Annotated in this window: 52 protein-coding genes and 1 riboswitch (2 of these 53 running past the window's edge); of the genes, 39 read left to right on the forward strand and 13 right to left on the reverse strand. The window is 33.6% G+C overall.

What is annotated here, in order from left to right:
• The 4 genes from HWV59_RS26525 to HWV59_RS26540 form a co-directional block, all read left to right on the forward strand.
• Window positions 1–272, forward strand: partial view of a type IV secretory system conjugative DNA transfer family protein gene (locus tag HWV59_RS26525; protein WP_175640780.1) — the end only. Its footprint begins 2,542 nt before the window's first position; 272 of the gene's 2,814 nt are visible here — the last part of the coding sequence; its start codon lies off the left edge, out of view; it ends in the stop codon at window positions 270–272.
• A 255-nt stretch (window positions 273–527) separates the two neighbouring features.
• Window positions 528–1,937 carry a type IV secretion system DNA-binding domain-containing protein gene (locus HWV59_RS26530; RefSeq protein ID WP_102232718.1) on the forward strand — a complete coding sequence of 470 codons (1,410 nt, stop codon included), beginning with the start codon at window positions 528–530 and terminating at the stop codon, window positions 1,935–1,937.
• Between the two features lie 62 nt (window positions 1,938–1,999).
• A complete protein-coding gene (locus HWV59_RS26535; protein ID WP_235991917.1) occupies window positions 2,000–2,899 on the forward strand; it encodes a S1 RNA-binding domain-containing protein in 900 nt (299 codons plus the stop codon).
• Window positions 2,899–3,843 carry a replication-relaxation family protein gene (locus HWV59_RS26540; RefSeq protein WP_102232719.1) on the forward strand — a complete coding sequence of 315 codons (945 nt, stop codon included), beginning with the start codon at window positions 2,899–2,901 and terminating at the stop codon, window positions 3,841–3,843. The genes HWV59_RS26535 and HWV59_RS26540 overlap by 1 nt, the downstream gene beginning before the upstream one ends.
• An 82-nt stretch (window positions 3,844–3,925) precedes the next feature.
• Here the strand turns inward: HWV59_RS26540 and HWV59_RS26545 are convergent, their stop codons facing one another.
• From HWV59_RS26545 to HWV59_RS26560, 4 genes are all read right to left on the reverse strand, one after another.
• Entirely contained in the window at window positions 3,926–4,309 is a 384-nt protein-coding gene (locus HWV59_RS26545; RefSeq protein WP_102232720.1) for a hypothetical protein, read from the reverse strand.
• 185 nt (window positions 4,310–4,494) lie between these two features.
• Entirely contained in the window at window positions 4,495–5,664 is a 1,170-nt protein-coding gene (locus tag HWV59_RS26550) for a replication initiation protein (RefSeq protein ID WP_102232721.1), read from the reverse strand.
• 841 nt (window positions 5,665–6,505) lie between these two features.
• On the reverse strand, window positions 6,506–6,733 hold the full coding sequence (locus HWV59_RS26555; RefSeq protein WP_102232722.1) for a hypothetical protein: 228 nt from the start codon (window positions 6,731–6,733) through the stop codon (window positions 6,506–6,508).
• A gap of 312 nt (window positions 6,734–7,045) precedes the next feature.
• Window positions 7,046–7,723, reverse strand: coding sequence for a helix-turn-helix domain-containing protein (locus HWV59_RS26560; protein ID WP_142385665.1), 678 nt, complete (start codon window positions 7,721–7,723; stop codon window positions 7,046–7,048).
• Window positions 7,724–8,045: 322 nt separating this feature from the next.
• Between HWV59_RS26560 and HWV59_RS26565 the strand changes: the two genes are divergently transcribed.
• The 15 genes from HWV59_RS26565 to HWV59_RS26635 all read left to right on the forward strand — a co-directional run bounded on the left by HWV59_RS26565 (window position 8,046) and on the right by HWV59_RS26635 (window position 26,900).
• Window positions 8,046–8,849, forward strand: coding sequence for a hypothetical protein (locus HWV59_RS26565; RefSeq protein WP_102232724.1), 804 nt, complete (start codon window positions 8,046–8,048; stop codon window positions 8,847–8,849).
• A gap of 105 nt (window positions 8,850–8,954) precedes the next feature.
• Window positions 8,955–9,479 (forward strand): hypothetical protein, encoded by a 525-nt coding sequence (locus tag HWV59_RS26570; protein WP_102232725.1) that lies wholly within the window; start codon window positions 8,955–8,957, stop codon window positions 9,477–9,479.
• 463 nt (window positions 9,480–9,942) lie between these two features.
• Window positions 9,943–11,502 (forward strand): hypothetical protein, encoded by a 1,560-nt coding sequence (locus HWV59_RS26575; protein WP_102232726.1) that lies wholly within the window; start codon window positions 9,943–9,945, stop codon window positions 11,500–11,502.
• A gap of 3 nt (window positions 11,503–11,505) precedes the next feature.
• Window positions 11,506–12,231, forward strand: coding sequence for a hypothetical protein (locus tag HWV59_RS26580; RefSeq protein WP_102232727.1), 726 nt, complete (start codon window positions 11,506–11,508; stop codon window positions 12,229–12,231).
• A gap of 17 nt (window positions 12,232–12,248) precedes the next feature.
• Complete coding sequence (locus HWV59_RS26585) at window positions 12,249–13,445, forward strand: P-loop NTPase family protein (RefSeq protein ID WP_175640781.1); 1,197 nt, start codon at window positions 12,249–12,251, stop codon at window positions 13,443–13,445.
• Window positions 13,442–14,995 (forward strand): ATPase, T2SS/T4P/T4SS family, encoded by a 1,554-nt coding sequence (locus tag HWV59_RS26590; RefSeq protein WP_235991918.1) that lies wholly within the window; start codon window positions 13,442–13,444, stop codon window positions 14,993–14,995. The genes HWV59_RS26585 and HWV59_RS26590 overlap by 4 nt, the downstream gene beginning before the upstream one ends.
• Complete coding sequence (locus HWV59_RS26595; protein WP_102232728.1) at window positions 14,982–15,974, forward strand: hypothetical protein; 993 nt, start codon at window positions 14,982–14,984, stop codon at window positions 15,972–15,974. The genes HWV59_RS26590 and HWV59_RS26595 overlap by 14 nt, the downstream gene beginning before the upstream one ends.
• Before the next feature lie 14 nt (window positions 15,975–15,988).
• Window positions 15,989–16,894: a hypothetical protein gene (locus HWV59_RS26600; protein ID WP_102232729.1), complete on the forward strand. Its 906-nt coding sequence runs from the start codon at window positions 15,989–15,991 to the stop codon at window positions 16,892–16,894.
• A 12-nt stretch (window positions 16,895–16,906) separates the two neighbouring features.
• Window positions 16,907–17,050, forward strand: a complete 144-nt coding sequence (locus HWV59_RS26605) for a hypothetical protein (RefSeq protein WP_175640782.1) — start codon at window positions 16,907–16,909, stop codon at window positions 17,048–17,050.
• Between the two features lie 190 nt (window positions 17,051–17,240).
• Window positions 17,241–17,390: a hypothetical protein gene (locus tag HWV59_RS26610; RefSeq protein ID WP_175640783.1), complete on the forward strand. Its 150-nt coding sequence runs from the start codon at window positions 17,241–17,243 to the stop codon at window positions 17,388–17,390.
• A gap of 43 nt (window positions 17,391–17,433) precedes the next feature.
• Window positions 17,434–17,583, forward strand: coding sequence for a hypothetical protein (locus HWV59_RS26615; protein WP_175640784.1), 150 nt, complete (start codon window positions 17,434–17,436; stop codon window positions 17,581–17,583).
• Window positions 17,584–17,636: 53 nt separating this feature from the next.
• Complete coding sequence (locus HWV59_RS26620) at window positions 17,637–18,011, forward strand: hypothetical protein (RefSeq protein WP_102232730.1); 375 nt, start codon at window positions 17,637–17,639, stop codon at window positions 18,009–18,011.
• Window positions 18,012–18,031: 20 nt separating this feature from the next.
• Entirely contained in the window at window positions 18,032–18,526 is a 495-nt protein-coding gene (locus tag HWV59_RS26625) for a peptidase M23 (protein ID WP_102232731.1), read from the forward strand.
• Between the two features lie 286 nt (window positions 18,527–18,812).
• The gene (locus HWV59_RS26630) at window positions 18,813–19,958 is read left to right on the forward strand and encodes a hypothetical protein (RefSeq protein WP_175640785.1); all 1,146 of its coding nucleotides are present in this window, start codon (window positions 18,813–18,815) and stop codon (window positions 19,956–19,958) included.
• Between the two features lie 216 nt (window positions 19,959–20,174).
• On the forward strand, window positions 20,175–26,900 hold the full coding sequence (locus HWV59_RS26635; protein WP_175640786.1) for a LamG-like jellyroll fold domain-containing protein: 6,726 nt from the start codon (window positions 20,175–20,177) through the stop codon (window positions 26,898–26,900).
• A gap of 151 nt (window positions 26,901–27,051) precedes the next feature.
• On the opposite strand, the gene HWV59_RS27595 is transcribed toward HWV59_RS26635, so the two are convergent.
• The 5 genes from HWV59_RS27595 to HWV59_RS26660 form a co-directional block, all read right to left on the reverse strand.
• Window positions 27,052–27,375, reverse strand: coding sequence for a GGDEF domain-containing protein (locus tag HWV59_RS27595; RefSeq protein ID WP_102232169.1), 324 nt, complete (start codon window positions 27,373–27,375; stop codon window positions 27,052–27,054).
• 148 nt (window positions 27,376–27,523) lie between these two features.
• On the reverse strand, window positions 27,524–29,104 hold the full coding sequence (tnpC, locus tag HWV59_RS26645) for an IS66 family transposase (RefSeq protein WP_102232168.1): 1,581 nt from the start codon (window positions 29,102–29,104) through the stop codon (window positions 27,524–27,526).
• Between the two features lie 82 nt (window positions 29,105–29,186).
• Complete coding sequence (tnpB, locus tag HWV59_RS26650) at window positions 29,187–29,540, reverse strand: IS66 family insertion sequence element accessory protein TnpB (protein ID WP_235991923.1); 354 nt, start codon at window positions 29,538–29,540, stop codon at window positions 29,187–29,189.
• Between the two features lie 273 nt (window positions 29,541–29,813).
• Window positions 29,814–30,416, reverse strand: a complete 603-nt coding sequence (locus HWV59_RS26655) for a GGDEF domain-containing protein (RefSeq protein ID WP_102232165.1) — start codon at window positions 30,414–30,416, stop codon at window positions 29,814–29,816.
• 252 nt (window positions 30,417–30,668) lie between these two features.
• Window positions 30,669–32,024, reverse strand: a complete 1,356-nt coding sequence (locus HWV59_RS26660) for an IS1182 family transposase (RefSeq protein ID WP_102232164.1) — start codon at window positions 32,022–32,024, stop codon at window positions 30,669–30,671.
• Between the two features lie 208 nt (window positions 32,025–32,232).
• On the opposite strand from HWV59_RS26660, the gene HWV59_RS26665 reads away from it, so the two are divergent.
• The 11 genes from HWV59_RS26665 to HWV59_RS26715 all read left to right on the forward strand — a co-directional run bounded on the left by HWV59_RS26665 (window position 32,233) and on the right by HWV59_RS26715 (window position 40,280).
• Complete coding sequence (locus HWV59_RS26665; RefSeq protein ID WP_102232163.1) at window positions 32,233–32,448, forward strand: helix-turn-helix domain-containing protein; 216 nt, start codon at window positions 32,233–32,235, stop codon at window positions 32,446–32,448.
• Between the two features lie 25 nt (window positions 32,449–32,473).
• Window positions 32,474–32,556: riboswitch (cyclic di-GMP riboswitch) on the forward strand.
• Window positions 32,557–32,809: 253 nt separating this feature from the next.
• Window positions 32,810–33,124, forward strand: coding sequence for a hypothetical protein (locus HWV59_RS26670; RefSeq protein WP_102232162.1), 315 nt, complete (start codon window positions 32,810–32,812; stop codon window positions 33,122–33,124).
• A 152-nt stretch (window positions 33,125–33,276) separates the two neighbouring features.
• Window positions 33,277–33,423 carry a hypothetical protein gene (locus HWV59_RS26675; protein WP_175640787.1) on the forward strand — a complete coding sequence of 49 codons (147 nt, stop codon included), beginning with the start codon at window positions 33,277–33,279 and terminating at the stop codon, window positions 33,421–33,423.
• 717 nt (window positions 33,424–34,140) lie between these two features.
• Window positions 34,141–34,671, forward strand: a complete 531-nt coding sequence (locus tag HWV59_RS26680; protein WP_102232161.1) for a hypothetical protein — start codon at window positions 34,141–34,143, stop codon at window positions 34,669–34,671.
• Entirely contained in the window at window positions 34,668–35,075 is a 408-nt protein-coding gene (locus tag HWV59_RS26685) for a hypothetical protein (protein WP_102232160.1), read from the forward strand. Before HWV59_RS26680 ends, HWV59_RS26685 begins: the two co-directional genes overlap by 4 nt.
• Window positions 35,069–35,305, forward strand: a complete 237-nt coding sequence (locus HWV59_RS26690; protein ID WP_102232159.1) for a hypothetical protein — start codon at window positions 35,069–35,071, stop codon at window positions 35,303–35,305. Before HWV59_RS26685 ends, HWV59_RS26690 begins: the two co-directional genes overlap by 7 nt.
• Window positions 35,306–35,349: 44 nt before the next feature.
• Window positions 35,350–36,279: a hypothetical protein gene (locus HWV59_RS26695; protein ID WP_102232158.1), complete on the forward strand. Its 930-nt coding sequence runs from the start codon at window positions 35,350–35,352 to the stop codon at window positions 36,277–36,279.
• Between the two features lie 121 nt (window positions 36,280–36,400).
• The gene (locus HWV59_RS26700; RefSeq protein ID WP_102232157.1) at window positions 36,401–37,162 is read left to right on the forward strand and encodes a hypothetical protein; all 762 of its coding nucleotides are present in this window, start codon (window positions 36,401–36,403) and stop codon (window positions 37,160–37,162) included.
• Window positions 37,163–37,204: 42 nt separating this feature from the next.
• Window positions 37,205–37,396 carry a hypothetical protein gene (locus tag HWV59_RS26705; protein WP_102232156.1) on the forward strand — a complete coding sequence of 64 codons (192 nt, stop codon included), beginning with the start codon at window positions 37,205–37,207 and terminating at the stop codon, window positions 37,394–37,396.
• Window positions 37,397–37,588: 192 nt separating this feature from the next.
• Window positions 37,589–38,284 (forward strand): adenine nucleotide alpha hydrolase family protein, encoded by a 696-nt coding sequence (locus HWV59_RS26710; RefSeq protein WP_175640788.1) that lies wholly within the window; start codon window positions 37,589–37,591, stop codon window positions 38,282–38,284.
• A 121-nt stretch (window positions 38,285–38,405) separates the two neighbouring features.
• Window positions 38,406–40,280 (forward strand): TniQ family protein, encoded by a 1,875-nt coding sequence (locus HWV59_RS26715; protein WP_101567471.1) that lies wholly within the window; start codon window positions 38,406–38,408, stop codon window positions 40,278–40,280.
• Window positions 40,281–40,374: 94 nt separating this feature from the next.
• Here HWV59_RS26715 and HWV59_RS26720 read toward each other — a convergent pair whose 3' ends face one another.
• Window positions 40,375–42,192: a TniQ family protein gene (locus tag HWV59_RS26720; RefSeq protein WP_101567472.1), complete on the reverse strand. Its 1,818-nt coding sequence runs from the start codon at window positions 42,190–42,192 to the stop codon at window positions 40,375–40,377.
• A 67-nt stretch (window positions 42,193–42,259) separates the two neighbouring features.
• Here HWV59_RS26720 and HWV59_RS26725 point away from each other — a divergent pair, with 67 nt between their 5' ends.
• The 3 genes from HWV59_RS26725 to HWV59_RS26735 are packed head-to-tail and all read left to right on the forward strand — an operon-like array spanning window position 42,260 to window position 45,958.
• Complete coding sequence (locus HWV59_RS26725) at window positions 42,260–42,901, forward strand: TnsA endonuclease N-terminal domain-containing protein (protein WP_175640789.1); 642 nt, start codon at window positions 42,260–42,262, stop codon at window positions 42,899–42,901.
• A complete protein-coding gene (locus tag HWV59_RS26730) occupies window positions 42,901–44,988 on the forward strand; it encodes a Mu transposase C-terminal domain-containing protein (RefSeq protein ID WP_101567474.1) in 2,088 nt (695 codons plus the stop codon). Before HWV59_RS26725 ends, HWV59_RS26730 begins: the two co-directional genes overlap by 1 nt.
• Window positions 44,981–45,958, forward strand: coding sequence for a TniB family NTP-binding protein (locus HWV59_RS26735; RefSeq protein ID WP_235991919.1), 978 nt, complete (start codon window positions 44,981–44,983; stop codon window positions 45,956–45,958). The genes HWV59_RS26730 and HWV59_RS26735 overlap by 8 nt, the downstream gene beginning before the upstream one ends.
• A 196-nt stretch (window positions 45,959–46,154) precedes the next feature.
• On the opposite strand, the gene HWV59_RS26740 is transcribed toward HWV59_RS26735, so the two are convergent.
• Window positions 46,155–46,697 carry a recombinase family protein gene (locus HWV59_RS26740; RefSeq protein ID WP_101567475.1) on the reverse strand — a complete coding sequence of 181 codons (543 nt, stop codon included), beginning with the start codon at window positions 46,695–46,697 and terminating at the stop codon, window positions 46,155–46,157.
• A gap of 187 nt (window positions 46,698–46,884) precedes the next feature.
• Between HWV59_RS26740 and HWV59_RS26745 the strand changes: the two genes are divergently transcribed.
• From HWV59_RS26745 to HWV59_RS26765, 5 genes are all read left to right on the forward strand, one after another.
• Window positions 46,885–48,363, forward strand: coding sequence for a SulP family inorganic anion transporter (locus tag HWV59_RS26745; protein WP_101567476.1), 1,479 nt, complete (start codon window positions 46,885–46,887; stop codon window positions 48,361–48,363).
• 155 nt (window positions 48,364–48,518) lie between these two features.
• Window positions 48,519–49,808, forward strand: coding sequence for an MFS transporter (locus tag HWV59_RS26750; RefSeq protein WP_235991920.1), 1,290 nt, complete (start codon window positions 48,519–48,521; stop codon window positions 49,806–49,808).
• A gap of 444 nt (window positions 49,809–50,252) precedes the next feature.
• Window positions 50,253–51,530 (forward strand): IS110 family RNA-guided transposase, encoded by a 1,278-nt coding sequence (locus tag HWV59_RS26755; RefSeq protein ID WP_101569576.1) that lies wholly within the window; start codon window positions 50,253–50,255, stop codon window positions 51,528–51,530.
• Between the two features lie 424 nt (window positions 51,531–51,954).
• Window positions 51,955–53,817: an LTA synthase family protein gene (locus tag HWV59_RS26760; protein ID WP_101568134.1), complete on the forward strand. Its 1,863-nt coding sequence runs from the start codon at window positions 51,955–51,957 to the stop codon at window positions 53,815–53,817.
• Between the two features lie 620 nt (window positions 53,818–54,437).
• Entirely contained in the window at window positions 54,438–55,136 is a 699-nt protein-coding gene (locus HWV59_RS26765) for a hypothetical protein (protein WP_101568133.1), read from the forward strand.
• A 77-nt stretch (window positions 55,137–55,213) separates the two neighbouring features.
• Here HWV59_RS26765 and HWV59_RS26770 read toward each other — a convergent pair whose 3' ends face one another.
• Window positions 55,214–55,633: a universal stress protein gene (locus HWV59_RS26770; protein WP_101568132.1), complete on the reverse strand. Its 420-nt coding sequence runs from the start codon at window positions 55,631–55,633 to the stop codon at window positions 55,214–55,216.
• 20 nt (window positions 55,634–55,653) lie between these two features.
• Complete coding sequence (locus HWV59_RS26775) at window positions 55,654–57,102, reverse strand: SulP family inorganic anion transporter (RefSeq protein ID WP_101568131.1); 1,449 nt, start codon at window positions 57,100–57,102, stop codon at window positions 55,654–55,656.
• A 485-nt stretch (window positions 57,103–57,587) separates the two neighbouring features.
• On the opposite strand from HWV59_RS26775, the gene HWV59_RS26780 reads away from it, so the two are divergent.
• Window positions 57,588–57,671, forward strand: partial view of a ribonuclease J gene (locus HWV59_RS26780; RefSeq protein WP_101568130.1) — the 5' end (the start) only. It continues 1,560 nt past the right edge of the window; 84 of the gene's 1,644 nt are visible here — the first part of the coding sequence; its start codon is at window positions 57,588–57,590; the stop codon falls past the right edge of the window.

The following is a 57,671-nucleotide window of genomic DNA, read 5'->3' on the forward strand; positions in this document are numbered from 1 at the left end:
AAGATTTATTACTTGATAAACAAAGTATAGTTAAGGATGAGTCACAACCAGAACCGATTAAAGAAAACAACAAGCAAGAGGATTTAGATGATTGGCAAGCGCAACTAAAAACACCTATGAGTCAGATATCTTATAGGGAGCAACCTAGCGTAGATGAATTTGAAAAAAATACTAAGAAAGTAGCAGCTGAAAAAAGTCAAATGGACAAAAAAGGTGATGATTTAATAGGTGAGTTATATACATTTTTAAATGATGAGGAGGATAAAGTTTAAATTTACTTGATTGGAAGAAGTGAATAAGTTACAATTTGATTATATTTACCTAGTTCATCTTACAATCAACGACAAATGAATAGATATATATAATGGGAGAACCCCACAACTAGTTTTAAAGATTTATTTCGCGTGTAAATCTTTAGGCTATGTTGTGGGGTTTTTTGGTTGTTGTAAATGATGAACTGGTAGATATAACAAACAAACTGAGTGTGAGAGTAAATATTAGATACTAAAGCAATAGGAGGTTTTATGATGTTGTTATGGCCTGATGTGGAATTAGGATTAAGTACTAAAACAGGTGATTCTATAAAGATACCAGGCAGAGACCGTGCTTTAAATTCGATTATTTTAGGTAGTATTGGAACCGGAAAAGCTGCCGCTTTAACTTTACCTATAATTAATCAGGATTTTCAATGGATAAAAAGGTATGTCAATGATCTCTCTACAATTGATGAGAATGATAATAACAATACTAATGAACAGGATTTAAAAAACTGTCTTAATGGTGTTAGTATCATTGAGTCTTCAAATGAGATATGTGGAACTGCTCTTAAGTTGGTACATGCTCATGGTATACCGGAAGAAAAAATTACGTATATTAATCCGCTAGACCCAAAAACGGCTTCTATTAATCCTATGAAGGGACCAGCTGAACATGTATACGAGAGTATCTCAAAACTAATTGAGGGATGTATAGAAAAAGGTGAAGATTTTGCATTAGAAATTCAAAAAATGCATTTGAAGTATTACATATATTTGCTGAAACTTCATAATCCTGAGAAAGAAGTAACGTTTGATATGTTACTAGATATGTATAATCACCCTAAATCAGTGCGGAAAATGCATGAGGATTTAAAAGAAATTGCTGTACCTGCTGATTATGAATTTTTAGATAACGAAGAGCAGCGACAACATTGGCTTATTATTAAACAATTAGACCAATGGTTTGATGAAAATCTTGTATTAAAAACCGGAATTTCTCAAGAAGGTTCAACTACTGATGAAATTGAGTATTATGACCTAAAAGCAGAATATGTTATAGGGATCCGTAATTCTCTAAATACTATCGGATCAAATAAACATATGCGTCGAGTTTTATTCGGTAACAGTTCCTTTGATTTTGATGAACACCTTGAAGCGGGAGGAATATTACTCCTTAATACGAATAAAGAAGAACTCATGGGTTTCTCTAATGCACTAGGTAATGTAATTTTAATGAATTTACAACATGCAATTTTCAGAAGAGATCCAAGGAGTGCTACTTCTTTTCATCACATTATTGTGAATGAAATGCCTGAGATATTAGGAGATACTTTTTCTGAATTGACATTCCAGTCTCGTAAAGTTAAAGCTATCGTAACCGTTACATTAAGAAGCATTACGCAACTAATTAATATTTATGGTGAACATTACACTGCTATGCTAATTGGATCGTTAAGGAATCGAATAGTTTACGGAGAGGTTAATGAACGTGATTCTAAGTATTTTAATAGCTACGTTATAGGTGGTGAAAATTGGATTTCGCATCATACCTTTACAAAGGCTAGTTCTCCAACTTGCAGTGTTAGTCTAATGAGCAATGGACAATCCATGCCCATAGAACAAATCAAGGTAAAATTTATTAAAGAACAAGCGTTGCATAAAGATAAAGTATTAATTTAAAAAATGATAAGAGTCAATAACAAAAAAGAGTGAAACTTAAATAAAAAACTGGAGGTATTATTTTGGAGACAATAACAAATCAAGCGTGGTCTCATGAGGAATTAGAGACGTTAGCAAGAATAAGCCGTAATCAAGAAGTAGTACAAGGAATGGTGCAATCAGTAGGATTTATAACCATGCCAGTTCCTCAAGAAAATGGACGTATGGTATCACAAGAAACAGAAGTAGCTATCTTTCGTTTAGAAGGAGGAGTAAAAGCTTTTTGTCCATCTAGTGAGTTCAGTGAGCATTCTTTCAAAACGCTTAATGGTTTTGTTGGGACATATCAGAATATCGTTATCACTCGATTAGATTTAGAACATCAATTGGCCATTGTTTCTGTTAAAAAGGCTGATAAAATTAGTCGTGAAAACTTCTGGAATACAATTAAATACCTTGATAAAAAAGGTGAACTAAAAAATGAAGTTTTCGATGGTGTAGTGTGGGGGATTAACGAGAAGAATGAACGCATACATGTTCGTGTAAATGGTACTGATTGCTTCATGCTTAAGTATGATTGGGATTGGAACAATAATATTGATATTAGTAGTGTAGTAGAGAGAGGAACTAAAATTCCGGTTAAAGTACTCCGCTACGATGAAGAAGTAAACATCATTCAAGTTTCTCGTAAGGATACAATGGAAGATCCGTTTAAGAAGTTAGAGCAAATGAAAGAAATGGAAGTAGTTGTAGGACGTGTACATAATGTTCATCCTATACATGGTATCTTTGTTAACCTTGAAGAAGGTGTTAGACTCAAAGCAATTAAACCTCGCCATTTACCTGAGCCTCTTGTGGGTGAAATCGTATCATGCCGTATACGTGAAATCGATGCTAAGAATAGAAAAGGGAAGGTAGTCATTGTAGACTATCCACAAGGTAAGAAAAAGAGAAATGATATAGGAAGCTTCTTATTCGGGTAATGGATACACAATTAACAGAATTACAATATTTTTTGTCCAAAGAAGGGGACATTCCATTTTGGGATCACCCTTCTATGTACGGTTATAAAAAATTACCTAAGAACTACTTTCCTTTTTATAGTGTAGAACAAGTTTTAAGAGCATATAAGCAAGGGCAAATAGATGATACCGATATTATGATTCTTAAAGTAGTAGGAGATGCAGTAGCTGCCAATGAGGATCAGTTAAGAAGATACTTAAGCTCCCAAATGTCTAGATCGGAAGTTTCTGAACGCTTGGAACGTTTAAGAAAGAATGCCATGGTTGATCGATGGTTTTGTCGTTTGGATAATGATGAAGATGAAGAGTTTAAGCCACCCGCTCCCTTTACTCTTGGTGTTGGCGGTTTTAAATTATTGAGGCATTTTTATAATGATCAGCCTTTTATGAATCCAAATACGTGGGATAGTCAAAATGCAAAAACATTACAAAGATATGTTGCTATGAATGAATTACGCTGCCGATTAGTTGAAAGTAGAGCAATTAAAGGTTGGACATGGAATGGGATCGTAGCACACAATCGTAGGTATAAGAAGCCGTTTGGAGTTGCGGAATTAGAAACCGGACAGGGAAGAGTTAATTTTATTATCGAAAGAGCTCAAATGTCACAGAATTTTGTTGGCTTTTTAAGAGATAAATTACATCAATGGAGGAATCTCTTTGAAAAGCAACAATCCTTTCCTATTACGGCTTTTCCAACAAATGTACCAATTTTCATTCTGTATTGCTCAACGGTATCAATGGCGGAGTTTATTCATAAAGAATTAATGCTCGATACATTTCCTTTTACTGTATGGCTTTGTGTAGATGAATTAATTGATACAGATGGTTTGTCAAAATCTCTTTTTGCTCCAGACAAGGAAAAGTTAAGAAGAATGAATGTTTCTTTTTTACAGGAAGATTGAGTCGTTAGACTATAGATCTATAGTATGCAACAGCAAGATAATAAAAAGCCCCTTATGCTTATAAGGAGCTTTTTATTATTACTCAAAATGTTTTTCTTCGATACATCTTTTTTAATTTTTTGTCAATATCAACTGAAGCTATCATAGGTTTACTCTTTTTCTGAAGGCTTTCTTCTTCTAGCTTATATTTAGCATATCCCTTATGTTCAAACCATTTCAATTTACCGCCTTTATCTAATCTCTCTTGTATGTCGATATACTCACTTACATTCATTTGTTGTTTAATGTATTTCCGAAAGGTTTCTTTTAAAATTATAACTATTTTTTTAACTAATTTAAATATTAGTTTAAATAGTTTTGGGAGTAAAATCAGGATTATACCACCTATTACTGTTAGACTGATTACATCTATTGCACTTTCTTGCTTATTAAACAAATAGTTTTTTAGTTCTGAAAAAAACCCCAACACATTTCCCTCCAGTTTTCGCTAACACTTCAACCACATAATATGACACTAAAACATTAATTATGATAAATAGTGAGTACAAGTGAGTTTTCTTATAAATTAAGTTATGAATAAAAAATGGAAGAGATCACTCTCAACCATTTTAATAATTTACTTTATAGAAAGGACATCTTGAGATTTTAAAATCATGTTCTTGTTATCCTTTTCTTTTCTTTAATCAATTTTTTGGTGCTTTTACAGATGTGTTCTCTATGTTCGTTCCAAATCTGCCTTGCTTCAGTATCAGTAACATCTAATCTTTCCATAAATTCCTCTAATGCTCTTTCCTGTATAATGAAATCCGGTATAAGTTCAGAGCTGTTTTTAAATGAAAGGATAATGCTGTCTATCACTTGTTGCAGCTTAGGTGAGTTAGCGTCTGTTTTTTCTAATGCGGGCTTATTGTTTAATGAAATTAGTATAGCTTCTATGTACTTTTCTGGATTGTTGATTTTAGTTTTAGTCTTACGGTTTTTGACTTCATCATAAGCAAGAAGAATTAACTCCTTTCCGTAATCAGTAAGCCACTTTTCAATAGCTTGATTCTTTAAAGAAAGAGCTTCTTCTTTAAATAAAGATTGAATACTTGTGACATCATTATCAACAGGTTCTTCATCAAAGAAAGATATTTGTTTCGTTTTATATTTACTATCAATAATAAACTTCACCGACACTACTTTTCTAGACCTTCTAATTTCCTCTATTTCAAAGCTTAACAGGGTTTTTTCCTTCAATTCTTCTTGTGCCTTCTTAAGTACTTTCTGCTTGAAATTGTTAAAGGAAGGGTACTTTCCTTGTACACCAAGCATTTGTTTTAGTTCTTCTAACTCTATTGTCCTGGTTCCAATTTTTTCGTATTGCTTTAATAATTCAAAGAGTCTTATAGAGAAACCGCTACGAAGGGGAGAAATGTATGCAAAAGAATATTTAGTAAAGTTATCTTCTAAGCTAAGTAAGAAATTTTTAATTAATGGATTAAACGATACATCAACTATTCCTTTTTCATAAACAACAGCTGAAAACCAAGGGAACCAACCGATTTTATCACTATCTTTAGATTTAATCTTGATCCGCTTTTTCGTTATTTCATCTGCTATTTTTTCAATCCTTGCATGTAGACCATTACCCTTTAATCCTATAGCATCTGCAAATTCTTGAACGCTGAATGAATAATCGGGAAAGTCGTTATCTTGTATTTTTATTTTACTAGCTACATATCTTATTAGTTTATGTTCGTTAACTGTAAGGTCAGTATCATAATATGCTTCAACCAGATCATTTGATTGTACGATGAGATCATTCTTCTTTTTAGACATAATCTTTCACCTTTCGATTGTTTCTAATGTGAATTATCTCATGTTTTAAAGCTGAGAGAAAGAGAGTTTCCGCTTCTTTTGTAGATCTTACATAATCCTCATTTGGTTGCATTTAATAAACGAGTATATTTAAAGATAATTTATATTCATAACAAGTCATAATGTTTAATGTTTTAACATATAATATATTTTAATTGTTTTAAAGTTATTAAGTTTTATAGTCTCATAAAGTAAGATATATCAAGGGTTAGAGCTACTTATGTGCAACTAAACAGGGATAAACCGCAACTAAATGAGGATGTTGCGTAGCCGAATAAGGATTAAACGCAACCAAATGTGGCTGCTTAATGTAACTAGATGGGGATTAACTGCAACTAAATAGGGATATGGTGCAACCAAATGAGGATCGTGTATTTTTTGTCAAAGTGTAACCATATAGGGATCATATATTGTTGAATACTGTATTTAGGAAAGAGGAGATGCTCAAATCTATACAGATAGGATCTAAAGGAATTAGCTTAATCGTATAGTGCATTCGTTAAAGAATGCTTTTTGATTACTGTATATGCAACCAAAGAGGGATAGAATTATAACTATTTTTCAAACTGCAACTAAATGAGGATCATTTAAACGGATTTAAATAAGTGTAACCAATTGAGGATGAGGAATCTTCATAGTATGTGCAACCTAATGAGGATGAAGGACAGCTTATATAAAATAAAGTGCAACTAAATAAGGATAATTTTTTAAAGGGAAGATGGTGCTTTCAATATATTTTGTAGGGGATATTAGAATACAAAACGCCCGTTAAGAAGGTCATGGCGGGCGTTTTGTTTACAACTTATGCGAATGGTAAGGATCTATATGTTTTAGGTGATTCAGTACCTTTACCTATATGAATGACTTTCAGATGAGGATTCGATTTCATAAACTTTTTTTGCACCTGTTTTTCGTTAAATCCTTTTCCTCTAGCATTTAGAAAGAAACCTGTTTTTTTATCCCAAACTACCATCCAGTAATTTCTTCTCACCATACTCATACTTTTGAATAACTTCTTTAAATTCTTCAAAAATAACGCTCCCTTTTTTGTATTCCAGTTCATTATAGAAGGAGGTGGTGATACAGGCTATTCCGAGTGATTTTCTTTTTTGATGAATTTTCACAGTCCTAATACAGAATTATTATCATGATAGTAAACGAATTTGGTTTAATTTTTCAGTTGTATGAATAACAAAGTCTTTTCTTTCTTCTATTTCGAATAGCTGAATAGCCTTTTGGAAATGTTTTATCGATAAAGTGTTGTTGTTTTGAAAGTAATTATTTCCTATCTGATACTCCAATTCCCCGTATAAATAAAATGTTTCGTTTTCTCTACATAACCTTACACCTTTTTTGCTATTTCAATAGATTTATCATATTCCTTTAGACTCTTATAAGACTTAGAAAGGCCGTATAGGACCCTAATATGGATACGAAAGTCCTTTAAGTTAGGCATATTGCTTTTGTTAACAAGAGCAAGATTATAGTATTCAATGGATTGTTTATACAAATTGCATTCGTTATAGAGTATCCCTATGCTGTTTAGAATTTCAATCTCTCTTTCTGTCATTTGTTTATCTATAGAGCCAGTTATATTTATAGCAGCCATTAATACTTCAACAGATTTATGAAAGTCTCCATTTATATAAAACAAGGTAATTCCCTTGTGCCACAACAAAAATTGTTTAATTCGTATATCGTAAGTATATAAAGGAGAACTCATTTCTTTTTGGACAATTTCATAAACTTCTATATATTCTCTGTTTCTAATGTGTTTTCGAATAATCTTAATAAGATCTGACGTGTAATAATCTTTATCATTTTGCTCAAAGAAATAATTCATGTCTACATTTAATTTGTTTGCTAACTTAAAGAGAATTAGGCTGGAAGGAATTTCGGTATTATTTTCAATTTTACTTATTAAAGCTTGTGTACAAATATCTTTTGCCAGTTGTTTTTGAGTAAATCCAATTTGCTTTCTTAATTCTCTTATTAAGTCGCCAATAGGTATGTTCTCCAAATAATCACCTCCATAAATATTCCAATATTTATATTTTATTACAATTAATTAGTTAATTAAATGATAGGTGCTTTTCCTTCTATCTATTTAGATGAGACTGTAATTACATGAATTTCCAATAGTTGTTATGATTTCACTAGATAAAGAAAGGAGGATACGGTAAATGAAAAAGTTATATAGTTTACTATTCGTTCTTGGAATCTTATTTACAACTTACAACTGCACTGATACTTTTAATCCAATGGAATCTAGTAAAACTATATCCTCTTCGGAATTTGAAACACTAGATTTGCCAAACCAACATTAAAGGAGATGGGAATTTATGAAAAAGCTTGTAGTATTATTAGGGCTCATTATGGCTCTTTCGATAGGTGGGGCTTCTGTATCAGCAGCTGAAAAAACAATTTCGGAAGATAAGGTTGATAAGTTTCTTAAGAAAGCTGGTGCACCTGATGAACTTTTAGAGAGATGGGAATATGATCAAAAGCTAGATCTTTATAATAAGGGGAAAGATAATCTTATAGAATTTGATACTACCAAAGAAGAAGAGTTTGTTAGAGTTGCGAATACAGGTGAACTTGTTGAATCGGATTCTGTAGAACAGCCTAGTGGTGAATTTACAACAATGGGTACTATTTCAAAAGATAAGTTAAAAGTCTCACATGATATCTGGAGTATGTATTCCGGTGGTGTTAAGTACAAATCAGTTTATGCTAACTATGAATGGGTAAATCCTAATAGCGGTACAAAAGGTGATAAATTAGCCATTGCAGTTCCTTCTGGATGGGCAATTAAGGCAGGAAGTTATGAATGTAAGGAATTCCAAAGTGGTTGGCCAGCAAATGGGTATAGCTATAAAGCAAATTGCGGCGGTGGTACTTATGACTTGGATTTCTACGGAGCGGTTTGGAGTCTTACACGTACAGATAACGTTTGGCATAAAGGTTGGTCAAGCCTTGATATGAAGAGAACAAAAACTAGTGCTCAATTAAGGGTCTTAAGTAAGTATATTGAAGATAGTGGTGGATCAACATCATGGTCAATTGGTTGGGGGCCAATGTCTGTAAGTATTTCAGGTAATAAATCAAGTAATCAAATTGCTTGGGACACAGGATTCTCATATTAAATTTTTTTTTGACTCTAAGTCTAAATACTCTTTAGGTTTAGGGTCTTCTTTGTATAATGAAAGCATAGCTTATCTAAGGTAGGTGGAAGTTTGAGGAAATTTATAATGATAACTATTTTTGCTTTAGTCACAATTACTACCGTGGTCGTGGTCTTCACTTTTACCAACAATACTTTAGTAAATTCAATTAATACCGTTCATTCTACAGATATTCAATTATTAACATCTGATCCAGAGAATACTGTTGTCCTTTTTAAAGAAAAAAATTCTAACCATGTTATCTTGAATGAGTACAAAAGCCTTATGGGATATTTTTGGTATTCAAAAGAAGGTGAAGAAGCAATAGTTGCTGATGCTAAAGATGGGAGAGTACCGTTTACTATTCGTGTCAGTAAGATAGAGGGTGTCGGTAATGTGTTCTGGGGTTATATTGATAGTAATGAAGCAGATAAGATTGTGATTAATGTAAAAAAAGGAGAACAACAATTTAGTATTAAAAAAGATCTAAACGGGCAAGGTTTTCTTTTTTATCCTCCTACAATGTATAATAATAATGACTTTTATGATGAAAAGTGGCAAATAGAAGGTTATGTCTTAAATGAATCAAATGAGGTTGTGGAATATTACTAGCTTGACCTTATCTATAACTTTCAATTATTGTAACCTAAGTTTTGTATGTATGGTGAATGTAGAGGTTGGTTAGGGATACGGCTATAGTCAGATGAAACTATGTATAGGAAATAATTAGGATTGACTCCAAAAGCGTGAAGTGCTAATATTATTGATGTTAGCAATCTCGATTGTTAACACTCTTTCTAAAAGTTTTTTGGTATCCAGTGCCGGAAACGCTGGGTACTTTCGTAACAACATTTACAACCACAACCAAATATACTTTTAAACGGGAAATACCCGAAATGAACATGATACTAGAATGCTACTAGCATACCTAGATTCATCATGTCCGTTTCGGGTATTTTTTTATTCCAAATAATTCTAAAATTTCATAATTAAAAACTGAACCCAAACCCAAAAATTTAATAACTTAACTTAATATCCTTACCCTTTAATGTTTATTTATTTGGAGTGAAGAAATATGAACAAAATCTTATTAGCTATCGGAGATAGCGGTTTTAGTCAAATATTGCGTAACAGATTAAGTGAAGCTGGTTTTAACGTAATAGAAAACGAGGTCCTTCATAGGGATTACCTAGAAGAAATTGTTTCAAATGAAATACCTGATATTTTAATTATCCATGACTACTATCTAGCCAGCTCTAGAGAGAGTAGTGAAGGAAAAGAAAAGGAACTATTAGACTTCTTTCAAAAAATCAGAATGGAACATGATGATCGCATACGAATTGTATTTCTATGTGAACGCGAAAGAGAGGATGCATTCTTAGCTGAACTAGTCAGTCGAAATGTGTTAGACATCTTTCATAACAAATCAATAAATACACAAGAGTTAGTGGATCAATTAAGAGATAAGCCTCGATTTTCGAGAGTGTCTAAGTTCTTGCCTAATAGAAAAGATAATAAACAAGATCAACCAAATCCAAATGAAGTAACACCTGCAGAAGAGTTGTTTGAACTTGCAAATCAACGAAATCAAGCAGAAGATGACGATTACGAAGAGGAAGATGTGGTTGCTGCTCCTAATGAGAAGCAAAAGAAAGAAAAACCTCAGAAGGTCGTTGTGAAGCAGGTTGTTGAAAAGAAGATAGAAAAGACAATTGTTAATAAGGTCGTTAACAAGCAAGTAGTAAAACGGGATTATAACATTCAAATACTTAATCAAGTGGAAAAGGTTGTCGGTATTCCAATTCAAGCAAAGACGATATTGGTTGGAAGTCCATTTTCCCGCTCCGGTAGTACATTTTTTTCTCACTTACTTGCTAGGGAATTATCGAAGCTAGATGTTAGCGTGACATATATAGAAAGTCCATATTCTTCGTCATACTCATATGATCGCTTCAATGGACATAATCGAATTCCTGAATACCGTAGCAAATTCTATCAATTTACAAAAGAGATTGACCCGAAAGTACCTAGTGTATTTGATTGGGAGTTAGAAGGAGTGAACATGATTGTACGTCACCCTAATAATGAACCTGTATATGGTATGAAAGAAATCCCTTTTGATGTGTATGTAAAAATTCTATTAGCTTCTCAATCAACGGTGACTATTCTAGATGTAGGTACAGATTGGCACCAAGAGATATATCGAGATCTTTATGATATCGCGACTAATACGTATTTTGTAATTGAACCTGATATTTCAAATATACAGTTCTTAGAAGATCCAGATAATGAACTTACCTCTAGTTTTAGAAAAATGTTAGAGGATGACAAGACAAGATTAATCGGCAATCGATTTGATAGTAAAGTCTTGTCAAATGAAATGATACATGACTTATATGCAGATAAATTACAAACATACTTACCATGCTTCTCTCCTAGTGATATTTTTGGGTGTCATTATAATGGAACGTTTTTCAATGATTCATCTAAGAATCAAAAAGAAATAAATGAAGTACTTCTTCCGATTATGGAAGAGTTGCTACCAAATAACTTATTGAAAAAGCGTGGAAAGAATAGTGGATTGTTCAAGGGTTTGTTTAATAAGAAAGTGAAAGTCGAAAAAATAGGAGGTTAACAAATGAAGCCAAAAACAAAGGTAACGTTAGGTATCTTAACTTTTGTAACAGCTGCCGCTTTTACACCCGTTTATGATCTTTTTATTAAAGACAAAATTGATAGCGTAGAGGTTGTTGTTGTAAAGCCTGGGAAAGATATTCAAAAGAATGAACAGCTATTGGAAAGTATGTTTGTCATTGAACGTCGAGATAAGAAGGATATAGTAAAAGATGTTATCTATCCAGAAGACTTACCCACCATTATCGGATACGATTCTTCTCAACTAATGGTTGGCAATTCGATTGTCTCTAAAAAGATGATTGATTATGACAATCTCATTCCAGACTCGGCAGAAGGTGAAGCCATTCGTCCACTCATGAGTGATATGATTTTTGCTCAACCCGGATCATTACGAAGAAAAGATACAATCGATATTTACTTAGTCGACAATGCATTAATAGAACAAGATGCGGAAGACATAACCGATGGAGTACGAGCGGAAACAGTAAAGAATCTATTAAAAGAACCAGTACTGAAAGATGTAAAAGTAGTATATGTAAAGGACTCTAGTAATAGAGAAGTTACAAATGATATAGGGGAAGAAAAAACAACTACTAAAACCTCAGAGAGATTAAATGCAACGGGGACAATATCTGACCTAGAAGTAATACTTAATGAAGAAGATTTTCAAAAGTTAATGAAAGAAGTTATTGAAAACGATAAGAAACTTTACATTACGTATAACTAAGAAAAGGAGGTTCGTTCATGTATATAGGTGTAGTAAGTCGAAATCATGGCTATAAAAAATTGTTTGAATCATATGAGCAAATAGAAACCGCTCCAATCTTTGAAAAAATTAAAGATGATTATAATACTAGTGTTTCTTTATCTGCTCTATTGGTTGATGGGGAACTCGTTCAATATACTGATTTACAAAAAGTACGAGAGGTTTTTCCAGATATTGAAATCTTTTATAAACTTCATAACGTAACTAGTGCTATTTCTGTAAAGAATATTGAGCGTGTATGTGCATCTCATAAAATCTTAGCAATTAATGAGCATTTAACCCCTGAACAAGTAACGAGTGAAGTTGTAAGGATTGTCAGTGATCATAAGGGTTATGCAAGTAATAGAATTGTAAGTTTCTTTGGTACTCACAGTGGGGCTGGTGTATCTACGACTGTTCTTAATTTAGCGAGAAACCTTTCTGAAAGGATACAGGGAAAAGTATTGGTGTTGAGTTTGAATGCCTGGGATCCATCTGATTACTTTTTAGATTATAGAGGGCAGTACTTAAATGATTTAAAAGTAGATTTAAAAACAAGGTCATTAACAGAAACCAAGTTAAAAGAAGCCTTATTTGAATACAAAGGATTCTACCATTTGGCGGGAAATCGTGATATCAAGTTGCAACGTTATTATACAAATGAAGAAATTTCCCATTTGATTGAAGTTGCAAAAGAGATATTTGAAGTGATTCTAATAGATGGTGGTACCCATTTTGATACTGCATGTGCATCACAAGCTTTTATATCAAGTGAATTAAAATTTATTGTTACTAACCAAGAAGATAAAGGATATAGAGGATATTTCCCTCACGTATTTCAACAGCTACTGGAACCTACAGGAACTTCAAAGAATGACTTTATGCTTGTGATAAATAAATATCAACCTAATATGTCATTAATTAGTGAGAATGACTTAGAAGAAGAATTGGAAATGCAGAAGATCGCTTTAATCCCCGATTTAGAAGTATTAGGGCCAATAGCAATCCGTCAGAAAAAACTGCTTTACGATTTAACAGAAGGAAAAACAGTTTATAAAAAATCACTAGAGACTATATCAAACCTAATTATCTCAGAAGCTAAGCTTCAGGAGAAAAAATTACAATACGAAAGTGATCGAACCAGCAAAGGAATTTTTGGCTTCTTATCCAAGAAAAAAGAGGGGGTATCTCATTGACGACATCTACAGAACAAATGCTTGAAGATGCTGTTGATAATATTGAAACTCAACTTGGTACGGATCAAGAACCTTATAATCCTTCTTTATGGTTAAATGGTGAGCTAGAAAAGAAAGGACTAAAGAACGAAGAACTTATAACGTTCGAGAGAAAGAAAGCTTTTAGTCAAATATGTAAGGTTGTAAGGGAAGAATTTAATAACCTAATTAGCGAAAACGAAAGTACTTCAGTAAATGATCAGCAAAGAAAAGACAAAGAAAGCCAATTTTTAGAACGTCAACATAAAGCAGTTATTGGTGACGAAAAAGAAATGGCGTACTTTATTTCCAAAATAAATGAAATATTAATGCGCCATAACATAACGTCTAACGATTATCCTTCTTTTTATGCAACCTTATCCGAAGCGGTTTTTCATGAAGTGTGGGGAATTAGCTTATTGCATAAATGGGAAAAATACCCGAAGTCTGAGGCAGCTGTAATCAGAGGGAGAGAACTCTGGATAGATATTGATGGACAGTTTGTTAGACAAGATGAAAGATTTGCAACAGATGAAGAAGTAGAGCGTATTAAAAGAACGTTCACTATGAGAAATAAAGATGCAATTATTAATGAGCAAACTCCTGAACTTGAAGTAGAAAAGGAAAATGGAGATCGTGTAACGATGATTCAAAAGCCTCGTTCTCGTGAGAACTACATAATGTTTAGACGTTTTATCGTTAAGGATATAAGTCTGGAAGAACAGGCAAGACTTGGAACCATACCGAAAGATGATATTGATATCTATAAAGCGTTATCCCAAACAATGAGTAACATTGTTTTTGCGGGACGTGTTCGTTCTGCAAAGTCAACCTTTATGAAATCAATGCTTCGTGAACGTGATCCAAAATATGTTGCAGCTGTTATGGAAAAACACTTTGAGCTTGCTTTATCTGAACAACTTCCTGACCGACTTACTTTTGAAGTCCAAGCAAAGGAAGGGGATCTCCATAAAGCGGTTCCTAGATTATTACGAATGGAGCATGACTATATAGTAGTTGGTGAGATTCGTAGTTTGGAAACAGAAGCCTATCTTATGTCCACCGAGAGAGGAGAGCGTGGAGCATATTCTACCTATCACTTAACTGATGTAAAAAGTGTTGTTCCTCAGGTGACAAGACATATACTAGATGAATTTCCAAATCGTCAATTTAATAACGAATTAGAGCGTGTTGCACGTAACATCGACTTTATTTTGACCATGAGCACCGATAGAGATAGAAGAAAAAAGAGAGTAATTGGCGTAACTGAGGTCATATGGGATGAGGATAAAAGAGAACATTTCACTAACGATTTAATCCGCTACAGTAAAATAACAGGAAAATACTATTATTCTCACAAGATTTCACGAGGGCTGTTAACGTTAATGGCAGAAGAAGATTTAGAAGCCACTAAGACACTTATCCGTTTATTGGCCGAACGCTCTAAAAAATCTTCCATGAGCGATTATGAAAAAATTGCTGATAATTTGTTAGAGGAACTGCTGGGAGAAGAATTATATGGAACAGCTTGAGTCTCTTAAACACTGGTTTTGGGCGGACGGATTTTTCTACATTATGTACATCATTGTTATCCTTAGTGGTTTATATGCAACAAAGGTCATTATTGAAGCTCCGCTTAAAGAGAAAATTAACCAGATTCAATATAAGAATCGGCTTAGAAAGGTAAGAGCCTCTCTAACGAATACAAAATCAGTTGAGTTTAAGCATCCATTCATGAAGCATATTTATTTAGTCATTAAGACAACGAGTAAGGATAAAAGTGAAGGTGACGTCTTAGCCTTTTTTGTCATAACGATTGGATTGTTTCTCTTTACATTTTGCTTTTTAGTTTTCAACTTCCATGATATCTTTCTAGGTTTAATTATGGGAGTACTTGTCGGAGCTATACCTTATATGGTGCTACAAGTGAAACTAAGAAAATTACGTTTTTTAATGGGTGAAGAGTTTTTAATGATTGTCCAAACATTAACACAACAATACAATGCTCATGGATATGATATGTATTATGCCTTAGTGGAAACACAAAAAACTGTACAAAATGCAACATTAAGAAAAGTGTTTGTAAGGTTAATTTCTGATTTACAGGTGTCTAGAAATGAACAAGAGCTACGCTTAAGTATTTCTGTTTTCGTATATACAGCAGGAGGATCTTCGGCTAAACGACTAGGTAATATTATGTTAAAAGCCTATTTACACAATGAAAACGTCTTGAACACATTGTTAGTCCTTACAAAGCAAATGGAAGAGACAGAAACGATGCTTGAACAGGAAAAATCTCAAACGTTAGATTCTGTATACAACGGTTATATTACTGCTCCTATTTTTGTTGCTTCGTTATTCTTAGGATACTTTGTATCAGGCGCCCAGGATTGGGTGCAATTACAATTCCATAATTTTTGGCCACTATTGCTTATTACGATTTCTTTGATTGGAGTAGTATTTTCAATCTTTATTGCTATGATCCTAAAAAGACCGAAAAATGACATATAGGAGGGAGGCGTCAAATGCAAGAATCAGCTTTACTGTTTAAACTAGCTCCATATATTAGATATTCGCTTATAGGAATATTGTCTATATTATCAGGAATTCTTGTTTATATGGGACTGACATCGCATACTGATCGAATTCAGGATCGATTAAGAATTAGACAGTCTGTTCAACAGGGTAGAGTGAAAATGATTGAGTCAGCATCTAAATCAAAAACGGAGGAATGGCTCAAACAAGCTGATTATCCTTTAGGACTAAATGGTTTAACCTATAACATTATTTTCTTTTCTTTAATTGTTTTGTTGCTAGCTAACTACTTTTTCATCCCGTTTTTTATAACAGGAAAACTAAGTTTATGGGGACTGTTAGGGGTATTAGGTTTTTTTATAGCATTTAACCCTAATTTTAAAACACTATTTCATTATGTGATCAGACGTGTAATTGATTATAGGCAAGCAAAGAAAAGTGCAGAAGTTTTTATGTTATATGACTTAATTATCAATGAGCTTGAGATGATGAATGTAAGTAGAATTAATACTTATAACATTCTAAAAGATCTAAGACCGTATTTCTCTATTATAGACACATCTCTTACTAGACTATTAACTTCGTGGAGCAGCAACCAGGGGCCACATGAAGCTCTTAGTCAATTTGCAAAAGAAATAGGAACGAAGGAAGCGCAGGCACTTATTACTGTTATAAAAACACTTGATGATGTTGATCGAAAGGCTGCTTTGAAATCTTTAAAAGGTATGCGTACAATGTTCGTCAATTCTCAAATTGAAAATTACAGAAGGCGAATGAAGATTACGAAAGAGCTATCATCAATTCCTATAAATACGACACACTTTGTTATTATTCTTAACTTCTTGGTGCTAGTAGTGGTGATGGTTTCGCACATCCTTGAATCAACCAGACAATAATTTTTAGGGGGGGTGATTAAGATAAACGTTTCATTGAGTACATTTATGAAGCTAGGTATTACAGCTGTTGTTATTGGGACTCTGTTATTTGTAGGTTTAGCAGATGAAATGAAAGTTACTTCTGATGATATTGCGGCGTATATCTCAAATAATTAGATAAGCGAGGTTGTTAGGTTGAATAAGACATTAGCAACTTATATGTCTGTAGCCATAAGCGCTATTATTGTTTGCAGTTTATTAATAGGGATTGTGTATCAATCTTTATTTGATAAGAATATAGAACACCAAGATCATCTTAAGGATAAATATCAATTACAAACTAAGTAATCTAGGAGGCTATTAATTAATGAATCAAACATTAAGTACTTTTCTGAAATTTGGAATTACAGCAGTGTGCATAGGCTTACTTCTATTCGGAGTAGGATACACAATGGTAACAGATGAAGCGACGAATTATGAAACGGAAGTTGAAGGCAACCGAGTTTTATTGCCTTAAAAATTAAAGAATATCACAGTACAATCTAGGAGGTTATTAATCAATGAATCAAACATTAAGTACGTTTTTGAAATTTGGAATTACAGCAGTGTGCATAGGCTTACTTCTATTTGGAGTAGGTTACGCAATGGTAACAGATGAAGCAACGAATTATGAAACAGAAGTTGAAGGAAATCAAGCTTTATTACCTTAAAAAGGATTTATATAGAGGGGAAATCCTCCCCTCTATATTAAAAGGAGATTAAAATGTCAACTACATTAGCGAAATGGATGACTTTAATTATTACTGCAAATATAATGTTTGCGCCAATTTTAGCCTATTTAGATAGCTTACATCGAGAAGCTGTAGAGGTAGTGCTTCAAGAGGGTGCTAAGAAGGCTGCTATTGAAGGAAGGTTCACCGATACACTCATTAATGAAATGAAACAGGAGCTTGTAGATAATTACAACTTTGATGCAGATAAGATTACAATAACCGCTACAAAAAATTTAACCTATCGAGAGAATTTTATAGAAGCAACTATTGAAGTACCAAGAGGACCTATTTTCATCTTTGAGATCTTCAACAATGGGCCAAGTACAATTAAAAAGAGTACCAAAATTCTCAGTGAATATATTTAAATTAGCAAGGGTGTGTACAAATGTCTGAGGCGTTAAAAACAATGTTTTTAGTTTTAATATTTTCAGGGTTAATGACTTTGCAATACAACATGGATGCTGATAGAACAGCCACTAGACAAATAAAAAACGCATTAGAATTAGCTGTGCACGATGCTTCGCTTGCCCTTGATCAAACACAATTTAGTCAAGGGGAAATTGTCTTTGATCAAGCGCGAGCATTAGAGAATTTAAAGTTAAGTTTGAATTCCAATCTAAAGCTTAGTTCTGCTGGAGGTTACTATTATATTCCAGAAGCAAACTCCTTTTATCAAGAAGATATCTATTTGGATCATATAGAGTTTATTGATGATAGCAACAGTACGTTTCCAAGAACGTATTCAAATCCAACATACGATATTGTGGATACATTAAATGGACCGAGCATTGTAGCAGTGTTAGCAACCAAGAGTCCTCGTTATTTTGCAGGTGAAGGCATTATCATAAGAAAAGCGGTTGTTTACGAATATTTACAATAAAATAATTGCAAAAAGTGTAATTTGTATTGTATAATTGTTATATAGAATCCCCCATGAAAAAGACTAGCAAGTTAATGGAATTATATATATAATAGATACATAATCTTCCTGTCTTTTTTATGCAACTCTATGGAGTTAGCTGTTTACTAATAAACACGAGTGGTCTTTGGACCTGTGGGGAATGACCAGACGCTTAGAGTCTGTCTTTTTCTATCACAGAACCAAGACCACTTTTTTTAGTTTAACGGGGCAGATTGAAAAAGATAAAAAATAAGGAGTGAGTAATATGATGAAAAAGTTTTTCGGATTAATTTTAGGAGTACTTGTTGCGGCGTTAATAGTTACCCCTGATGCTCATGCAGCATCTTTTAAGATTCCAAATGGGTGTTCGGGATGCTATCAAGAAGTTACCTTTGTAAAAGCAACACGAATGGGAGATGACTTAGGAGTTGAATACAAGGCAAGAGATATAGAAGGTGGAAAAACAGGTGACTGGTATATAGGTGGAGGATATTTACACAATTACTATAATGAAGCTAGTTATAAAGCATTTAGTGATAATCCTATAATTATGGCATTCGGTAATGCGGGGTTACTTCCAAAAACTGATGTACAAAACAAACCTGCTCCAAAGCCAGAACCAAAACCGGAACCTAAACCTGCTCCAAAGCCAGAACCAAAACCAACACCAAAACCAACACCAAAACCAACAACGAAACCAAAAGAAGAAACAAATAAGACAACGACTACTCCAAAGGAAACAACTACAACTAATAAAGAGACGTCAAATAACAAGAGTAATACTTCTACAAGTAAGTCTTCATCTTCTAAAGTAGAAACAACGGAAAAACAGACTAGTACAACTACAAATAAAAGTGAAGTAAAAGAGAATACAAAGTCAAGTTCAACATCGAATAGCAAAGCAGTAGCTTCTGCAACTACTAGTGATAATCAAGAAGAGATAGCTCAGACTGATTCATCGGAAGAAATTGCTGAGTTAGTTGGAGAAGACAATAAAGAAAACCAAACTGCTCTATCTAAATCTATTAATGCGGAATACGAAAAGCTTAAAAAAGATAAAGAAGAACAAGTTGTTGAAGAAGAAGTTTATTTATCATTAGGAGAACTTGCTAATAATAAAGAACCCCTGCCAAATCTTTCGAAAAAACAGATTGCTGAATTAAATGAGTTTTTATCAAGTGAAAGTTTCAAGCCATTAGAAAAAGATGAAGATTTCATTTATTTAACAGAACAATTAGAAGAACTCGAAAAGAAACAAAATGATGTGAATGAAGAAGATGTAAATAAGGTTAATGACAAAGAGGATGTAAAAGAAGAGAAAGATGATAGTAAAGAAGATAAAGGTTTTTTTGAGAAAGTAGGAGATTCAATCAAATCATTCTTTGCTTCAGTATTTTCTATTTTTGGATAAGAGGGGAATCCCCCTCTTATCCAATATGTATATCTATTACAAATAAGAAATAAGATGTTCTTGTTTGTAATAGGGATACATAATTTCTAAACATGTATCTACTGTAAACATGAAAGTTAGGTGATATTTATAACACGAAAGTTTTTTATTAGCTTTATCATATTCATACTGCTCACTTCTTATGTGTCACCCATCATTGAAGCAGCGGACTTTCCAATGAAAAACTTGAATGAGCGAAGGACAAACTATATCACTGATCATATGTTTCCTTATGTGAAAACTGACTTAATCGCTCCTAGCGGACATCTTAAAAATAGTGATAGTACACCTATTGTTGTTGGAGATATTGCATATATAATTTCTACTCAAACAGGTAGGGTTATTGCATACGACTTAGGAAATGAGAAAACACTGTGGATTTCAGATAGTATTGGAAATGTAAAAGGGCATGCCTCCAATAGCGTAGTAGTTGGAGATCGTTTAGTAGTTCCTGCAGGTACTAAGACCATAATAATTAATAAAAACACCGGAGCTAAAATCAAAGAAGTGTTTACTCAAGCATCAGGAAGGTCTAATGCTTTTGCAGGTGGGCCATTACATTGGCGTGATGGTGATGTGTACATCGGATCTAAGAACCAAAAGATCTACGGTTTTAATGTTTCTGATGGTTCTATCTTTCCTTTTATGTCTTACGAAACAGGAGGAACGATCACAAGCTCTCCTACGTTATTATCTCGTGGTAGTTCTGGTGACAGAATTGTAATCGGGGTTAATACGACACCTGGTAAGATCGTCGTAGTAAATCCTCATTCAAGAGGAATTAACTCTGTTAAAAAGGTTACTTATTCAGTTCCAACTGCTGCTGTATCTCCAGATGGTTACAAAGCTTACTTTGTCGATGTGTTTGGTAGGGTAATAACCTATAACGGTAGTAACGATTCTGTGAGTGTCGTAAATGGTGTTCACAATGCCTTTGGTACAAATGGAATTGTCGCACGTATGCCAGCTCTAGACGAAAGCAATGGTCAAGTTGTTATTACTATTAATAACAGGAAAAATGGTTATGGTTATGTCTATAGAGTAAATCCTAGTACAGGTGCTTATTGGAAGATATACGGATCAAGTAAAGGAATAGCATCCGCTCCAACAGTTCTTTCAAATGGTACGTTTCTCTTTGTCCGTGCTGATGGATACATCATAAGTAGAAATCGAAGTGGTACTGCATATGGTTGGTATAGCGGTGGGAAATCGTCGTACAAAATGCCAAAGAGTTCTAATTTCGGTCGTATTACCGTAGGTGGTGGAGATAAGAATGTCATCATGACAAATGGTACAGATGGAATTCATATCTTTGAGCCAGACTATCCAAATATCCGAGCGAAAAAAATACAAGCTCTTGACGCTTCAGGAAATTCAAAAACTACATTTAAGGATAATGAAAAGATTATTATCCGAGGAACATTTAAAAATGACGGGCCTAAAAGTATTAGTAATGTAGAGCATACTGCTACAAGAGATGGTAGTTGGCAAGGTTATGTTAAAGAATCTTATTCTGTTAATGAGACTGCAACTGTTGATAAAGTTTATGGAAGTCTCGCACCTGGAACTTACACATTTACCTTTAAAGGTGACCCGAATAATAAGGTAAAGGAAAGTAACGAAGGTGATAATAACACAGAGTCTATAACTATTACAGTAGTGGCCACTAAGCCTGACTTGGAAGGACAAGATACTAAAGCGTTTGATTCAGATGGTAATGAAATGTATACATTTGAATACGGGGAACCAGTTACGGTTCGAGGTTATGTGAAAAATATTGGTGATGCAGAAGTTAATAATGTAACTCATACTCATTCCTTTGATGGTATTTTACAAGGTAATGTTACAGAAACAAGTTATAGCACCAATCAAACTCGTTGGATATCAAAAACTTACAAAAACTTAAAACCAGGTGAGTATAAGGTCTATGCAATTGCAGACTATCAAAATAAGATAAGTGAAAAAAATGAATCTAATAACCATACACCAACTATAACAATTAAAGTAAAAGAGCCTCCTAAGCCAGATTTTAAGGGTACTGCAACAAAAGTTCTAGATAAAGATGCTGTGGAAAAATATGAATTTTTTGAAGGTGAAGCTATTACTGTTAGAGGTTATATAAAGAACGAGAGTGATGTTGAGGTTGATTATGAAGTCGAACATGCTCAATATTTAAATGGTGTTATTCAGGAAGATTTAGATGCTAGAACTTATTCGGCTGGTCAAACACGATGGATAGTCAAAACATATCAATCTTTACCTGCTGGGACTTATAAAGTATACGCAACTGCTGACCCTTATCATGAAGTTGATGAGACAAATGAAGGTAATAATGATACTCCAGTTGTTACATTTAAAGTTAAGCCAAAACCTTTACCTGATATTGCTGCACAAACCACAAAGGCTTATGATGAAAATGGAAATGAAAGGTATGTTTTTGAGTATGGTGAAAGAATAGAGTTTCGCTCTATTTTCCGAAATATTGGAGAAGCTCCAATGGAGGATGGTTATGAACATCAAGTTTATGTAAATGGTAAAGCAACACCTAATATAACTACTGCTAGTTATGACCTAGGTCAAAGCAGATGGATTACAAGGTATTTTGGTAGTTATCTTGATCCTACTAATAACGCTTACGCAGAAACATTGTTACCGGGTGTTTATAAGGTCTATGCTGTCGCTGATCCTAATAACAAATCCACGGAAAGTAGTAAACAGAATAATAAAGGTGAAATTATCACAATTACCGTAAATGCACCTGATATAAGAGGAAGGGATATCCTTACGTTTAATTCATCTGTAGGATCTCCTCAAACAACCTTTAGACCAAATCAAGAGGTTAAAGTAAGAGGAACTTTTAAAAATATTGGGTTAGCGACTGCAAATGATGTTCAACATGCTATTAAATTAGATGGGGTAGAAGTAAAACCAAGGATAGTTCAAGATTATGGAATTACATCTACAACCAACACTAAATATATTTCTTCCAATTTAGGAACCTTACCTAGAGGAACACATACAATTGAAATGGTAGCTGATCCAGAAGAAACAGTTTCACCAAGTTTTGACGTATTTAAGAATCCAAAAGCAACTGTTCCTAATGAAAGGTATTTTACATTTGATGGAACTGAAAATACTTCTATGAGCTTTACAAACGTTGATACTGATTCGGGGCCAGGAAAGAAAAATACGGTAGAGTTTTGGATGTATTGGGACGGAAACAATGGCTCAATGCCTATGGGATTTAATAGATTGAATCTTTACTTTATAAATGGGTACTTCGGTTTTAATACTGGAGCTGGCGATGTTATAGGCTTTCCTTCAGCAAAACTTAAACATAAATGGGTACATGTATCTGCTGTATTTGTTAACGGTGATCCGAATGACCCTGCTGTTAAGAGTCAATTTAAAATTTACATTAATGGAGAAGAACAAAACCTATCTAGTCGATTCTTCAGTTCTGCTACAGATCACAGAAGTTCTATTGTATACAGCAATGTGACACTTTCAGGTTATACAGATAACGATTTGTATAAATTCTCCGGTAAATTAGCTGAAGTAAGAGTATGGGACCATGAAAGATCAAAGCAACAAGTAGTGGATAATATCAATTCAGTTGTTGAAGGAAACGAGGAAGGACTCGTATTACATGCAGTACCTACTCTCGAAGACGAATTTCCTAAACCTTACAAAAACTCATATGAATTCAATGAGGATATCGCGTCTTCATTCACCATGAATACATCAAGTCTATCCTCAGTAACTGGTGGTAAAACAACAGTAGAGTTTTGGATGAAATGGGACGGTGAAGATCGTCAATTCATGCCGATCGGATTTGATAGTTATGCTCTATACTATAAATCAGGATTTTTTGGGTTTAATACAGGGAAAGGTGATGTCATAGGGATTTCTTCAGAGCCACTAAAAAACAAATGGGTACATGTAGCTGCAGTTTTTGTTAATGGTAATGTAAACAATACTTCTATTAAAGATCAACTTAAGCTCTATATAAATGGAACTGAGCAAGAATTAATAACCAACTTTACTACAGATCAATCCGCTCATGACGACTATTCACAAGTTTCGTCTAAAATGAAAGTATCCGGGTGGTTATTTGATGATAAATATAAAATGGATGGCGAACTTTCAGAGATACGAGTTTGGAATCATGAAAGATCAGTAGAAGACATTAATGCAGATATGCACAAATCATTAAGTGGGTTTGAGGATGGTTTAGTTGGCATCGCTTCACCACCGGTTGAATCTCAAACGTTTGATCGAACAGGCACATTCGCAGAAATGGAAGGTGTTGGTGTAAACACAACTAACTTAGGTAAGAACACAGTTGAGTTTTGGATGAAATGGGATGGGGTTGGAAATGTAGTACCATTTGGCTTTTCAACAACCTATCATTTATACTTTAGTGACTCACTGAGTTGTTTTGGATTTAATACTAATGGTGATTGTGTTGGTGTTACGGGATCCGACTATACTGCATTAGAGAATAAATGGGTGTACGTGACTGCAGTTTTCCCAAATGACATTCCAACACCAAGCAATAGTGCACTATACTTCAATGGAGTTAAGCAGACGTTGTCAGCAGTTACAAAAGATGATGATTACACTAAGAAGCGATATGCATCCTCTAACTTTAGAGTGGGTGGTGACTTTTCAAGTACTGGCCATATATTTGGTGGAGAGCTAACAGGTATACGTGTATGGAATCATGAAAGGTCTGAAAGTCAAATCCAAAGGTACATGGGTATGGATATTAGGGGTCATGAAACTGGTTTAGTAGGATTCTGGAATACGAGCAAGTCAACAACTGGAAAGTTATTAGACCAGACAACTCATTCTACACCATTAAATAATGATGCGACTTTAAGCGGATTTTCACCAAATCCAATCTATTATCAAACATCCGAAGATGGCTTGGAAGTTATGTGGAAACCTGAATCAAAAACATCCTATCAACTTTATAGAAACGGTACATTAATCTACAACGGTACCAATAATTCCTATGTCGATATAGATGTTACTAAAGGTAATTCTTATACGTACACACTAAAATCTGTTTCCTTATATGGTGAATCAGTAATATCTACTAAATTAGGGGAATACACTACAAATTCGGTGGAAATTACAGTTAATGTTGTGGGTACACCACCAGCTGCAGATTTTGATGCTACAACTCCTAAGTATGAAGGTGAAGTTGTAACTTTCACAAATAAGACTACTGAAATTGATGATGATGAGATACAGTACACTTGGTATTCAAAACTATCAAATGAGCCAGACAGTTCATATAGTTTTATGTCTAACGATGAACATCCAAGAGAAATATTTGAAATACCCGGGAATTACGACATTAAACTTGTAGCTGTCGACTTAGATGGTGAATCCAGCCATGTTGAAAATCTGCAAATTCTCGATAGTAAAATTGTTCCTGGGTTTATTCATGATTCTCCTTATTATAAAGATGAGACAATATCTTTAACATCTACTGCTTATGATGAAGATGGTTTAGCTATTAGTCATTCTTATAATATAACAAGACCAGATGGTACAAGCTTTACATCTAATACCGTTGATCCTCAATTTGTTGGAGATCAAGTAGGGGAATATAAGGTAATTCAAACTGTCACAAACTCAATTGGTAAAAAAGCTACGTATGTTGACTATATTGATGTTGTTGAAAGAGAATTAACCGCAGGATTCATTCATGAATCACCTTATTATCGAGGTGACTTGGTTAAGATCACGTCAACTGCTTTTGGGGAAACAGGTTCAATATTAACTTATCAATATGATATTACTAGACCTGATGAAACAACCTTTAGTAGTTCAAGTAAAGATCCTCAATTTACACCAGACCAAGTAGGTTACTATCATGTAAAACAAACTGTTAGTGACCAATATGGGAACGTTGAGACATATGAGGATGAAATAGAGGTTTTAAATAGAACGCCAGTTGCAGACTTTACTTATAGTCCAACAACTGTATATATCGATACCAATGTTTCATTCACAGATCAATCATCAGATCCGGATAATGATCCTTTGACTTATGAATGGTCTTATAAATCTCCTACTGAGTTGGATTTCACTGTATTCTCTACTGACAAAAATCCAAGTAGAATTTTGCCAGTGCGAGGAGATTGGGAAATTAAATTAATGGTTACTGATCCTTATGGCGATACAAGTGAGGTAATAAAAACAGTTAAAGTCATTAATAGAGCACCAATAGCTAACTTTAAAACAGATAAGAATGAATACTTAGAATGGGATACAGTGAAGGTGACAAGCCTTGCAAGTGATCCTGATGGTGATACACTCACACATCTTTATAAAGTTACTAGTCCTACTGGTATAACGAGCCAGTATACAACGAAAGATTTTGAATTTGTCCCTAATGAGATAGGGAATTACAAAATTGAACAAACTGTTTCAGATGCGTATGGTGGAACTGACACAATTTCAGCTACCATACCCGTAAACCCTTTAACGTTAGAAGGTTTTGTCGATCATACTGACAAATGGAATACAATTCATAGTGAAGAAGGCAATCAGCCTGATGAATTTTATTCTGGAGAGCCGTTTGTCTTAAAAGGTGTAACATCTAATTCGCCTGTAGATAAAGTAACGGTTACTTTTAATGGTACAAGGGATAATGGTCAATCTGTTACAAAAAATATTACTCTATTAGGAACATCTGACCCTGTTGTATTTACAGAGACTTATCTTGATGAGAGTTTTAGTGAACCTAATACTAAACTGAAATTAGGTCCAGTTACTTTCACTTTTGAGGTAGTATACACTAATGGTCAAGTAAGAAATGACACAGTGACAATTTCAATTATCGGCAACATATACGACCGATTAAACTTCCACAAATCATATTAAATTATAATGTTGATGTGATTTGGAACATGTGTTGTCACATAAAGCTAATTGAGTAATGCTCGAAGTTAATATGCAAAATAAGAAAAACCAGTTAAAGGATTACCTTTGCTGGTCTTTCTTTTTATCAGCATATAAGTTGAATACTTGAATATCACAATTTAACATTTAGTGATTTATTAGAGGTATTATATATAACAACTTGATCTCTACCCATGTTTTTAGCCCTATATAAGCATTCGTCCGCTTTCTGTATCATTTCATTTATTGAAAGATCTCTATTACCTTGGTTGCTGCAGATCCCAATGCTTACAGTTAAGAATAAACGTCTATCACTGTCCAATTGGAGTGGAGTAAGACGTAATGCTTCCAATAAAAGGTTAGATATTTCTGTCGCTTTTTGATCATTTGCATTTTCTAAAATTACAATGAACTCTTCTCCACCGTATCTACCTACAGAACCATTGTGCCCGCATATCTCTTTTGTTTTCCGCTACAAAGGTAATTGCTTTGTCTCCAATAATATGACCATATGTATCGTAAGCCCGAATTATAAAAATAAGCGCACCTTTCCGGTATGCATGACAAATAACCATATATCATGACTTTTTTTGTCAGATGTACGGTTATTTCATTTTAATTCCACATTCAGCTTGGATCATTTTTGACCATGGCATATATTGATTTGAAATTTCCGGTTGTTGATAGATATCTAGATTAGGTAAATCCGTCAATAATTTCAATAGATATCGATAAAAATCCACACCGTTTGCTTTTGCAGTTTCTGCAATACTTAAACAGATAGCGTTGGCTTTGGCACCAGCTTCACTAACTGAGTGGATCCAGTTCTTGCGACCCACAACACTCGGTCGAATTGCATTTTCTGCTGGATTATTATCAATTTCGATACGACCATCCATCAAAAATGCTTTTAAACCATTCGCTCTGTTTAAAGTATATTCTGCTGCCTTTGCAAGCGCATTTTTGCCGTAGAATGGGGATTTTTCAACCCAGTCTAGAAATTCTTCAACGATTGGCCTTGAGTATTTTTGCCGTTTTTTTCTGCGCTTACTTGGAGACAGGTGTTTGAATTGCCTTTCCAATCGATATAAATCATCACAATATTTTACACCGATTTGTCCGTTTTTGCTCTCCACTTTTAACCAATAGCGACGAACGTGCGCAAGGCAATTGGCGAAAGTGACACCTTCAATTTTGTCATAGGCGGAATAACCATCACAAATAATCGTTCCAGAAAAGCCTTTAATGAAATTTTCAAGAACAGATCGACCACGTGATAATGAACTTTGAAAAAGAGTTATTATTGGCCCTTGGCTCGGCACGCTTCGAAATACCCAATTATAAGCATTGGTTTGTCCAGATTTCCCATCGGATCGATTGATAATTTGTGCATACGTTTCATCGACATGCATGAGCGATTTAGACATCATTAAATGCTTCATATGCTCGTAAATAGGCAATAGCCAATCATGCGATGCACGAATAACCCAATTTGAAAGGTTCTTATCATTAGTACTCAGACCAGAACGATCCCATTCCTTTACCTGTCGGTAAAGTGGTAAGTATAGTGAAAACTTATCATGTATTACTTTGGCAAGAACGCTTGGACCTGCGATGCTACGTTGAATGGGAGGTTGCGGTGCTTTTCCACGTTTAATTTGCGCTTTTTGAGATAGATCACTTTTACAATTCTTACATTCATATGCATGCTCAATATGTTGTATTTTCTTCATTCTGGCAGGAATAAATTCAGCCTCTTCACGTACGATTGAACTGCCTATTTCAATCATTTGGTCTTGGCAACAGTCACAGGTCGTATTTTCCGGATGATGATGGATAGCTTCTACTTCAATGCCATCATGCAATGAATCATTTCTTGTTTTCTTTTGAACTTTTCGTACAACAGTGTAAGAAATAGTCTGTTGGCTTTGTTCTTCTGTGTGCTCAGGTTCGCTAAAAACCGGGTCATCATCAAATAACGTACCTTGCCCGTCTGGTGCGTTATATTTCGTTTTTTCAGTTTTTGATCCATATAAAAGCTTAGTTAAATGGCGTACTTGATCGGTTAATGCTTCAATCTGTTTCGATAATTCTTTGTTTTGTTGATTTGAATGAGCCAACTGCTCTTCAAGCAGCCGAATTATTTTCTCGTTCTGATTTTCATTCGTAGAAGAAGCTTTCACCATATCATTCACCACTTTCCGTTCGGTTTCGTTCTTATTATTATAACCAGTTCGAACGGGGGAGATAAAGAAAAAATAACAGTGTTTAAAAAGTTCCTTTATCCGATGGTTGAATGGCCTTTGGCTGCTGAATAGCTAAGCCCTCGAGTAACCACCTGAGCTGCTTTTGGGATAGATTACGTACTGCTTGTTCATCTTTAGGCCATTGAAGCTTCCCATTATCTAAACGTTTATAGAGAAGGGCGAAGCCATCTCCATCAAAGTACAAACATTTATATCTATCTTTCTTCCATCCGGAAAACAGAAATATAGAATCCCCGTAGGGATCTAATTCAAGAGAATCCTGGATCAGAGTAGCTAATCCGTCAATCCCTTTTGGCATATCAGTTTTTCCGCAAACAATATAGATATTTTTCACATCCGTATAATCATGTTTCACCAATGCTTCAACTCCCTCATGATTGTTAGGATGATGTGCTCGTCTACACCATTATAAAAGAGGATTTCCGCATTTGCCGTTTTGATTGTACAGATGCTAGAGGAAGAGCTAGTTGGTGGTGACACGGATTTACTTTTATTTTCGGGAAGAAGCGTAACGGGGACAATAGTCAGTTTTTGATCAGGCATATGAAAAGCACCTCCTTTAATATTGATATGATCATATTACCGGAGGTGCAGTTCTATTTATATGCGTCGTTTGAATACGGGCTTACTATGTATCATTTACTCGTTTAAAATGATCAATGTCTATTAGTAAAATTGAAACATTCCTGTTATGTTTTAAAGTGGTATTTAACATATCCCGAGCTTCTTCTGAGAAATATCTTCGATTTAATACATTCGTAAGATAATCATACGTGGCTGATAGTTGTAAAGATTGATAATGAATAAGATTATCTATTAAATGAGTCAGTTGTTCACGAAAATACGGCAAAATGTCCTCTTTTTGATAATTATCTATATACTCATTTTTTCCTTTACTATACACAATGAGAAGTCCTTTATGATCTCTGCTGTTAATAGGTATAGACAAAAACGAACGAACATCCATAACACCTAATAAATTCTGATGTTGATTTACATCATTTCTATACATGATTTTTTCTAGATATTGTTTAGGTACTTTATAGGTATGATTTTTCGGAATTTCACCTATATGGGCTAATATACACCAATGAGATTTTTCTTTTGTAAGGTATAAACTTTGATCATACTTAGTGATATTAATTAAAGAATTTAAACTAAACTCAGCAAGCGGGTTTAATTCTTTTATAGTGGACATTTGCTTGAAAGAATTTTGTAAAAGCGTTTGCATTTCAAAAAACACTATATTTGAGAAATGGGGGAGGAGAGGTAAAGGAAATTCTTTCTAAAAAATTCGTGTTTTTTCTAATAAACCTATTCCTGTGTCCAAAGACCTGTATTATACTTTTATTATAATTTCCTTGTTTGATAATATGAATTTAAAAAAATATATTAATTCTTGGTAATTGAATCAATTTCATAATTACTTATTTTAAAGAAACACAGACCTTCAGAATTTGTTTTCTATTAAATTTTTTAATGTTTAAGCTGCTTGTTGTTGAATTAACACGGCATTGATACGATCGGCAGCTAATTTTGAAGCATTATAAACTAAAGTTACTAAGTCAAAATGAACTTTGGCACGTTTTCCAGTACGATAACGAACGTTGTCCAGCTGGAAATATCCCTTTAGATAAGCATTCACACGCTCCACAGCGGTACGGCGTTTAAATATCGTCTTCCAAGCTATTGATCCGCGAGCTGGTGCTGTATATTTTCTCAAATCAGTAGTGATTCTCACTTTGTATACCTTTTGACAAAGACCATCATTCGCTAAAGAACAGTCTTTACATTCCTTTGGTCGAGTATATTTTAGTGTCTCATATTTCGGATCAAAACTGTCATAACGGTAGGAATGCTCTCTGACACATGTTGGTGCGAAATGTTTATCAAAGCCAATAGGTTCAGGCTCATTGCGTTTGTTATAAGCAATAACAGATTGATGTCCCATTCGATGAATCTGCGTATAGATAGGTTCGAAATCATATCCAGCATCCATTGTTTCATAGCGCAGATTTGGAAGAGGCACACGTTCATGAATACATGTTAATAAAGGAATAGCTGCCTTTCCATCATTAAGGTTGCCAGAGGAAAAAAGGGATTGCAAAATGTATTGGCTCGTTGAGCCAACTGCTAAGTGGGCCTTATAGCCAAACCAAAAGACGTTTTTCCCTTCGCTATTCTTCTTTACACCCCATTGAGGGTCTTGAGGAATTTCATGGCGAAGTTCGGCTAAAGGAACGTCCAGTTGTTCTTCAATTTTCTTTTCAAAAAGAGGAAGATTGGCTTCACGTTCTGCTTTTTCAATTAACCATTGTTCCCTTTTCTCATTGGACTTGCGACCACGTTTCTTGGGTTCATTTTTAGGTTTTTCATCTTTTGGAGGTGCCTGATCGCGTGCTTCAAAGTGTGTGGCATCAATGGCAATGGTATCATCCGTAATAAATCCTTCGGATATCGCTTGAAGAAGAAGAGTTTCTTGAACCTCTTCCAAAACCTTCGATTCACTAATGATAGTAATCATTCGTGAATAAGCAGCATCTGATGGTACGGAATCAGATACTAAAAACCCACAGTCAAGACGGAAAATCATATCATTCTTCAATCGTTTAACTAAATCTTTAATAAATGGGATTCTTTCTGAAATTCTAGCAACCAAGGAGTAAATCATAGCAGCATAGTTAAGTTCAACTGGTCTACCAAAACGGGATTTCTTCGTTACCACAGCGAAGATTTGTTCAATGTCAATAGTAGAAAAAATAGCTTCAAACCGTTGGGTAGGTTCTAAATCATATAATTCTTGTAGGTCAAACAGGCTTCCTTGTCGTATAATAGTCATAGGGAGTCTTCCTCCAGTCTTATTAGTTTGTGTGGTGCTTACTAAATTCGACATTTTGGGGAGGTACTCCTTTTTTTAGTTCTCAGAAGCCTTGAGCCCGTAGGGCTCATAATTATGAAATTCATTCAATTAATAGGAAATATAACTTATAATCTATAGAGTTTTCCTTTCAATATTAGTAAACTTAATCATAAGAAAGGAAATTTCGATGAAAATTGATGTTAAGATAAAGTTTGGTCAGAAAGTTAGGTATCACAGGAGAAAAAAAGGTTTTTCTCAAGAGGAATTAGGAGATTTAACTGATCTACATCAAACTTATATTAGCGATGTGGAAAGAGGTTTACGTAACATTTCTCTTGAAAATATTTATGAAATTGCACATGCATTAGATGTTAGAATGTGTGATTTGTTGAATTTTGACTAATAATTTTGAAGTAATTATCATTAAACAAATACTTGGAAGCAATGATAGGCTGTTCTTATTTGGGCACTTGAACAATCTGGAGCTAGTAGTGCAACCGGCCATTATATAGATGGCTTTTTTTATTGCCAACTAAAGAATTTATTGTATTCAGATTTATTCGTGCGTTTTTGAGGTGTGTTACAATTTCGTAAATTCACTTTTAAGATTACCCCCAATAATTATATGGAATACCGTAATTATATTAAGAACAATTTATAATAATATAAAAAATTCTTATTTCTATTAAAATTGTGGAATCTAAAAGTTTTATCTATGATTTTTTCTATAATAAAAATAGAAGAAGAGAAGTGAGGTTTTTTTAATGAGTTTAATCCAAGAACGAGAGAGCATAGATAATATATTAGTAGCTGCAAGAGAATTTGTAGTGAGAGAAAGTTTAACTTTAATAGATGAAAATACTGTAGAAGAACATATTTCACTTACTAGAGAAATTAAAACAGTTTTTTCGCATTCTTTAAATGAAAAAATAGAAGTTTTATACGCAAAATCTAGAGATATACCTTTATCTAATTTTAGAGGTCTTAAAAGAGATGAAATAGTATCTGAAAAGTATATAATTAATACTTTTAAGCTATCTAGAGATGATGCTAGAGAATACCTTTCAAGTAGAGTATAAAGTAGTCGTGATTATATATCAGACTACTTTTTTGTTTAAACTTTTCACTAATATACATGCTATTGGTATGTAGTTGTAGTTAAATATATTTATAGAATTATAGATTAGCACGATTTTAGACTATAGGTTAACTAATAACCATGAGGAAAAATATGACGACAGTATACATAAAATGGCATGGTCCTTATTTATTAAATAACATAATTCATAATCAGATTGCATTAAATAACAGTGGTATTTATGCAATCTACCGTCAATACATAGGGTACGAAACATTACTTTATGTTGGTAAAACTTAAAGGAGTTTTTTACAAAGGCTATCAGAACATGAAAAACAATGGCTATCAACTGTAAGAGGAGAATTGAAAGTTAGGTTTGGAGTTCATTCATTTCCAGAAGGTGAAAGAGTGAAAGATTCACAGTACGAAAATTTAATGATGTCGTCGAAGCTTTACTCATAACAACATATCAACCTTTAGAAAATACAACAAACTATCATTGGTATTATGGTAGAACTAAACTAGAGATTATTAACTTTGGGAGAACAGGCATTTTAGATAGGATTGTATCTGCAGAAAATCTAGAGTGGGCATAAAAACTAAAAGCTAAGAGAACTAGTGTTAGCCTTATAAGTGATCAGCTAATACTTAACGTTGAATAGTGCATTTATTTAGTCTATAATAAATATGTTCAAACTTTTTCTTTTGTTATTTTTATGCGACCATTTATTACATAAGGTCAGCTGTTAATGATCAAACATAGTAGCCTCTGGGCTTAGGTTTTAGACACTTTTGTGTCCTTATTAAACCTTTGCCCAGGGGCTTTTTTGTTAGTTTTTGGGAAAGAGCGAGTTTGAATAAAAAAAACTTTTAGAAAGAGTGATTATTTTATGAAAGGTGAATGTCTACCAAGTTGTTGTGTATGTAGTAGTTGTTGTGATGAGACTTTGTTTCGAGTAAGAGGAAAAAACTTCTGTTCTGAAGATTGTCTTATCGAAGAGGAAGGAGTTGAAGAAGGTGTTTAAACTTACCTGTTTTGCGCCAGTTCATCCTTCAAAGTTAGGTCCTGCCCTACAATCAGTACATTTCAAAGAAGTAAAAGGTGACTTTATATGGGAGATGGATGGAACTCAATTTGTTATTGAACCATTTAAGAAATATGGGGATCATCAATCTTCTTATGGGTACAGAGTCTATTTTAATGGATCAATTGATGGAGCGTTATATCTTTTTGACATGTCAATGGGTTGTTTTCAACCACAAATTAACGCAGTCGAATATACCTTGCATCATCAGTCAAAAAACCAAGAGAGTTGGATTAAAGATTTATTTAGAAGATCTTCCTTTGAGAAATCAAAGACTAGAGGAATTTTTCAGAAGGGAAATGTAGGCGTTATTTGTCTACCTGACTCAACTGTAAATCTTCAAATTCGAAAAAAAGTAAAGTCTTTTAGACTTATAGAGTTGATAAAAGAGATCGAATGTCTTAGACAGGAAATAATGCCGTCAGACTACGATCTCTTTTCTGTTGAAGGAGTTGCTATATGAGTAAACAATTTAATTTTTATACGGAAGATTGTCAGTTTACTATAGGATCAAATTTTCTAGTTAAAAATGGTGGAGAAGTTATAGGAGAGGGAGATATTTTTGTTTTCCAATTGTTATTGGGATATCCTGCATGGATTATCGTCAATCCAGCTAATGAATTTATCCTTCCTCAAATTATTAAAACGGACAAAGTTATCTCTGTTTTACCCGATTATGAATTCTTTGATGGTGTTCAAAGACCAGAAAAGTTTATGTATTGCGTTAGTTTTTTTGAAGGGGAAAAGCAGAAGAAAATTACGGTGAATGCTGTAGATGAAGCGCATGTTCAAGAGTTTGTCAAAGCGAATTATCAAGACTCAACAAATCTAACGATTAAGAGATCCGAGGAGAGAATATCATGCTAGTTAATAAAATCGAAGAATTGTTTAAACCAGCTTATATGAAAGAAAGACTTTTTACTATGCTGAAGAACAATGGAGAGTTTATTAGAACTGATTCAAATTTAGGCTTCTTATACGCTATCACTTTAGGTAATTCCGAAAGTAAAGCAATTAGAGTTGAAGTTGCTATGAAGTCGAGAAGAGAAATAACTATTCTCAATGCTTCTATAAGTGATATTCAGCTTTTAGTCTAGGTTGTTCTTGATTAATTTGAATCTATTCTAAGGAGGAAATTGTTATGAAAGATTGTGGAAATTGTAGATTAAATAATGAGAGTATACATTTTGATATTAAGGTTTGTAAGAAGTGTTCCAGGACAAATCGAGCATTTTTTGAACCTAAACCTAATGCTGCGGAGATTATGGAGAACCTCATTCAAGAAGGTACCTATGGTCTTTTAAAGGAAACGGAAAGTAAATTGAAAGCAATTAAAAATTCAATGTATATGCATTTAAGAGAAAGTGAAGCAAAGCGTCATGAATTTGAAAAGTTTAATGTAGTGGCCAAGTTTGTCCCAAAGAAGATTTTCGATGTAGATTATAAAGGAATTGTTCAATATCTATTTTATTATTTAACTCCTGAACTTGTATGTAAGGCAATCAAAATAGATGTTAAATCTTTAAAAGAAAATCAAGAACTAAGGGAAGAACTTGAAAACTACAAAAGAAATCCTTCATATTACGTGAAACCTTCTTTTAATAAAGTGGGTAAAGAGCTAGTTAGATCTTCTGATTTTGACTATGAAGGCTATAAACTAAATTACTTGGCTGAGACATTTAAAAATCTTAATCCAAGTCTAAAGCAGTATGAAGAATTGTATGACAGGGCAAAAATTGAGATGTTAGAGTGTTCGGAATTACAGGAAAGAAAGAAATTAAGCCATTCCTATGGTTCTGTCTCACTTATAGCAAATCAGCCTGAATATAAAATTTTTAAACTGTTTGAGGATTACGGAGAAGATTTTTTAATAAAGAATTGTTTACCGGATAGTAGTAAGGTTCAATGGTATATCGATTCAGGGTTACTTGCGAAATCAGATATTGATGCTTTTAAAACAATAAATGATATCCGCCTAGATTTTATCGTAATGCCCCTAGATGTTGAACGTGAAATAATGTCTATGAACGGACAACGTCGAGTGAATTTATCATTACGGAATCTTGGTTAATAAAGCATATGAGAGGACAATACCTAATTAGTTTGGGTTTGTCCTTTTTATATATAAATAAAAAAATTAAATAAGTTAAGAGATTGTGTAAGTAATCTACTTAACAATAGGAGGAAGACTTATGTCAGTAGAAATGGTAGCGAACTTAATTCCAGTAGCAGCAAAATGTTTAGAGTTAGGTATTTTCAACAAAGTGGCAGTTAGAGATGTTGATATTAAGAAGGAATTTGCTAAATCACCTTCGGATATGCCAGTGGAAGTCTTGACGTATTATAGAACACTTCGTACAAGCGGGAATAAACCTGTCACACAAGCTCTTCATATCTTTTTAAAGGGTAATAGTAATGAGCTTAAAGCTTTTGCATTTATAAAAAGCCATCCTTATAAAGGTCACGTTACTATGGGGGAACGATGGATTCATAATTCAGATTCACCTGAGCCATCTATGCAATCTATATATCTGGAATGCATTTCTTTTGAAGATCTAACTGTTTTCCTGAGTAATGCAATAAGTAAAGCGCAGGAGATTCTTGATATAACACCAAAAAAACGAGTAGAGAAGCATTTTCAAGAGACAGTTAATTTTTTAACTTCTTTATATAATAATGAGGATGCTATTTTAGATTTAATGTCGGTTCATCTTTCTAGTAGTACTTTATCCTTCTCGATCACATGTGAGACGGGTTGGGGCAGTGACTATCATTTTAATGTTACGAAAGATAGAAAATCTGTAGCAATGAAAATGGACATTGATCCAAGAGAAGTAGGTATAGATGAACCTTCTACGTTTCGAGCAACAGAAGAGATTAATTCTAATGATTCAGACGGTATCTATGAAGCTTTCACAAGATTGATGAAAAGCTACGGGATACTAAATTCATAGAATGTCAAAGTCTTCAAATCAAAGTAGGAAGAAAGAATCTATATGAATAAAGTTTATGTTGTGAAATGTGAGAGAGGATATATTAAATTTAATTGCAAATTGGGTGACTATAATGAAAATGCTTATTTTGAAGGATTTTCTGAAAAACCTGAGACTTTCTTTTCGAGTGAATACAGAGCAAATTTAGAAGCTAAATTATGCGGATTAGAACAATATGAAGTAATTTCAAGATAGAAATTATTACGAAATTCGCTTTTAGAAAAATTTAGAGTAATTTTTTTCGAAAAATTCTTTCAAGGTGTTCGAATATTACTAAAGATCAAGTAAGATATTAAAAATCAAATAAGGGGGGAAGTCCTCTTGCTAAATCATTAGCAAAGGGGACTTTCATTCCCTTTCTTATGGTTTAGTAGTGGACAAACAAAGATGAAAGATATATTTCAAGAAATAAAGGATCATATGAAAGAGGTATATTTAAGAGACGATTTGCCCATAGCTTTGGGATTTAGTGCAGGTAAAGATAGCTCCCTAATGCTCTTACTGTTATGGGAAATGCTTTCTTCCTTACCTTTAGAACAACGAAAAAAGACCGTTCATTTAATTTCATCCGATACTGGAGTTGAAACACCAGATATGACAGATTACGTTTACAAGGCTATAGAAAGCATTCAGAGATGTGCTATTGAACAGCAGATACCTATTGAAGCGAACCTTGTAAAACCAAATCTTAAAAATTCCTTTTGGTGGAAAGTTCTTGGACGCGGTACGTTAATTTCTACTCCGAATACTCGCCATAGATGGTGTACCCATTCACTTAAGATAGGTGTTACTCAGGGAAAATTGAAGAATTTATTATCAACTGCTCCCGTTCTTATTGATAGTCAAGAGAGGTTTCGACTGACTTTAATGTTAGGAACCCGATTATCTGAGTCAGCTGCAAGGAAAGCATCTATTAAGCGCTTTGAGTTAAGTGCGGATTCTTTTTTTAGCAGACATAGTGATTTCAAGGAAATACAATGTTATTCCCCATTGAAGTTTGTAACTTCAGATGAGTTATGGTTCAAGCTTATGGAGTATACAAAATTTCCATTCGGTGTAAAACTTCAGTGTAAATTTTCATAATTAACCGGAATTTGTTCAAAATTCTCCGGAATGAGTTTTCATAATTGTGCGGAATAAAACTTCGTTAATTTTCTATGAGAGACCTTATTATGGTCTCTTATTTTTTAAGGAGGGTTTTTGTATGCAAGTAGATCATCTATTATGTGTTCCTAATCCCTATGATAATGAAAGCATTAATGGTTTTATTCAAAGAGTTGCTTTAGAAAATCGATATGAAAATGCTAATTGGATATATTCGTTAAAGAAAATTAGCTTAAATCTAAAGACAAGAGTGGGAATAGAAAATGATATTCTAAAGTTATCCGAACTCCTTAATAAAGATTACTTAAAATTATATGCTTTAACTTACTTTCACATATTTTCAAAAAATAATGATTGGCTTCCAGTTTTAATAAGGCAAGGAATTAATCGACATTCAAAATACTGTCCTAAATGTTTTAAAGAGAATGGTTATCATAATAAGTTCTGGGATATAAGTTTTAATATCTTCTGTAGTAAACACAACTTGCTTTTGATTGATATGTGTCCAAAATGCAAAAAGTTTATTTCAAGTAATTTAAAAAATATGAATACATGTCTATGTGGATTTCCAATACATGAACTGCCTCATTTACATATACCAATAGAATATTCAAGAATGGGAAGTTTTTTAGAAGGTATTTTCACTAAAGAAAAACATACCAAAGGTTGTTTAATTAATTTAACAGCTGAAGAATTTACATATATATTACTCTTCATTGTCAATCAATTATATTTTGAAAGATACGGTGAGCAAGCTAAAGTCTCAAGTTCATTTATTCATTCAAATGGATTCATTGAAGTAATTGTTGATTCAATTAGAATATTCACATCTTGGCCAACTTCTTTTTATGAATTCTTAGATAATTACGGAAAATCGGTAAAGAGGAAAGATAGAAAAACAGGAATTACTACATACTTCGGAAAATTTTATATGAAGCTCTATTCTCAATTTAATGATCCGTGTTTTGATTTTATAAAAAATGAATTCGAAAACTATATAAAAAGTAATTTTAATAAAGGCTACTTTAATAGATATAATAACTTTGAAGCTGCTGAGGGGGAGACCAAATATGTCTCTGGAAATAATGCAAGTAAGATACTCAAGGTTAATCATGATACTATAGCAAAGTTGATAGATGACGGATTAATAAAAGGAATAAGAGAAATTGTAGGTAAACAAGAGTTTTTAAATGTCGATTATGATAGTTTACAGGACTATAAAAAAATTAGAGAGTCTCATATTGCTTTACCAGAAGTAGTATCTATCTTAGGAGTAAATAGATTTTTGGTACTCAAGTTATACGATATGGGAGTAATAAGTGGTTTTGAAAAAAAGAAGACTAAAACAACAATGCAAATCCTCTTTGATAAAAAATCAGTTTTGGACTTATTGCAAAAATTCGATCACGTTTTGAAAAATAGCGATGTTGAGATGACAAATCAGAAAAATAAAATAATTAATTTTAATGGTTGCATTCATTCATGGGGATGTATGCAAAAAAGTTCTAATGAACTGGTAGAAAAAATACTTTCAGGAAAACTTCGACCAATTGGAAAGGGCAAAGGTATTGGATTACAATGCTATTTGTTCTATAAGAAAGATTTAGAGAAAATAATTGAAGAAGATCTAATCTTAACTCCAAAAGATACTTATTCTATTAAGGAAGCTATGCTGATTTTAAAAACAAATAACAAGGTCATGGATCATTGGATAAAAGAAGGTATTATTAAATTTAATAAAATAAACAGTAAGAAGGTATTAATTGATAGGGAAGAATTGGAGATTTTTAGAGGGAAATATATAACCCTTCCTGAAATTGCAAAGGTTCTTAACCAAAATAGTACCCAATTGATAAACAGAATCAAAAGAATGGATATCGAAATCGTTGTAGCATCGACTGCGAACAGTGGTGGATATCTTTTTTACCGTGATGAAATAAATAGAAAGCTAATTTTAGCAGAAATAAATTCATAGTGTATGTTTTCTGTTCTGTTTAAGTGAAAATTGTTATTTAATAAAGGGCTTGCTATAGTGTATGGTTCTAATATTTTAAACAAAAATGTGGTATTTATATCGAATTTGAAATCTTTATAAAATCATCTCTCTTAAATAATAATCTCTTTCCATCATTATAGCTTGGCCCAGAATATGAGTTGAAATAACCAGATTGATGCCTTTTTAATAATTTTTTAACAGGTATTTCTAAATACATTGATAATTCGTACGTAGTTATATAATCATTTAGAAATTTAATTACACTGGATTCAGTTAACTGATGAATAGAAATCGACTTACCAAAACGACCGGTATCAAACCAATAGTCAAGGTCTGATTTTTTCACCCCTAAGATAAAGACTAAATCTCTCCATATAAAGTATCCCAATTTTTTACTCTTAGCTATTAAATCTTCTCTTGAAAAGTAATAACAATCACGTTTAGCAATTATAGTTTCTGAAAATTTGTCTGTAAACTGTACTTTTATTTTACCTGTTAATATTCCTTTTATAATCAGATTAGCGTTATCAGGTCCTACCCATTCAAATGCTTTTGATAACGAAATAGCTTCTTCCTTTATAATAGATGTACATTTTTCATAAATTCTTTGTTCTAGTGCAACCACCGATGAAGTTGGTATTAACCATGTATTTGCAGAACCGGATTGATATGAAATAACATTTTTTAATAGACCACTTTTTAAAATTGAGGTAGTTGCCCTAGAACTTGTTCCCCAATGAACTCTCAATTCTTCTTTTGAATAACTCAACCCAAATTTTTTGAAAATGTTATTTACATCTTTTCTTCTAACAAATGTATAACTAATTCCATAATAATTTATTTTATGACTCTCTAGCAGGTTAGAGTGTAATATGTTTCCTTGAAACTTTGTATTAAAGTACTTAATTTCATCAGATCTTATATATTCATTTTCACAAAGATTTAACTTATTAGAAGTAATATATGAAGTAACGGCTTTTGATATATGCCATAGATCTGTGTTAATTAATTTTGGAACACCATATTTCAAAAAACTTTTATAAGGTAAGTTGCTGGTGGATTCAATAGACTCTAAAAATGCATAGAAGTTTACTGGCCAATTGCTCAGAATCTTAAACGAAAAATTGAATAAACAAATCGTTTGTTCAATAGTTTTGAAATTTTTCAAAGTATGTCTTTCTATGACATTCCCATCAAAATATATCTTTTTATTAGGTATAGAGATATTAGAGGAATCAACAAGCTTTGAAATCCATAATGCGAAAAAGTCCAAGGATTTTAAAAATTGAATAGGGGTATTTATCCAACTATGCTCATATGTGAATTTATCTTCATTAAAAATTTGATTTATTGTTTGTTGATATAAAAATAATATTGTCATATCATTTTCATATATATGAGAAAATGATAGTTTTTTGTTACAACTTGAACAATTATCTTGTATAATATTGGTAACATTTATCTGCTTTTGACACGTTGTGCAAGTATCTAATAAAAAGGAATTATGTCTTAAACAAATAATAGAATGGCTATTAATCCAATCTTTCCTTTGATATGCTCCATCTTTTAAACATAGGGGACAATATCTCGTTTTTGAGTATAAAAACCACTGATTTTTTGTTATATTGTTCACCTCAAGATTTAACTTCTTAAGATCATTAATGACAGTAAGAGATTGAGCCTGCTTTAATGGTATCTTCAGGTAATTTGCTATTTCATCTAAGTCACTTCCACATAACCAATTCACTAAATTTTCTATAACTTCTACAGATAGGGATTTTTTGAAGCAATGTAAAATCCAACTAGAACTCTCCATTTTATTTTCTTCTGCAACTCTATAGATAAAACTTAATAATGTTTCATTTGAATAAGGTTTCGGATATTTTAGCATATTATAATCACCTTGTTTTTTCCTAATTTTCCCTTGAATAAACTTTTTATGTATGGAGGTTTACTTTATGAATGGATCTAGGAAAATAAAAGCTAGCAGTAAGCTCAGTATAAGAGGAAAGCATAATAGTACTAAAATGTATAGGATGATTCCTTGGGAAAGTACTTTAGAAAGGGATTTTATAAAATTATTAGATTTCGATCCAACGGTTGTATATTTTGAGTTCCAACCTCTCAGGATAGATTATTTATATAAGGGAAAACAAAAGAAATATTACCCTGACTTCTTGGTGCAAAAAAGTAATTCAAAGAGATATATCTATGAAGTGAAGGCGTTTGAGCAGACAAAGGAAGAGATAAATAAGATAAAGTTTCAAGTAGGAAAAATGTACAGTAGGAATAAAGGAATGGACTATATAGTAATAACTGAAAAGGATATTCGTAAAGGATTTTTAATTGAAAACATTGATTTGTTAACTGAAGTTAGATATGAAACTACAAGTAAGAGAGTTATGACAGAAATAGTTAATAAACTAGATGATCTTGAAGGAAGAACTACAAAAGCTAATTTAAGAGGTAATTTGAGTCACATTAGTAAAAGAGAATTTGATTGTAATCTCTATTATTTAATCTATACACATCAAATAAAAACTGATCTAATTTCTGTGCTACTAAACGAACATTCAATTATTCTAGGATGTGATTGCTAATGGCCGGATACTATTTTAAATCTGGATCAAGATTTATGATAAAAGATAATGAATATCTTGTTCGCCGAGAACTTGAATTGGACTATGAAATAGAAAATATACACTATAAAATAATTGAATTAAGAAGAAAGGAAGAATTACTCCAATTATGGCATGAAGGTCAATTGTTATTTAGAATAAGTGAAGAAGAGAATAAACTACTTAAAACACATAATTTAGATGATCTCGATGACAATCTAAAAAGACAAGCAATAGAAAGGTATAACATATTAAAGCCTATAATTAAAGGTGAAATTTTACCTAGTGAAATTGATGAGTATATTAAAACACTAGATGGCACAGTTAAGAAGTCTGCATTTTATGAATGGAAAAAACGATGGGAAAGAACAGAAGATATAAGATCACTTGTACCTTTAAAGAGAGGACCTAAAGGTAGCCGAAGTAATAAATTAAAACTTAAGATACTGGATGAAACAATAGAATATTTTTTATACAGTGATGGGAAGCACACAATAGAGGATATATATTCGGAATTTATTGTACGAATAGATGAAGTTAATATTAATCTAGACAAAAAGGAAAAGATATCTTACTCTTCTCGATCAACAATTAGGAGGAGAAAAGAACAAATTATTGATATTTATAAAAAAGATAAAGAAAAATATGGGGCAGTTCTAGCTAAATTAATGAAAGATGGATCTCAGCAAGAAGTATTTGCGAATAAGCCTTTGCAAAGGGTAGAGATTGATTGGACTCCTGTAGATGTTATGTTAATAGACCCCTCTGATTTAAAGCCAAAAAGGCCAACATTGATTTATGGAGTTGATAAATTTAGTGGAATGCCTTTAGGATTTTTTATTACGTTCAAGCCTGTTGATAGTAAAGCTTTAAAACAGTGTTTGATTCATATAATTAGGCCAAAAACATATATAAAGAAAATGTATCCACTTGTTGATAAGCAATGGGCAGCTTTGGGAATTCCCCATACAATTGTTGTTGATAATGCAAGTGTAAACGATTCTTATGAATTTGAGGAAGCTTGTTATCAAGTTGGTGTAAAAGAAGTTCAATTCTGCAAAATTGATGCAGGATATCAAAAAGGAACCATTGAAAGAGCATTTAGAAATCTAAATACACATTTTGTTCACGGTTTGAGAGGTACTACATTTTCTAACTTTATTGAAAAGGGTAGATATAATTCATCGGAAAAAGCATGTATTACAATGCAAGGATTAATCTATATGATGCATATTGCTATGGTGGATATGATTTCACATTCCTATGAAACAAGAAGAGGGGATTCCCCTCATAACATATGGCATAGAGGTATTGAAAACGAGCCTCATTTAACATTACAGATTCCAAGAAGTATTGATGAACTTAAGATAATGCTTGTAGCAGGCTCTGAACTAAGGAAAATACAACACCAAGGCGTAGTAATAGAAAATGAATATTACTATTGCAAAGAATTGATTGATTTAAAGAATAAGTTTAGAAAACTAAATAGGGAAGACGAAAAAGTTAGGGTTAGATATGACCTTAGTGATATGAGAAAAGTATTTGTGCATGATCCTATTAACAATAATTATATTATTGCAAAAGCAACTAGTTTACAAAGAAAGAAAATAAATATGGGCTTACCTGTTCCATATATTGCACTTGAAATAGATTCAAAAAGGAGACTAGAAATAAAGAATTCCTTTGATCCAAAGACCAGGGCCTTAGCAAAACGAAAAATTAGATTAATTCAAAATAGAGATAAGAAGATAGTGAAAAAGTGGAAAAAAGGACAAGAGCCTGATGAAACTATTGATTCTTCCTTTCTTATTGATGAAGTATTACCAACTAATACCGAGGTAGAAATACAAGTGGGCAATGAAGATATTGTTATCTTAGAAGAGGAAATTAATGAGTCTAAGCAAAAGGAAATAAGAAAAAGTAAGCTGAAACTTAAAAAGTCTAAAGAAGAGGAAGATAATTACAAACAAAATGATTTTATGGAATATGAAGACACGGAAATTGATGAACTTCCAAGTTGGGGTATAACTCTAAAAAATAATAAAGAGGATAGTGATTCATGTGCCTAAATATATATCTTTTAAGAGGCTAAATGGATTTCCGGCAAGTTTAGAAGAAGTAAGGAATAGAAGGGAACATGTAAAATCGATTATAGTAGAACACCCAAGGTATAGAGAGATATATGAGAAGATTCAAGAAATGCACTTCTTTTCAAAAGGATCTGTTAAAGCTGACTCTTTGTTTCTTTCTGGTAGAACGGGCGTAGGTAAAACAACTCTATTAGAAGAATATAAAGAACAATATAAAAGATTTATTAATGATGAAGGTTATACAATAGTACCGGTTCTTTATAATAAGGTTCCTGTTGGGGCAACGCCAAAATCTGTAGCTGCCAGTTTGTTAAGGTCATTAGGTGATCCAGCATATGACAAAGGAACAGAAAATAGCCAAACGGCAAGGCTACTTCATTTTATAAAAATGTGCCAAGTTGAGCTGATAATCATAGATGAATTCCAGCATTTGATTGATAGAGATACGAAACATGTATTAAATAAAGCATCAGATTGGGTAAAGTCGTTCTGTGATGATGCGGGAGTACCAATAATTCTTTGTGGTATGCCAGAATCAGAAAAAATCTTTGCTCACAATGATCAATTAGATAGAAGGTTTACTGAGAAAGTTAAAATGGTTGGTTTTGATTACATGAGAAAAGAAGATCAAATAGATTTTAGAATTTTTTTAAAGAGTATTGATGAACAGTTGCCATTTATTCATAAATCTGATTTAGCAAATAAAAATCTAGCAGATAAAATATATTATGTAAGTAGGGGTATTCCACACTATGTTAATAAACTTCTTGTAGAAGCAACAACATTGGCAGCTAAAAATGGGAATGACTTTATTGATGAAAATCATCTATATGAAGCGTTTAAAAGGATAAATATATCAAACCGTCCATACATTATTAATCCATTTGGTGATGAAAGATTTAATATAATTGAAGCTTTTGATGTAGAGGATAGAAAGAACTTAGCATAATATATAAAGGTACTTGGAAAGTTATGATTAAACCTTCTAAGTACCCTTTTGTAATATATTACATACTTACAGGAATACAAATCTTTAAAAGTTGCTATATTACCCAAACAAGTTTTATTCAACTTTTGGTATTACATATAACATGGTGCAGGTTGGTGTAACATCAATTTGAAATTTATAAGGCTTTTTAATTAGTCTAAGATTCTAAATATCGATATAAAGTTGATTTACTAATTCCTGTTGCATCTTTAATTTCTGCAAGAGTATATCTTTTACTTTGATACATAGCAATTGCCCTTTTTACATTTTCATCAGGTTTTCTTGGTCTTCCTGTCGGTATTCCTTTTTGCTTGGCTTCATATAATCCTTTTTTTGTATTTTCACTGATAATGTCGCTTTGAAATTGGACGATATGCTGCATGATGTCAGTAAAATGATATAGGGATGAGTTATTTGTATTTATTCCTTCAAAAAGGGAATGTAGGTAGCTTTCTTTTTCAGTAAATGTATCCAGTAGATCTGCCAAATGTCTTGTTGTATCAGCTAATAAGAATAACTTAGTTACTAAAACGGTATCACCTTTTTTTAGGTTATTTATCATTGTTTCAAGTTGAGTTCTTCGTTTTGGGGAATTATGTTCTTCTTTATATATCTTGTTACAGTTTATTTCTTTAAGTTTTGCTATTTGTACTGAACAATCTAAGTCCTCTTGATAAGGTCTCACATAACCAACTAACATTATAGCTTCTCCTTAATAATTAATATAACCTTTCTATAATACCACATATTTCATTTTTTATTTTATTCCCAAAAGGGTTCACTTTTGGGAACGGAAATGGTAAACTCTCCTTATTGATTATCGCCTGACTTTCATGAGAGTTGAAAGTCATTAAATTAATAAAAACGAAAAAGGGAGAGGATCTTTTTTGGATTCAAATACAATTAAATATTCGTGGTTTGGAAATATCAGAGGTGATGTATTAGCCGGTATTGTTGTGGCACTTGCTTTAATTCCTGAAGCAATTGCTTTTTCAATTATAGCGGGTGTAGATCCTATGGTTGGTTTATATGCATCGTTTTGTATTGCTGTAACGATAGCATTCGTTGGAGGGCGTCCCGGCATGATTTCCGCTGCAACAGGGGCAACTGCCCTCTTGATGGTAACCTTGGTTGCTGATTATGGACTTCAATACTTATTAGCAGCAACTATTTTAACCGGAATTCTTCAAATTATCATGGGTGTTTTAAAATTGGGAAGGCTAATGAAATTTGTGCCTCGTTCAGTGATGACAGGTTTTGTAAATGCACTAGCTATTCTTATCTTTACGTCACAATTACCTCATTTTGTAGGGGAATCATGGCAGATGTTTGCAATGGTAGCAGGAGCACTTGCTATTATTTACTTATTACCGCGCTTCACAAAGGTTATTCCGTCTCCATTAGTTGCTATCATTGTGATTACTCTTATCGCAGTTATGACGGGAAGCGGTGTGAGGACTGTAGGGGATATGGGTGAGTTAACCCAGGCATTACCAATCTTCTTATTACCTGATATTCCTTTAAACTTTGAAACGTTACAAATCATTTTCCCTTACTCTTTATCTATTGCGATTGTTGGTTTAGTAGAGTCTTTACTAACTGCTCAAATTGTCGATGATATGACAGATACCGGTAGTGATAAGAACAAAGAAGCACGTGGTCAAGGGATTGCTAACATCGTCTCAGGTTTCTTTGGTGGTATGGCAGGTTGCGCCATGATTGGCCAATCGGTTATTAACGTCAAGTCAGGTGGTAGAGGTAGATTATCAGCGTTGGTCGCAGGTGTCTTCCTAATGGTTCTGATCCTGTTATTAAATGATTTCCTTGTGCAAATTCCAATGGCTGCTCTTGTAGGGGTCATGATAATGGTATCAATCGGAACATTTGATTGGTCATCATTAAAAACACTGCATAAGGTACCTTTAACTGATACATTAGTTATGATTGTAACAGTTATCACTGTTATTATGACGCATGATTTATCCAAAGGAGTGCTTGTTGGAATTATCCTGAGTGCTATTTTCTTTGCGGCTAAGATATCTAAAGTGAAGATTACGACTTTGTCTTCAGGTCAATCTGGGAAAAAGATCTACCGGGTGTCTGGTCAGCTGTTTTTTGCCTCCGTTACCGATTTTGTTGAAAGCTTTGATTATAAAGAGGATGTAAAAGAGGTTGATTTAGATTTAACAAATGCTCATTTATGGGATGATTCGGCAGTAGGAGCCATTGATAAAATTGTTATAAAATACCATCAAAATGGTGTGAGAGTTAACTTGATTGGTTTAAATACTGAAAGCGATAAGCTATTAGAAAAAATTGCTGTTCATAATAAACCAGGCGGTCTTAATAAAGTAGCGAATCATTAATTATATTTTGTTATGAGAGGAACATCAAATCTTGGATGATTTGATGTTCTTATTTTATACGTTAAGAAAGTATAAATTAGCATCGGTAAAGATTATTCGATTTAAAAGCGTTTTCTTGTAGTGGGATAAATTTAAATTGATGGGGGACATTTTAATTGAATGGAAGGAAAGGAAACGGAATAAAGACACCATTTTTTTATGGATGGATGATAGTTGCAGTAGGAGCGTTAGGAGTATTTTTTTCCGGACCAGGTCAAACATATTCCAATGCTATATTTATTGATTACTATATAAATGACTTTGGTTGGAGTCGGTCTTTGGTTTCTACAATTTACTCGATCGCAACCTTAGCAGCAGGATTGTTAATGATGGTAGTAGGTAAGTATATTGACAAATATGGTCAAAGATTTTTTATGATTTTTGTCACAATTTTACTTGCGTTAGCTTGCTTTTGGAATAGCTTTGTTACAAATATTGTGATGTTAGCAATAGGCTTTTTTATGATTCGATTGTTTGGTCAGGGATCAATGACACTCTTACCTAATACCCTAATTCCTCAATGGTTTATCGAAAAACGCGGTAGGGCATTTAGCTTTATGGCAATAGGAGGATTCTTAAGCTCGGCACTGTTTCCAATTATTAATCTATGGGCCATTGACCTGTGGGGCTGGGAAATAACATGGAGATTCTGGGGAGTTCTTTTACTCATTATCTTTTTACCTATTGTTGTTGTCTTTGTGAAAAATAAACCAGAGGATGTAGGGTTAACACCTGATAATAAGGTAGCCTTGAAGGAACCAGAGGGTGGATCTGATAAAAATAAAGTCGTTTATGAAAGTAGTTGGACGTTAGCTGAAGCAAAGAAAACGAGAACATTTTGGTTTTTATTATGCTGTGTAGGAATTCCTTCTATGGTGAACACAGGATTGACTTTTCATTTGGTTTCAATATTTGGTGAAAATGACCTTTCTCCACAGCTTGCAGCTACTGTTCTTAGTGCAATGGCTTTAGTTGGATTTCCAATAACTTTTCTTTCAGGTTTCATTTTAGAAAGAATCGAAGCAAATTATATGTTATTTCTTACGTTCATTGGAGAAATTCTTGTTTTAATCCTTGCAATAACAGCAGATTCCTTTTTTCTAGCTCTATTGTTCGGGGTGTTGTGGGGCTTTTTTGCCGGAATTGAAAGAATTGCTTTGAATGTTATTTGGCCTAATTTTTTTGGTAGAGAACATATTGGAAGTATCAAAGGGCTTGCTATGTCAATCACTGTCATAGGTTCTGCATTTGGCCCATTACCGTTCGGAATCGCATTTGATCTTTTTAATGGCTACAATGAAATTCTTTATGCAACTATGATCTTTCCTTTAGTTGGTTGTTTGCTGGCTTGGAAAGCAACAAAACCTTCTAAAGAGCATAATGAAAAAAATCTTACTAGTGCGTAACATTATTTGTTAGGATTTAAGTGGATTAGTTATATTAAATTATATTTAATTATAGTAAAGTAAACTAATTATTAATAATTTATAAATGATTATGCTTGATTATAAAGATATACTTTGATATATTTAATCTGTCCAATTGTAGATGCTAATCAACTCATTGAAAAACCACCAAAATACAATTTGGTGGTTTTTTCTATATATTCAATATTTTTATAAACATTCACTAAAAAGTCTTATTTTATATCCTTCGTGCTTTTGTGGGGTTCTAAGTAGATTGTTGTTGAATTTCAGGTTCATAGAACCTTGAAATATTTCTTTAAGGAGCATTCCTGTTAGAAGGATTTTCGGGCACTTGAACAAAAAAGAGCCCTCTTGGTATGATACGGGGTGTCAAATCGTGCACCGAATTGACCCCTAACTTAGGTAACCAAGGAGGACTCCAACATGGATTTTAAACAAAACCAGAAAATAAATCAAGTCACCGAACAAACACTCGTAGTAGGAATCGATATTGCCAAGCGGAAACACTTCGCCTGCTTTGTCGATGACCGTGGGCGTGTGCTCCAAAAATCTTTCTCGGTATTACAGTCTGGCGACGGTTTTCAGAGATTTTATCAGCGTATTTTGGATGCCATGAAAGACTTCGGAAAAACGGAAGTCATAGTTGGGATTGAACCAACAGGGCATTACTGGCTTAACCTGGCCTATTTCCTTGAGGAACGAGGCATCCCCCTAGTCATGACCAATCCTATGCACGTCAAGCGATCAAAGGAGCTGGATGACAACCTGCCAACCAAACATGACCGTAAGGATGCACTAGTCATCGCTCGCTTGATCAAAGATGGGCGCTTCAGCTATCCTCGCATCCTAAAGGACATGGAGGCTGAACTCCGTGTGGGTTCAACATTTAGAAGCAAGTTGACAGAGGAGCTGGGAGCCGTTAAAAACATGATCATTCGCTGGCTGGACCGTTATTTCCCTGAGTTCACCCAGGTCTTTCCGTCATTCGGGAAGATGGCAATGGCTGTCCTGGAATGCACTCCATTTCCGGCTGATCTTCACCAAAAACAGCCGGATGAGGTATTGGCAATTTACCGTCAGGTGGAGGGGCTCAAATCCCCCCAACGGCCAAAAGCAGTACGACTCATTGAAGTTGCTTCTAACTCCATCGGAGTTACAGAGGGACGGGAGATGGCCCGTATAGAAATTGCCACTCTCGTTCGCCGTTACCACCAGTTGGAACAGGAGATTGAAAGCATTACGCAGCACCTGGTCGAGCTTGTTAAAACATCAGTAGAATATGAATGGCTCTCAACGGTACCTGGACTTGGAGATACGACCATTGTTGATTTACTAGCTGAAATCGGAAGCTTCTCACACTACGAAGATCCACGCCAACTCATCAAACTCGCGGGATTGACATTACGGGAAAACTCCTCCGGTCAGCACAAAGGACAAAAGAGAATCTCTAAACGGGGCAGGAGAAAGCTACGCGCCCTCCTATTCCGAGTCATGATGCCGATGGTTCGCCATAACGATGCCTTTAGAAGGCTGCATGAATATTACACAAACCGTAAGGATAATCCGTTACGCAAGAAGCAATCCATCGTGGTACTATGCGGGAAACTCTTAAAAGTTCTTCATGGGATCAGCACGAAGCACAAAGCGTTTGACGCAAAGCGAATGATGAAGGATATTCCTGGCCTCGCAGAGGCTATGTAAAGTCCTGCATCCCCTTAAACGACCTAGACAACAGGATGACACGGAGAAGCTGGCACTATATCATCCATTCGACCTTGAGTCCCTAAAGGAGCTTCGCTAGCCTCTGCCTTATGACTAGACCGAACGAAGGAATGTAGGCACTTGGATGCCCAGAGACATGGGAGGGTACGTCATCATAAGCTACGCAGAGATCCATTGTGCATCGTATACTTTGTGATCACTACTTTACCATCATTACCCAGTAGTGACCGCGTAGCGTACCCACTAATTGTAAGAGAATCACATATTTATTAAATTCTGTTAGGGTGTTTGTCGAAAAATATTTTTTTGACATCCCACCAACGGGTCAAACCGTTGATATATCAATATTTATAGAGGGAGGGTATCTTTTATTTATGCATTATTGCTACTAGAGGAGGAAACTATGTTCAAGAAATTAGTAAATAAATATTCTTTCTTATTTATTGCCGCAATGATTATGTGGGTGAAAACGTATGTTGTTTATCAAACAAGCTTTGATATCAAAATAGAAAATCCTATGCAGGCTTTTATATTATTTCTAAATCCACTAAGTTTCTTTTTACTTATTTTTGGATTAGGTCTTTTTATGAAACAGAGAGCAAGAAATATTTATATTATTGTCGTGAGTACAATAGGTACGATTATGTTGATTGCCAACATGATGTTTTACAACTTTTTTAATGATTTTTTAACGATTCCTGTACTCTTTCAATCTAGTAATATGGGAGATTTGGGAAGTAGTATTGAAGAGTTGGTAAAGCCAAGTTACTTTCTATTGTTTGTAGATATCATCTTTTTGATTTGGTTAGCTAGAAAATATAAAAACAAAGTGATTAATGCAGTGACTATAAAAGAAAGAGTTGCTTATTTCTTACTAGTTTGTGCGGTATTTATGTTTAATTTGGGACTAGCTGAAGTACAGCGTCCTCAACTTTTAACTCGTTCCTTTGATAGAGAGATGCTGGTGAAAAATATAGGTATATTTAATTTTCACATTTATGATGCTATTTTACAGTCAAGAACAACTGCCCAAAGGGCACTTGCGGATAGTGACGAGCTAACAAATATTCAAAACTATATTAAAGCAAATAAAAAAGCACCAAATGAAGAACTGTTTGGAATTGCAGAAGGGCGTAATGTGATTTTTGTTTCGATGGAATCGACCCAGAGCTTTGTGGTGAATGAAACATTGAATGGTGAGGAAATTACACCGTTTTTAAATGACTTTATTCAAGAAAGCTATTACTTTGACAATTTCTATCATCAAACGGAACAGGGGAAGACGTCTGATTCAGAATTTCTGACAGCAAATTCACTGTATCCACTTGGAAGAGGTGCAGTATTTTTCACAAATAGTAACAATGAGTATAATGCTACTCCTGAAATCCTAAAGGAGCATAACTATTACTCAGCTACTTTTCATGCGAATAATGCAAGCTTTTGGAATCGGGATATTATGTATAATTCATTTGGTGTTGACCATTTTTATGATATAGATAGCTATGAAGTAACAGCTAAAAATTCAGTTGGTTGGGGTTTAAAGGATAAAGAGTATTTTGAACAATCAGTTGATCTAATGAAAGAACTACCACAACCGTTTTACAGCTACTTTATCACGTTAACAAATCATTTTCCTTTTGAGTTAGGGGAAGAAGATAGATTCATAGATGAATTTGATTCAAATAGTGGAACTCTAAACAGATTTTTTCCAACAGTACGTTATCAAGATGAAGCATTAAAGAGATTTATTGAGAAATTAAAAGAGTCAGGTCTTTATGAGAATTCGATTATTGTGTTAATGGGGGACCATTATGGCATCTCTGAAAACCACAATAAAGCGATGGCTAAGTTTTTAGAAAAAGACGAAATTACACCGTATGATTCTGTACAATTGCAACGAGTACCATTCTTAATTCATATGCCAGGTATAACAGATCAGAATCCTAAATTAATCTCAGATATTTCAGGACAAATTGATGTGAAACCTACTTTATTACATTTGTTGGGTATTGATACAAGTGACATGATTCACTTTGGAAATGATTTATTCTCACCTGAGAGAAATCCTTTTGCAGTATTGCGAAATGGAAGCTTTATAACCGAAGATTATATCTCTGTATCTGATGTCTGTTATGACCGAGAAACAGGTGATATTGTTGACGGTGAGGAAACATGTGATCTTTATGCAGAAAAGGCTCACAATGAGTTAAGTTTTTCGGATAAGATTATCTATGGAGACTTATTGAGGTTTTATAATGAAGAATAACTTTAAATTATTATATGGATTAAAAAATCTAAGGTTAAACTAATATAAACAACATAATAAAAATACAAAAAAGAAAGAACCCTATAGACATCTTAGAAAGGTCTTTTAATAGGGTTCTTTTTTTGTGAATAGAAAAAAATTAAAAAAAGTTTATTTTACTGTTACACCATAATAATTTAAATAAATATAGAAACGTTAAGACAGTTAAGGACCTGAATACATTCAGATTATGGATTCAACATACACGTAGTTAATTTAGGGGAAAAAAATATTTCTATCAAATGTATGTCTTACTTTTTGATTAAATATATCATTTTTTTCTAAAAGTTTACTTATGTATACCGATATAAAACATGACAGAAGTATATCTTACAGAATGAGAGGTGAGACCAAAGATTATTATTTAATGTGATGTTTACGCTGTTAGGATCTGAATACTAAATGTTAGGAATGCAGAGATGAATTTTGAATATTAGGATATCCCTATTTGCTTATATCTATATAATAATAGAATTACTTTTTATTGATTGGATCTGTTTTTGACTAAAGCTAATCTGTTGGATTTGTATTTGATAGTACTAAAGCATTTAAAGGAGTTAATTTGCTATGGGAGGTATATTTTGAAAAAGTTATTCGTATTGTCGATTTTTTCCATATTATTATTAACAGCGTGTAATCAAGATATTACACCAACTGGAAATAGTATATTATCTCATGTAACGACTGCTCACGTAGAAGGCGATGATGTGTATTTTAAAGTGAACGGTACTTATTTAATCGCTGAAAACCAAAAGGAAGCTTTTCAAACCCATCAAAGTAATTATTTTACTTTAATTGAAATGTCTGACGGATCATACGTTATTAAGAAAAACGATAAACAACAACAAGATGGTTACAGTTACGAAGAAGCACAAAAAAAACGTGAGGAAAACCAAGAGATAATAGCTCAAAGGGCTCAAGAAGAAAAAGAAAAAAAGGAAGAGCTAAAAGCAGAAAAAATTCAGTTTCAACGTGAAAAAGAAGAGCATAATAGAGGTATTGAACAGCAAGAAATGGAATTAAAGGCTCAAAGGCAAGAAGAACTGTTAAGGATGCAGGAAGAACAGTTAAAAATGCGAAAAGAAGAAAAAGAAAAAGCGGAATTAGCAAAAGCAGAAGAATTTCAATTTCAACGTGAAAAAGCAGAATACAATCAAGTTATTCAACAGCAAGAATTCGAATTGAAGGCTCAAAGGCAGGAAGAACAATTAAAAATGCAAGCTGAACAACTAAAAGTTCAAATTGAACAACTGAGAAAAGAAATAGGGTATGAAGAATAATATCCAGTTGGATTTAAAAGGAATTATTATAATAATAAAGAAAAGAAAAATGTGGAGGATTAATCTTCCACACCTTTCTATTTTACAATAAGTACAGGACAATTCGCTCTCTTTGCTACTTTATGACTAACACTGCCCAACACAAATTCCTGGATTCCGTTTAAACCTCGACTGCCAATTACTACAATGTCAATATTGTTATCGCTTACATAATTGACAATGCATGGACCTGGTTCGCCATGTAAGATCTTTATTTCATAGGAGACTCCGGCTTCCATTGCTTGTTTTTCAACTTCCTTCATTCGTTCTTTACGCTTATCATTGATATCAATAGAATTCCAGTTGCTTAGGACATCAGATTTAGCTCTATCCGCATCAATAACATAAACAACATCTATGGTTGAACCTTTACTACATGTAGCAATATGAATAGCGTTTTCAGCAGCGCGCTTAGAGTGCTCTGAGCCGTCTGTTGCTAATAAGATCTTCTTGTACATCTTTTCACCTCCTACTCATCCTAATGAGAGCTTAGTTTGTTCGCGAGTTTACCAACTAGTTCTGAGCTTTCCTCGTTTAAGCCGGTCACGTTTACATTCTTACCAGTTTCCTCAAACTTTGAAACAATTTTGTCAATAGCAGCAACTGCAGAATCATCCCAAATATGAGACCGAGTAAGATTTACTTCAACAGATGTAATTTCTTCTTTATAATCAAATTTTGTGAGCAATTCCGTTACCGATGCAAAGAATAGTTCACCATTGATATTATATATTCTTGTATCTCCTTTTAAGTGACTTTCTACACGTATTTTGGAAATTTTAGACACAAAGAAAATCGCACTTAATAAGATTCCAGAAAAGACACCTATAGCTAAATTATGAGTATAAATAACGGTGACAACCGTGATGATCATCACAAGCGCATCACTTCTTGGAATCAAATGAAGGGTACGAATGGAATTCCAATCAAATGTACTAATCGAAACCATGATCATGACACCTACTAAAGCAGCCATTGGAATTTGTACAACAATATCACCTAAAACAATAATTAGAAACATGAGAAATGCGCCTGCAACTAGTGATGAGAGGCGTCCACGCCCACCTGATTTAATGTTTATGACTGATTGTCCAATCATGGCGCAGCCTGCCATACCTCCAAAGAACCCTGTAATAATATTAGCGATTCCTTGACCTTTCCCCTCAGCATTCTTATTACTAGGAGTGTCTGTCATATCATCAACAATAGATGCTGTAAGAAGGGACTCTAATAGCCCGACAATAGTTAAAGCAAGTGAGTAAGGTAAGATAATCATAAAAGTTTCAATTGAAAGGGGGATGTCTGGTATCAAAAAGACAGGTAATGTACGCGTTAATTCTCCCATATCTCCTACAGCTCTAACATTGATATCCATAATAAGAGCAATAGTTGTTACGGCGATAATAGCAACAAGAGTAGAAGGGATTACCTTCGTTAAATAGGGTAATAAATAGATGATCAATAATGTAATTGCAACTAGCAAATACATTATTGATGTTTCGCCTTCAAAATGCTGTAATTGTGATGTGAAAATGAGTATGGCAAGGGCATTTACAAAACCGACCATAACGGAACGAGGTATAAACTTCATATATCTCGCTAGTTTTAAAAAACCGAATATAATTTGAAGTACCCCTGTTAATATAGTTGCAGCTAGCAGATATTCAAGTCCGTGATCTCTAACTAGATCAAGAAATAATAATGCCATTGCCCCAGTTGCAGCTGATATCATTCCAGGCCTTCCACCTACAAAGGCAATCGTTACTGCGATTGTAAAAGAAGCATAAAGTCCAACCATTGGATCAACACCGGCAATAATAGAGAAGGCTATAGCCTCAGGGATTAGCGCAAGTGCAACAACTAATCCTGATAGAACATCTCCTTTTATATTGCCGAACCAAGACTCCTTATATGTTACCTGTTCCAATTATTACTACCTCCTTTATCCTTTTGTTAGTATGTGCAGGTACTTTCTAATAACTCTAAAGAATTTGTCTAGCCATAAGATCATGTCGAAAAAAACCTGTACTTAATGTTTGCGTTTGTTCAATTCATTTGTGAAAATAAGAGTATCTAGTTGATCGTGTGAAACAAGCCAATTATTTTTATATTTTTTCTAGGCTGTTTTCGTAAATATTATATTTTTCAGAATGCAATATTTAAAAATAGTGGAATAGAGCAGAAGTCGCTCGATTCCTGCAGGAGAAGAGGAAATTGCGCGGTCTCACAGGCGAATCCGAGGGAGGATCGGCTTCCTCCCCAGACGAGTGCCTGGATCGCAATGGAACGAACCTGTTTGTACGAGCAATGGCTTAAAAAGAAACAAGAATGCGAAAACAGCCTTTTTCTAAAATATAAAAATTTTTATAAAAAGCATAAAAAGAAATGAATAAAAAGATAAAGGAGGATTCAATGAGTGAAAATGAAGCAGTAAAAGTTATTCCACTAGGTGGAATGGGTGAGATAGGGAAAAATATGTACGTCATTGAATGCATG

The sequence above is a fragment of the Metabacillus schmidteae genome (assembly GCF_903166545.1).
GTDB lineage: Bacteria > Bacillota > Bacilli > Bacillales > Bacillaceae > Metabacillus > Metabacillus schmidteae.

Coding starts and splice junctions, on each gene's coding strand:
- HWV59_RS26530 (WP_102232718.1), top strand. CDS start 528: ATGTTGTTATGGCCTGATGTGGAATTAGGATTAAGTACTAAAACAGGT.
- HWV59_RS26540 (WP_102232719.1), top strand. CDS start 2,899: ATGGATACACAATTAACAGAATTACAATATTTTTTGTCCAAAGAAGGG.
- HWV59_RS26550 (WP_102232721.1), bottom strand. CDS start 5,664: ATGTCTAAAAAGAAGAATGATCTCATCGTACAATCAAATGATCTGGTT.
- HWV59_RS26565 (WP_102232724.1), top strand. CDS start 8,046: ATGAAAAAGCTTGTAGTATTATTAGGGCTCATTATGGCTCTTTCGATA.
- HWV59_RS26570 (WP_102232725.1), top strand. CDS start 8,955: ATGATAACTATTTTTGCTTTAGTCACAATTACTACCGTGGTCGTGGTC.
- HWV59_RS26575 (WP_102232726.1), top strand. CDS start 9,943: ATGAACAAAATCTTATTAGCTATCGGAGATAGCGGTTTTAGTCAAATA.
- HWV59_RS26580 (WP_102232727.1), top strand. CDS start 11,506: ATGAAGCCAAAAACAAAGGTAACGTTAGGTATCTTAACTTTTGTAACA.
- HWV59_RS26585 (WP_175640781.1), top strand. CDS start 12,249: ATGTATATAGGTGTAGTAAGTCGAAATCATGGCTATAAAAAATTGTTT.
- HWV59_RS26595 (WP_102232728.1), top strand. CDS start 14,982: ATGGAACAGCTTGAGTCTCTTAAACACTGGTTTTGGGCGGACGGATTT.
- HWV59_RS26600 (WP_102232729.1), top strand. CDS start 15,989: ATGCAAGAATCAGCTTTACTGTTTAAACTAGCTCCATATATTAGATAT.
- HWV59_RS26610 (WP_175640783.1), top strand. CDS start 17,241: ATGAATCAAACATTAAGTACTTTTCTGAAATTTGGAATTACAGCAGTG.
- HWV59_RS26615 (WP_175640784.1), top strand. CDS start 17,434: ATGAATCAAACATTAAGTACGTTTTTGAAATTTGGAATTACAGCAGTG.
- HWV59_RS26620 (WP_102232730.1), top strand. CDS start 17,637: ATGTCAACTACATTAGCGAAATGGATGACTTTAATTATTACTGCAAAT.
- HWV59_RS26625 (WP_102232731.1), top strand. CDS start 18,032: ATGTCTGAGGCGTTAAAAACAATGTTTTTAGTTTTAATATTTTCAGGG.
- HWV59_RS26630 (WP_175640785.1), top strand. CDS start 18,813: ATGATGAAAAAGTTTTTCGGATTAATTTTAGGAGTACTTGTTGCGGCG.
- HWV59_RS26635 (WP_175640786.1), top strand. CDS start 20,175: ATGAAAAACTTGAATGAGCGAAGGACAAACTATATCACTGATCATATG.
- tnpC (WP_102232168.1), bottom strand. CDS start 29,104: ATGGTGAAAGCTTCTTCTACGAATGAAAATCAGAACGAGAAAATAATT.
- HWV59_RS26655 (WP_102232165.1), bottom strand. CDS start 30,416: ATGCAAACGCTTTTACAAAATTCTTTCAAGCAAATGTCCACTATAAAA.
- HWV59_RS26660 (WP_102232164.1), bottom strand. CDS start 32,024: ATGACTATTATACGACAAGGAAGCCTGTTTGACCTACAAGAATTATAT.
- HWV59_RS26665 (WP_102232163.1), top strand. CDS start 32,233: ATGAAAATTGATGTTAAGATAAAGTTTGGTCAGAAAGTTAGGTATCAC.
- HWV59_RS26670 (WP_102232162.1), top strand. CDS start 32,810: ATGAGTTTAATCCAAGAACGAGAGAGCATAGATAATATATTAGTAGCT.
- HWV59_RS26675 (WP_175640787.1), top strand. CDS start 33,277: ATGACGACAGTATACATAAAATGGCATGGTCCTTATTTATTAAATAAC.
- HWV59_RS26685 (WP_102232160.1), top strand. CDS start 34,668: ATGAGTAAACAATTTAATTTTTATACGGAAGATTGTCAGTTTACTATA.
- HWV59_RS26690 (WP_102232159.1), top strand. CDS start 35,069: ATGCTAGTTAATAAAATCGAAGAATTGTTTAAACCAGCTTATATGAAA.
- HWV59_RS26695 (WP_102232158.1), top strand. CDS start 35,350: ATGAAAGATTGTGGAAATTGTAGATTAAATAATGAGAGTATACATTTT.
- HWV59_RS26700 (WP_102232157.1), top strand. CDS start 36,401: ATGTCAGTAGAAATGGTAGCGAACTTAATTCCAGTAGCAGCAAAATGT.
- HWV59_RS26705 (WP_102232156.1), top strand. CDS start 37,205: ATGAATAAAGTTTATGTTGTGAAATGTGAGAGAGGATATATTAAATTT.
- HWV59_RS26710 (WP_175640788.1), top strand. CDS start 37,589: ATGAAAGATATATTTCAAGAAATAAAGGATCATATGAAAGAGGTATAT.
- HWV59_RS26715 (WP_101567471.1), top strand. CDS start 38,406: ATGCAAGTAGATCATCTATTATGTGTTCCTAATCCCTATGATAATGAA.
- HWV59_RS26720 (WP_101567472.1), bottom strand. CDS start 42,192: ATGCTAAAATATCCGAAACCTTATTCAAATGAAACATTATTAAGTTTT.
- HWV59_RS26725 (WP_175640789.1), top strand. CDS start 42,260: ATGAATGGATCTAGGAAAATAAAAGCTAGCAGTAAGCTCAGTATAAGA.
- HWV59_RS26730 (WP_101567474.1), top strand. CDS start 42,901: ATGGCCGGATACTATTTTAAATCTGGATCAAGATTTATGATAAAAGAT.
- HWV59_RS26740 (WP_101567475.1), bottom strand. CDS start 46,697: ATGTTAGTTGGTTATGTGAGACCTTATCAAGAGGACTTAGATTGTTCA.
- HWV59_RS26755 (WP_101569576.1), top strand. CDS start 50,253: ATGGATTTTAAACAAAACCAGAAAATAAATCAAGTCACCGAACAAACA.
- HWV59_RS26760 (WP_101568134.1), top strand. CDS start 51,955: ATGTTCAAGAAATTAGTAAATAAATATTCTTTCTTATTTATTGCCGCA.
- HWV59_RS26770 (WP_101568132.1), bottom strand. CDS start 55,633: ATGTACAAGAAGATCTTATTAGCAACAGACGGCTCAGAGCACTCTAAG.